General features: G+C 40.9%; 48 protein-coding genes and 1 pseudogene (1 of these 49 only partly in view). 21 read left to right on the top strand and 28 right to left on the bottom strand.

Annotated elements, in window-relative coordinates; all coding sequences use genetic code 11:
* From EO92_RS18170 to EO92_RS16520, 9 genes are all read left to right on the top strand, one after another.
* On the top strand, positions 1 to 548 hold a 548-nt coding region (locus EO92_RS18170), incomplete at its 5' end, for a hypothetical protein (protein ID WP_200896794.1).
* 846 nt (positions 549 to 1,394) lie between these two features.
* Positions 1,395 to 1,664, top strand: coding sequence for a DUF2551 domain-containing protein (locus tag EO92_RS16560; RefSeq protein ID WP_048135725.1), 270 nt, complete (start codon positions 1,395 to 1,397; stop codon positions 1,662 to 1,664).
* 640 nt (positions 1,665 to 2,304) lie between these two features.
* Positions 2,305 to 3,201, top strand: a complete 897-nt coding sequence (gene uppS / locus EO92_RS16555) for a polyprenyl diphosphate synthase (protein WP_200895055.1) — start codon at positions 2,305 to 2,307, stop codon at positions 3,199 to 3,201.
* Positions 3,202 to 3,930: 729 nt separating this feature from the next.
* Positions 3,931 to 4,446, top strand: a complete 516-nt coding sequence (locus EO92_RS16865) for a rhodanese-like domain-containing protein (protein WP_052734394.1) — start codon at positions 3,931 to 3,933, stop codon at positions 4,444 to 4,446.
* 15 nt (positions 4,447 to 4,461) lie between these two features.
* Complete coding sequence (locus EO92_RS16540) at positions 4,462 to 6,561, top strand: thioredoxin domain-containing protein (protein WP_255350358.1); 2,100 nt, start codon at positions 4,462 to 4,464, stop codon at positions 6,559 to 6,561.
* 130 nt (positions 6,562 to 6,691) lie between these two features.
* Positions 6,692 to 6,925 (top strand): cytochrome b5 domain-containing protein, encoded by a 234-nt coding sequence (locus EO92_RS16535; protein WP_048173339.1) that lies wholly within the window; start codon positions 6,692 to 6,694, stop codon positions 6,923 to 6,925.
* An 87-nt stretch (positions 6,926 to 7,012) separates the two neighbouring features.
* Complete coding sequence (locus EO92_RS16530; RefSeq protein ID WP_052734393.1) at positions 7,013 to 7,534, top strand: pyridoxamine 5'-phosphate oxidase family protein; 522 nt, start codon at positions 7,013 to 7,015, stop codon at positions 7,532 to 7,534.
* Between the two features lie 166 nt (positions 7,535 to 7,700).
* Positions 7,701 to 10,067: a PEP/pyruvate-binding domain-containing protein gene (locus EO92_RS16525; RefSeq protein ID WP_052734392.1), complete on the top strand. Its 2,367-nt coding sequence runs from the start codon at positions 7,701 to 7,703 to the stop codon at positions 10,065 to 10,067.
* Between the two features lie 100 nt (positions 10,068 to 10,167).
* Positions 10,168 to 10,728: an adenylate kinase family protein gene (locus EO92_RS16520; RefSeq protein WP_048135736.1), complete on the top strand. Its 561-nt coding sequence runs from the start codon at positions 10,168 to 10,170 to the stop codon at positions 10,726 to 10,728.
* A 75-nt stretch (positions 10,729 to 10,803) separates the two neighbouring features.
* Here EO92_RS16520 and EO92_RS16515 read toward each other — a convergent pair whose 3' ends face one another.
* The 4 genes from EO92_RS16515 to mer all read right to left on the bottom strand — a co-directional run bounded on the left by EO92_RS16515 (position 10,804) and on the right by mer (position 14,572).
* Complete coding sequence (locus EO92_RS16515) at positions 10,804 to 11,274, bottom strand: Ig-like domain-containing protein (RefSeq protein ID WP_048173336.1); 471 nt, start codon at positions 11,272 to 11,274, stop codon at positions 10,804 to 10,806.
* A gap of 595 nt (positions 11,275 to 11,869) precedes the next feature.
* Positions 11,870 to 12,391 (bottom strand): nicotinamide-nucleotide adenylyltransferase, encoded by a 522-nt coding sequence (locus EO92_RS16510; protein ID WP_048173334.1) that lies wholly within the window; start codon positions 12,389 to 12,391, stop codon positions 11,870 to 11,872.
* 52 nt (positions 12,392 to 12,443) lie between these two features.
* On the bottom strand, positions 12,444 to 13,484 hold the full coding sequence (gene fpoF / locus EO92_RS16505) for a F420H2 dehydrogenase subunit FpoF (protein WP_048173332.1): 1,041 nt from the start codon (positions 13,482 to 13,484) through the stop codon (positions 12,444 to 12,446).
* A gap of 101 nt (positions 13,485 to 13,585) precedes the next feature.
* A complete protein-coding gene (gene mer, locus EO92_RS16500) occupies positions 13,586 to 14,572 on the bottom strand; it encodes a 5,10-methylenetetrahydromethanopterin reductase (protein WP_048160579.1) in 987 nt (328 codons plus the stop codon).
* Positions 14,573 to 15,364: 792 nt separating this feature from the next.
* On the opposite strand from mer, the gene EO92_RS16495 reads away from it, so the two are divergent.
* The 12 genes from EO92_RS16495 to EO92_RS16445 all read left to right on the top strand — a co-directional run bounded on the left by EO92_RS16495 (position 15,365) and on the right by EO92_RS16445 (position 23,086).
* Positions 15,365 to 15,490, top strand: coding sequence for a desulfoferrodoxin FeS4 iron-binding domain-containing protein (locus tag EO92_RS16495; protein ID WP_048135747.1), 126 nt, complete (start codon positions 15,365 to 15,367; stop codon positions 15,488 to 15,490).
* A gap of 109 nt (positions 15,491 to 15,599) precedes the next feature.
* Entirely contained in the window at positions 15,600 to 15,830 is a 231-nt protein-coding gene (locus EO92_RS16490; protein WP_048135749.1) for a DUF2180 family protein, read from the top strand.
* Positions 15,831 to 15,841: 11 nt separating this feature from the next.
* Complete coding sequence (locus EO92_RS16485) at positions 15,842 to 16,066, top strand: DUF2180 family protein (RefSeq protein ID WP_048135751.1); 225 nt, start codon at positions 15,842 to 15,844, stop codon at positions 16,064 to 16,066.
* Between the two features lie 211 nt (positions 16,067 to 16,277).
* The gene (locus EO92_RS16480) at positions 16,278 to 16,631 is read left to right on the top strand and encodes a carboxymuconolactone decarboxylase family protein (RefSeq protein ID WP_048135753.1); all 354 of its coding nucleotides are present in this window, start codon (positions 16,278 to 16,280) and stop codon (positions 16,629 to 16,631) included.
* A gap of 188 nt (positions 16,632 to 16,819) precedes the next feature.
* On the top strand, positions 16,820 to 17,188 hold the full coding sequence (locus EO92_RS16475; protein ID WP_048173329.1) for a class II SORL domain-containing protein: 369 nt from the start codon (positions 16,820 to 16,822) through the stop codon (positions 17,186 to 17,188).
* Positions 17,189 to 17,448: 260 nt separating this feature from the next.
* Positions 17,449 to 18,828, top strand: a complete 1,380-nt coding sequence (locus EO92_RS16470; RefSeq protein WP_048173327.1) for a multiheme c-type cytochrome — start codon at positions 17,449 to 17,451, stop codon at positions 18,826 to 18,828.
* Positions 18,829 to 19,002: 174 nt separating this feature from the next.
* The gene (locus tag EO92_RS16465; protein WP_048173325.1) at positions 19,003 to 19,701 is read left to right on the top strand and encodes a flavodoxin family protein; all 699 of its coding nucleotides are present in this window, start codon (positions 19,003 to 19,005) and stop codon (positions 19,699 to 19,701) included.
* Between the two features lie 229 nt (positions 19,702 to 19,930).
* Positions 19,931 to 20,566, top strand: coding sequence for an archaeoflavoprotein AfpA (afpA, locus tag EO92_RS16460; protein WP_048160582.1), 636 nt, complete (start codon positions 19,931 to 19,933; stop codon positions 20,564 to 20,566).
* 53 nt (positions 20,567 to 20,619) lie between these two features.
* The gene (locus tag EO92_RS16455; RefSeq protein ID WP_048173323.1) at positions 20,620 to 21,126 is read left to right on the top strand and encodes a ferritin family protein; all 507 of its coding nucleotides are present in this window, start codon (positions 20,620 to 20,622) and stop codon (positions 21,124 to 21,126) included.
* 25 nt (positions 21,127 to 21,151) lie between these two features.
* The gene (locus EO92_RS16450) at positions 21,152 to 22,360 is read left to right on the top strand and encodes an FprA family A-type flavoprotein (RefSeq protein WP_048173320.1); all 1,209 of its coding nucleotides are present in this window, start codon (positions 21,152 to 21,154) and stop codon (positions 22,358 to 22,360) included.
* Positions 22,361 to 22,634: 274 nt separating this feature from the next.
* Positions 22,635 to 22,778 (top strand): hypothetical protein, encoded by a 144-nt coding sequence (locus tag EO92_RS18025; RefSeq protein ID WP_156161186.1) that lies wholly within the window; start codon positions 22,635 to 22,637, stop codon positions 22,776 to 22,778.
* A 125-nt stretch (positions 22,779 to 22,903) separates the two neighbouring features.
* The gene (locus EO92_RS16445; protein WP_048173318.1) at positions 22,904 to 23,086 is read left to right on the top strand and encodes a hypothetical protein; all 183 of its coding nucleotides are present in this window, start codon (positions 22,904 to 22,906) and stop codon (positions 23,084 to 23,086) included.
* Between the two features lie 122 nt (positions 23,087 to 23,208).
* Here the strand turns inward: EO92_RS16445 and budA are convergent, their stop codons facing one another.
* The 24 genes and pseudogenes from budA to pseI all read right to left on the bottom strand — a co-directional run.
* Positions 23,209 to 24,075: an acetolactate decarboxylase gene (budA, locus tag EO92_RS16440; RefSeq protein WP_048173315.1), complete on the bottom strand. Its 867-nt coding sequence runs from the start codon at positions 24,073 to 24,075 to the stop codon at positions 23,209 to 23,211.
* Between the two features lie 498 nt (positions 24,076 to 24,573).
* Positions 24,574 to 25,218: a cyclase family protein gene (locus EO92_RS16435; RefSeq protein ID WP_235283380.1), complete on the bottom strand. Its 645-nt coding sequence runs from the start codon at positions 25,216 to 25,218 to the stop codon at positions 24,574 to 24,576.
* Between the two features lie 117 nt (positions 25,219 to 25,335).
* The gene (locus EO92_RS16430) at positions 25,336 to 26,331 is read right to left on the bottom strand and encodes an isocitrate/isopropylmalate dehydrogenase family protein (RefSeq protein WP_048135766.1); all 996 of its coding nucleotides are present in this window, start codon (positions 26,329 to 26,331) and stop codon (positions 25,336 to 25,338) included.
* An 88-nt stretch (positions 26,332 to 26,419) separates the two neighbouring features.
* Positions 26,420 to 26,980 (bottom strand): manganese efflux pump MntP family protein, encoded by a 561-nt coding sequence (locus EO92_RS16425; RefSeq protein WP_048135767.1) that lies wholly within the window; start codon positions 26,978 to 26,980, stop codon positions 26,420 to 26,422.
* A gap of 172 nt (positions 26,981 to 27,152) precedes the next feature.
* Positions 27,153 to 28,025, bottom strand: coding sequence for a hypothetical protein (locus tag EO92_RS16420; protein WP_048173312.1), 873 nt, complete (start codon positions 28,023 to 28,025; stop codon positions 27,153 to 27,155).
* Positions 28,026 to 28,177: 152 nt separating this feature from the next.
* Positions 28,178 to 28,675 carry a homoaconitase small subunit gene (hacB, locus tag EO92_RS16415; RefSeq protein WP_048137079.1) on the bottom strand — a complete coding sequence of 166 codons (498 nt, stop codon included), beginning with the start codon at positions 28,673 to 28,675 and terminating at the stop codon, positions 28,178 to 28,180.
* Positions 28,676 to 28,846: 171 nt separating this feature from the next.
* Positions 28,847 to 31,369, bottom strand: coding sequence for an oligosaccharyl transferase, archaeosortase A system-associated (locus tag EO92_RS16410; RefSeq protein ID WP_048173309.1), 2,523 nt, complete (start codon positions 31,367 to 31,369; stop codon positions 28,847 to 28,849).
* Positions 31,370 to 31,930: 561 nt separating this feature from the next.
* Complete coding sequence (locus EO92_RS16405) at positions 31,931 to 34,474, bottom strand: oligosaccharyl transferase, archaeosortase A system-associated (RefSeq protein WP_048173307.1); 2,544 nt, start codon at positions 34,472 to 34,474, stop codon at positions 31,931 to 31,933.
* A gap of 216 nt (positions 34,475 to 34,690) precedes the next feature.
* Positions 34,691 to 34,927 carry a glycosyltransferase family 4 protein gene (locus EO92_RS16400; RefSeq protein WP_048173305.1) on the bottom strand — a complete coding sequence of 79 codons (237 nt, stop codon included), beginning with the start codon at positions 34,925 to 34,927 and terminating at the stop codon, positions 34,691 to 34,693.
* A 48-nt stretch (positions 34,928 to 34,975) separates the two neighbouring features.
* Positions 34,976 to 35,206, bottom strand: a pseudogene (locus EO92_RS17325) (IS1 family transposase); the annotation flags it as partial.
* The gene (locus tag EO92_RS16395; RefSeq protein ID WP_082108247.1) at positions 35,206 to 36,351 is read right to left on the bottom strand and encodes a glycosyltransferase; all 1,146 of its coding nucleotides are present in this window, start codon (positions 36,349 to 36,351) and stop codon (positions 35,206 to 35,208) included. The gene EO92_RS16395 and the pseudogene EO92_RS17325, both read right to left, overlap by 1 nt.
* 64 nt (positions 36,352 to 36,415) lie before the next feature.
* Positions 36,416 to 37,198, bottom strand: coding sequence for a glycosyltransferase family 2 protein (locus EO92_RS16390; protein WP_048173301.1), 783 nt, complete (start codon positions 37,196 to 37,198; stop codon positions 36,416 to 36,418).
* An 8-nt stretch (positions 37,199 to 37,206) separates the two neighbouring features.
* Positions 37,207 to 37,512, bottom strand: coding sequence for a hypothetical protein (locus EO92_RS18885; protein WP_304413396.1), 306 nt, complete (start codon positions 37,510 to 37,512; stop codon positions 37,207 to 37,209).
* A complete protein-coding gene (locus EO92_RS16385; protein WP_304413395.1) occupies positions 37,466 to 38,152 on the bottom strand; it encodes a GDP-L-fucose synthase in 687 nt (228 codons plus the stop codon). The genes EO92_RS18885 and EO92_RS16385 overlap by 47 nt, the downstream gene beginning before the upstream one ends.
* 389 nt (positions 38,153 to 38,541) lie before the next feature.
* Complete coding sequence (locus EO92_RS16380) at positions 38,542 to 39,759, bottom strand: glycosyltransferase family 4 protein (RefSeq protein ID WP_048173299.1); 1,218 nt, start codon at positions 39,757 to 39,759, stop codon at positions 38,542 to 38,544.
* A gap of 1 nt (position 39,760) precedes the next feature.
* The gene (locus EO92_RS16375) at positions 39,761 to 40,747 is read right to left on the bottom strand and encodes a polysaccharide deacetylase family protein (RefSeq protein ID WP_048173296.1); all 987 of its coding nucleotides are present in this window, start codon (positions 40,745 to 40,747) and stop codon (positions 39,761 to 39,763) included.
* Positions 40,744 to 41,418, bottom strand: coding sequence for a methyltransferase domain-containing protein (locus EO92_RS16370; RefSeq protein WP_048173294.1), 675 nt, complete (start codon positions 41,416 to 41,418; stop codon positions 40,744 to 40,746). The genes EO92_RS16375 and EO92_RS16370 overlap by 4 nt, the downstream gene beginning before the upstream one ends.
* Positions 41,405 to 42,169, bottom strand: coding sequence for an FkbM family methyltransferase (locus tag EO92_RS16860; protein WP_162197488.1), 765 nt, complete (start codon positions 42,167 to 42,169; stop codon positions 41,405 to 41,407). Before EO92_RS16860 ends, EO92_RS16370 begins: the two co-directional genes overlap by 14 nt.
* Positions 42,170 to 42,516: 347 nt before the next feature.
* Complete coding sequence (locus EO92_RS16360; RefSeq protein ID WP_048173291.1) at positions 42,517 to 43,458, bottom strand: hypothetical protein; 942 nt, start codon at positions 43,456 to 43,458, stop codon at positions 42,517 to 42,519.
* Positions 43,448 to 44,590 carry a nucleotidyltransferase domain-containing protein gene (locus EO92_RS16355; RefSeq protein ID WP_048173288.1) on the bottom strand — a complete coding sequence of 381 codons (1,143 nt, stop codon included), beginning with the start codon at positions 44,588 to 44,590 and terminating at the stop codon, positions 43,448 to 43,450. The genes EO92_RS16360 and EO92_RS16355 overlap by 11 nt, the downstream gene beginning before the upstream one ends.
* A gap of 526 nt (positions 44,591 to 45,116) precedes the next feature.
* The gene (locus EO92_RS16350; RefSeq protein WP_162197487.1) at positions 45,117 to 46,004 is read right to left on the bottom strand and encodes a hypothetical protein; all 888 of its coding nucleotides are present in this window, start codon (positions 46,002 to 46,004) and stop codon (positions 45,117 to 45,119) included.
* 121 nt (positions 46,005 to 46,125) lie between these two features.
* The gene (locus EO92_RS16345) at positions 46,126 to 47,571 is read right to left on the bottom strand and encodes a flippase (protein ID WP_235283379.1); all 1,446 of its coding nucleotides are present in this window, start codon (positions 47,569 to 47,571) and stop codon (positions 46,126 to 46,128) included.
* A 252-nt stretch (positions 47,572 to 47,823) separates the two neighbouring features.
* On the bottom strand, positions 47,824 to 48,600 hold the full coding sequence (locus tag EO92_RS16340; protein WP_048173285.1) for a sugar phosphate isomerase/epimerase family protein: 777 nt from the start codon (positions 48,598 to 48,600) through the stop codon (positions 47,824 to 47,826).
* 28 nt (positions 48,601 to 48,628) lie between these two features.
* Positions 48,629 to 49,193, bottom strand: partial view of a pseudaminic acid synthase gene (pseI, locus tag EO92_RS16335; RefSeq protein WP_048173282.1) — the 3' portion only. 482 nt of this gene lie beyond the right edge of the window; only the last 565 of its 1,047 coding nucleotides appear in the window; the start codon falls outside the window, past its right edge; its stop codon occupies positions 48,629 to 48,631.

Below are 49,193 nucleotides of genomic sequence, written 5' to 3'. Positions count from 1 at the left end.
ATAAGGAAAAAGACAACGGATCAGATAAAGAAAAGGACAACGGATCAGATAAGGAAAAAGACAACGGATCAGATAAAGACAACAACTGTGATGATGTAAACGAAGAAGATGAATGTGACGAAGAAGATGACGTAGACGAAGAAGATGACGAGGGAGATGACGAAAAGGAATCTGACAAAGAAGATGAAGATGACGTAGACGAAAGCGAAGAGAATGGAGATAAAAAAGATGACGCGGAAGATAACGAAAAGGAATCTGATAAAGATAACGATGTACAGAATGAGAAGAGCAGTTCAGGCCGTGGAATGTCAATGGTAACGAGGGCATTCATACAGGCTGAAGCCAGCTCTGATCAGGTTCCGGATGACAACACAGGTCTATCCACAAAAACCATGCAGGAATTTGTGAAAGCTTCTGCACAGACAGAAGAGAGTAAATCTGAAGAAAACGGAGAGAGTGGCAGAGTCAATCAGATTATCTCAATACTGAGCACTCTTCTGTTCGGCCTTTGCGTCTCCATATTCTCTATGTACCGGAAAATCAACTGAGTAAAAGCACAAAGAATATGAATTGAAAAGGGTGTTCTGCCTTGCCGCAAACTGGAAGACAGGAAAATGACTAATGAGCTGCTTCTGAATAAATTTCAGGGCTGTGTGTGCCAGATAGCGTTGATATATAATCCTGTTTACTGCGGCAGCTTACTTTCTTTTTTTATGACTATCCATAATCTTATATTCAAAGAACCCTGGACAACTCCAGACAAATAGGACCAAATCAGATTCAGGTTGCTTATTCAGGTAATTTTAACAAAGCAACTTAATCCGTGATTTATACTTTTAATCATCCCTTTTCTAATTATCCCCTGTCGTCTTTCTGCTTGCAGGCTGAACTAACAGCATTAGTTCAAAATTGTTTCCACCAATTTCTACTGTAAACTACTTATACATAAGATGTTATTCTGCAATACAAATGGATCTAATGGATCTTCAAGAAGGGCACCATCTCAGGTATAGTAACTGACAGTTAGTAACTGACAGTTAACGTTCACCGCATTCCTGTTGTGTGAGGCTGAAGGTTCGAGAGATAGAAATTATGAGGTTTCATCCTTTTCTGAATTGATCGGTGGATCTGCATAACATATCTGTATATCCATAATATACTTCAGTATAAATATTTAAAAAAAAGTAATCCTAAAATATATAAACGATAAGGATATAGGGTATTCGATTCTTAGCGCCCCTACTTAAGGGTCGCATCTGTTTGGAAATAACAATCAGACCGGGAAGAATACAGTATTAAAAGAATATAACTCAAATAAAAGAATATAATTCAAATTATCATTAAAACTGAGGTGTCCGAAACTGCAGACTGCGGAAGAAAGGGTAAGAGCGAGATTGATAAAGTATCTCGGCAGGGATGAAAACGGGATACGCAAGGTTGTGCTCAATCTCTTCCTGACCGGAGACAAGTTCACCACCGGTGAAGTTTATGACTACCTTGATAAAGGAAAATTCGAGGTAAGTTACCGGGGAGTGTCAGCCATGGTCGGGCTTATGAATACCAGGCTTGGAATCCTGAGCATAAATGTCACCGGGGACCATAACGTCTATTCCCTGAAAGAGAGTTACAAGAACATTGTCGGCTCTGTTCTTGAGAACTACTGAGCCGTTTTTATTGCTAAAAATCCTGTTTTTTATATGATATGAATTTTTCAAGTCCCCTGTTTTACTGTGTTGATGCACCAGATGAAACATAGTGAACTGCAGGTTTAAGAGCTCTATAAAAAAACTCCTCTTTTAGGGGGATAAAAAACAGGCATGTCGAAAATAGTTTTTCCGTTAAAACCAGTATATAACTTTAACCCCCTACTGGGAGTTGATGCCCTAGTCCTGGCTTTATTAAATACCGGATGGTTAACTTAATTAATCTAATAAAAATTAAAAATCGTTAGTTGTTATACCTAGTTGAGATTCCTATTAATAATTATATAGCTTTTCCATCCACACGTACATATAATAGTATAAAATAGAACAGGAGCATATAATAGAACGATATGATCTCTATTTAGTAAACTCCAGGATGACGGACATAAGAATTGAAATGATCCTGAATAAATATATACAGTAAAACCTTTAAGGAAAAAGAAAAATTAACGTTTGGATTTATGAGAAATATTGAATTCCATACCACAAAAAATGTATATTAATATTCCTGTTACCTATTATACTGCCAGGAGGAAAACAGATAATTAGCCTGAAAATGGTACCGTGGAATACAGGAGCCTTCCGGGCAGGGCTTCGCTTCATGAAAAACCGGACTTTCAGTGTGTTCTACCAAAAGTATGAGCAGATGCTTGAAAAAGAGATTTTGAGTTCTGAAATCCCCGCCCACATAGCCGTAATTATGGATGGAAACCGCAGATATGCAGGGCAGTTGGGAAAAGCTCGAAGTTTCGGGCACGCCATGGGGGCAGAAGTCACTGAACAGGTTATTGAGTGGTGTTATGAGATCGGAGTAAAACAGCTTACACTTTATGCCCTTTCTACGGAAAATTTTCAGCGTTCTGAAGAAGAAGTTGACGGCCTCTTCAACCTTATCAACGAAAAATTCCTTAAGCTTTATTCTGACCCGAGGACTCATGAAAAAGAGATGCAGGTCCGGATTATAGGAGACAGGTCAAAACTGCCGGCTTTTCTGAATGAATCCATTGAAAAGATTGAGAAAGCCACAGAGAACCATAGAATGTTTAACCTGAACGTGGCTATTGCTTACGGGGGCAGGCAGGACATAATGCAGGCAGTCCGGGATATTGCAGCCTGCGTGTCCAGTGGAAAACTTTCTCTTGAAGATGTTGATGAAAACCTGATCTCAAAACACCTCTACCCTGCCCCGGGTGTGTCCGTCCCGAATGTGGACCTGATCGTCCGTACAGGAGGAGATGAGAGGGTTTCCAACTTCCTGCCATGGCAGGCTAATGGCAGCGAGTGCGCAACTTACTTCTGCGCACCTTTCTGGCCAGAATTCCGAAAAATCGACCTTCTTCGTTCAATCAGAGTGTATCAGGCCCGAAAAGACGAAAAAAAGCGGGAACACTCATATCGTGTCTCAAAAATTATAAATTTCCTTAGAGGAGGAAAATGCGGGGAAAAAAACGAAGAACTCGGAAAGCTTCTGCCAGTAAAAAAGCAGGGAGTATCCTGAGATATTAAAAGCCTGTGGAAAACAGGATACATGAATAGATGTCATTACCCCACCCTGCTGCTTCGGAGTAAAGGAAGGGGGTATCCTGCTTAAATGAGGTGAACAATTAGTCCACTGTTAACCTGTAAGTTCCATAATCACAATAAACTTTTTTTGTACTGCATAGATTTCATGTTCCTGCTTTTTCAAAGTTTCTTCCTGATCTGGTAGCCTGCCGGAAAAACAATCCCAAAAAGTACCGATATATTGATATTCCGGTGACGACTATGTAAATTGGGGAAAGTTTGGCTATACCTAATTTTTCAGTTTCCGGGGCTCTCAGATGACCCTGAGAACTTATCGCAGGCCCGATAAAATAAAAAAAATCTATTGACGGGATAAAGCTATCCGGTAAGGTTATCCGGTAAAGGACCAAATATTTGGTAGCTACTGATTTAGATACGGGGAGTTATAATGGGCGCTTGTAGAGAGTTAAATCCTTACTCCTGCTGGGCATGTATTTTAATGATCAGAAAACCTGATGATGATATATCTGCCTATCTGGCGCAGGGCTATTTTCAGGATTATTTAAAGTTTCTGGAAAGGCGAAAGCTGAAACTCATGAGACTGCGGCACATACAGCTGCTCAAGAGGTATTTTCAGGAGCTTCTACCCGACCTCCTCAAAGGCTGCAAATATTATAGTCAACCGCCCCTGAGCTAAAGATTCAGGGGTTTCCTGTGAGGGTTTATGAATTTTCAATTCGGACTTTACAGAAAAGGAAGGGATTTTAAAATAGCTGAGGAACTGGAAGTAGGGCCTGCAAACTGGGTAAAAAAACTTTTTAGATCAAGAGACTCCGGTGTCCGCAGTTCTCAAGCTTCCAGAGAGGCTATAGAGTCCGGCAGCTCAAATGAAGGAAAAGCTACATCCGGGAAGGGAAAAAGTCTGAATCAGGAAACTATCTCAGCCTCTGAACTGCAGAAGAAACTGGAGTCCGGAGCTCCTATTCTTATCCTTGATGTCAGAGAAGAAAATGAACTTTCCGGAAAACTGAGACATCTGGAAAACTCGGTAAATATCCCTGTTGGAAGCCTGGAAAACAGGATTTCGGAGCTAAAAAATGTAAGAGACAGGGAGATAATAGTTGTATGCCGTTCCGGTATGCGGGCAACCAGAGCTGCGGAGATTCTTACACGAAATGGTTTTGGAAAGGTAAAGGTCCTGAGAGGCGGCATGATTGCCTGGCGGGATCAGAAAACGTGAGAAAAAGCAGGGGGGATTTTACTGGGAAAAGAACAAAGAAAACATAACCGCCTGATTAACGAAAAGAGCCCTTATCTTCTACAGCACGCCTATAATCCTGTGGACTGGTACCCGTGGGGGGAAGAAGCTTTTGAGAAAGCCAGAAACGAAAACAAGCCTGTTTTTCTCTCAATTGGATACTCCACTTGCCACTGGTGCCATGTGATGGCACATGAGTCTTTTGAGGATGAAGAAGTTGCAAGACTCATGAACGAAGCTTTTGTTTCCATAAAAGTGGACAGGGAAGAGCGACCGGATATTGACAATATCTATATGACTGTCTGCCAGATTATTCTTGGAAGAGGAGGCTGGCCTCTTAATATCATTATTACTCCGGGTAAAAAACCATTTTTTGCAGGCACCTATATTCCGAAAAAATCGCGCTTCAACCAGACAGGAATGCTGGAACTGGTGCCCAGGATAAAAGAAATCTGGAACCAACAACATGAGGATGTGCTTGATTCAGCTGAAAAGATTACATCTACTATCCAGAGCATGATTGTAGAGTCTGCAGGAGATGGACTTGGGGAAGAGGTAATCGAAGAAGCTTATGACGAACTTCTGAATTCATTTGATATCGAGTATGGAGGCTTTGAAGGGGCTCCAAAGTTCCCGACCCCGCACAAACTTTCCTTTTTGCTCCGCTACTGGAAACGCAGCGGAAACCCTGAAGCCCTCCATATGGTAGAACATACCCTGGACAATATGCGCAGGGGAGGAATCTATGACCAGCTGGGCTCGGGTTTTCATCGTTATTCCACGGACAACATGTGGGTTCTGCCTCACTTTGAAAAAATGTTATACGATCAGGCTCTTACCGCAGCTGCATACACTGAAGCCTATCAGGTTACCGGGAAAAACCTGTATAAAGAAACAGCAGAGGGAATCCTTGATTACGTTTTGAGGGACCTGACATCTCCGGAAGGCGGGTTTTACTGCGGGGAGGATGCCGATGTTGAAGGGGAAGAAGGAAAGTACTACCTGTGGACCATAGAAGAGGTCCAGAGCGTCCTTGGCCCTGAGGATTCCGAATTGATTATTAAAATGTTCAATTTGAGGGAGGGAGGCAACTTTGAAGAAGAGATAAGGGGCAGAAAAACCGGAACAAATCTCTTCTACATGGCCCTCTCTCCGGATTCCCTTGCAGCCGAAATTAAGATTCCTGTCGAAGAGGTTGAAAAACGGATAAAACGTTCCAGAGAGAAACTACTTGCAGCCAGATACGAGCGCAAAAGGCCTTCAATGGATGATAAGATCCTGACCGACTGGAACGGGCTTATGATTGCAGCTTTTGCAAAAGGTTTCCAGGTTTTTGGGGAACAAAAATATCTGAAAGCCGCAGAAAAAGCCGCAGATTTTATTATGGAAACCCTTTACAGCCCCGGCAACAGGCTACTTCACCGTTACAGGGATGGAGTTGCAGGAATTTCCGGAACTTCCGATGACTACACCTTCCTGACATATGGTCTCCTGGAACTTTATGAGGCAGGGTTCCAGCTGCGGCACCTCAAAGCAGCCATTTCCATGAACAGTGAATTGTTTGAACACTTCTGGGACCCGGCCAACGGGGGGCTCTATTTCACAGCCAACGATAGTGAATCTCTTATCTTCAGAAAAAAGGAGTTTACAGATGCAGCAATACCATCCGGGAACTCAATTGAAATGTTGAACCTTCTGCGCCTCTCCAGGATAATTGCAGATCCTGAACTCGAGGAAACTGCTGACAGGCTCGAACGCTCATTTTCAAAGCTGATCCGGAAAGCGCCTTCGGGGTACACTCAGTTTCTGTCTTCCCTTGATTTCAGGCTGGGACCTTCATATGAAGTAATTATTTCAGGAAAACGCGAATCTCCGGATACAGTACATATGCTTGAAGAGCTCTGGAGCTACTTCGTACCTAATAAAGTGCTGGTTTTCAGGCCCGAAGGAGAAAATTCCGAAATTACAGACCTTGCAGAATACACAAAAGAACAGCTCCCGATTGAGGGAAAGGCAACTGCATACGTCTGCCAGAACTATGCATGCCGGCTTCCTACTACTGAAACCAACGATATGTTAAAGATGCTTAATGTTTGAGGTTCGCACTCAGCTGGATACATGCCTCAGGATGAGATTAAAACTAAGATTGGATGAGATTAAAACTAAGATTGGATGAGGTTAAAACTCAGATCAGTACTGCAAAATCAAAGAAGGGGGAAAATCGAAAATGAAAGAGTATACACTTGAAGAACTTTCAGAGTATAATGAGAAGAACGGCAAGGTTTACATCGCCTATGCCGGCCAGGTATACGACGTATCAAACAGTTATCTATGGGAAGACGGCACTCACCAGGGGCTCCATGATTCAGGGCAGGACCTCTCGGAAGCAATGGACAACGAAGCGCCCCACGGCCCTGAAGTGTTTAAGGATTACCCTGTTGTAGGAACATTGAAAAAATAAAAAGGCTTTGTAATGAATGGGTTTGACAAATGATTTGAAGGTTTCAGGAAAATTCAGGAAAATAGCAAACAAGAGGGAGTTGTGAGTATGAAAGATGAGATTGCATCCGTAATTCCTCAGGACATGGAAGAAAAGGAAGAGGAAACCCCTGTAGAGAAGATAGGGCTCGAAAAAAAAGAACTGCTCGAACAACTGAAAGAATTTTTTGAATCTCAGCCCCTTGCCGTTCTGGCAACTCAAAACGGAACAGCGCCTTACGTGAGCCTTGTTGCGTTTGCCTCGGATGAAAAGCTCAAGTATATTCTGTTTTCTACCACGAAAGCAACCAGGAAATACTCAAATTTGTCAGCAAATCCTTCAATTTCCCTGTTGATTGACAACAGGAAGAATACAATCGAAGATTTTCGGGACGCAATGGCTGTAACAGTGCTGGGAAAAGTAGAGCCCGTCGAGGACTTTGAGCGCAGCATAATGGAAAAAATATATCTGATGAAGCATCCTTACCTTATGGATTTTTTGCATTCGCCCACAACGGCTTTTCTGAAAATCCGGGTAGAAAAATACATTGTTGTGACCCGTTTCCAGCATGTTGTTGAAGTTTCGGTTTAAGATATTAATTCGGTTTTATATCTTTATAATCAAACCTTTTTCGATTTAATTAGACATTTAGAGATATAATCAGAAATTTAGAGATATAATCAGAAATTTAGAGATATAATCAGACATTAAGCAGACATTTTTCTATTCAGGTCTGATATTTTTAATGGAGAGGGGGTTGATTACGGGAAGGTGGATCATACCTATTGAAGAGATCCGGGAAAATACCGGAAAAGTCTGCGGAGGAAAAGCTTCTGTCCTCGGTACCCTGTACCAGGAGGGACTGACTGTCCCGGCAGGTGTTTGCATCTGCACTGCAGCCTACGAGACATATGTTGACAGGACAGGGCTCAGGGGTAGAATCCTCCTTGAACTTAGCAGAAAGCCTTTTGAGAAGATGCGCTGGGAAGAACTCTGGGATATTTCTGAAAAAATCAAGCACATGTTCACTCTGACTCCCTTTCCAGGGGAAATGGAAAAGGAACTGGAAGAAGAGCTTGCCAGTCATTTTGGAGATAAAGCAGTTGCAGTCAGGTCTTCTGCCCCCGGAGAAGACAGCGCAAATACCTCTTTTGCAGGTGTGCACGCCTCATATGTCAATATCCGTGGAGCCCGGGCGATCCTGCGGCACCTCCGCCTTGTATGGGCTTCCCTCTGGTCGGATACGGCTTTCCTATATCGAAAAGAAATGGGGCTTGATATTCTCAGCAGTGCAATGGCTGTGCTGGTTCAGGAAATGATAGAGGGAAGAGTATCTGGAGTTGCTTTCGGGGAAAATCCGGATAACGAATCCGAAGCCATTATCGAAGCTGTGTACGGGCTTAACAGGGGGCTTGTTGACGGCACTGTGGAGCCTGACCGCTGGAACCTTTCCAGGCAAACTGGAAGCATAAAAACTCACATGCCGGCTGAAAGGGAAAAAGCGGTGTTTGCAGGAGGAGAAGGTTCGGAACTTAAAGCCCTGCCAGAAGCTTTTCAAAAAACCCCTCCTCTTACCCCTGCTGAGGTCCTGGAAGTCTTTGAACTGGCCCGAAAAACAGAAAACCTATTCGGAGTTCCCCAGGATATAGAATGGACCTTCAGGGACTCAACCCTTTATATTCTCCAGGCAAGGCCGATAACCACTATCCTGCGGGAAGACAGGGACGAAAAACGGCGCTGGTATCTGAGCCTCAGGAGAAGTTTCGAGAACCTCAAAGAGCTCAGGAAAGCCATAGAGGAAAAATACATCCCGGCCATGCAGGCAGAAGCCAGGGACCTGGAAAGAGAAAATATTGAAAGACTGTCAGATTCTGCTCTTGCGGGGGAAATAGAAAGAAGGACTGAAATCTACAGGAAGTGGTATGACATTTACTGGGAGGAGTTCATACCCTTTGCTCACGGTGCCCGCCTTTTTGGAAAAGTCTATAATGAAACCATAAACCCCGAAGACCCCTATGAGTTTGCAGACCTCCTTTCCGGGACTGAAATGTTAAGCCTCGAAAGGAACCGAAAACTTGAGGAAATTTCAGAAAAAATCAGGAAGAGTCCAGAGCTTATACAATCGATAAAGGAGCAGATTGAAGCTGAGGAAACTGTCCCGGAAAAAGAGAGCAGGCCTGAGCCCGAGATAGTACCTGCGGGGGAAACAAGACCTTCGGATACAGATACCCGACATTCAGACACAAATAGAACTGAGCTTGAAGGAAGACCTGAAATTGAAGCTGAGAGAAAAGCCGTAACTGAATTTAAAGAAGAACTTGACTCTTTTATATCCAGATACGGAGGGAGCTATTCTGAAAGTCCCGGAGCAAAAAAAGGCCTTTACAGGCTGCTCCTTGAGATGGCCCTCCATCCCCCGGCCCCCATGCCTGCAGAAAAAATAAGCAGTAACCGTATGCAGTACCTGAAAGAAAAATTTATATCCGGCTTCGAAGACAAAAATAAGCAGTGTGCATCCGAACTGCTTGACCTTGGCCGTGCGAGCTACCGCCTCAGAGATGATGACAACATCTATCTCGGGAAAATAGAGGCTGAACTCAAAAGGGCGTTTTTCGAAGGCAGAAAAAGGCTAATTGAAAGAGTTTTCGGAGAAGCCAGGCTTCCGGAAGATCAGGTTTTTTACGCCCCGGAACTCGCAGCAGAGCTAACAAAAACTCTTCGAGACCCATCTTATAGCCCCAAATGGAAAAAACCGCCGCTAAAGTCGAAAATCCTCAGGGAAAAGGTAAAGCCAAGGCAGCTCCTGGGAAACCCTTCCGGGCGAGGAGTAGCCGAAGGATTTGCAAAAGTTATCCTGAAAGAGACCGACCTTTTCAACCTGAAAGCAGGGGAAGTCCTTGTCTGTGACGCCGTAGACCCTAATATGACTTTTATCGTGCCCCTTTGTTCCGCAATTGTGGAGCGCAGAGGAGGAATGCTGATCCATGGGGCAATCATTGCACGAGAATATGGGATTCCCTGCGTTACCGGCGTCCCGGATGCAACAGAGCTCATAAAAAACGGAGACTACCTCGCAGTGGACGGATACCTGGGGATCGTCACGGTGCTGAAAAGGCGGGAATGAAAGAAATCCGAAAAATTTCTTAATTCGCCGTCTCACAATCAGCAGCCCAGCCAATCACCGGCATTAAGTATAACTGCGATAAACCCTTATCTCCCCCTCCATGCTCATAGGACTCACAGGTACGCCGGGTACGGGGAAAACCTCGGTAAGCAAGCTTCTAGAAAAAAGAAGGCAGTGGAAGGTAATTCACCTTAACGACCTTATCAAACAAGAACACCTCTACACCGAAGTTGATGAAAAAAGGGATGCAGTAGTTGCGGATATGGAGCTTGTCCAAAGCCGTCTTCCTGAGCTTATTAATGAAATGGAAAAAGGATCCGCAAACGAAGTAGTAATTCTTGAAAGCCACCTTGCCCACTATATTGCTGATACTATTATCGTCCTCCGGGCATACCCGCCGGAACTGAAAACCAGACTGGAGACACGCGGCTACTCGGAAGAGAAAATCAGGGAAAACACTGAAGCTGAAGCTCTCGATGTTATCCTGGTTGAGGCTTTTGAGTGGTGTGATATTGTTTATGAGGTTAATACTACAGGAAAGAGTGTTGAAGAAGTAGAGCAGGATCTCGAAAAAATCATAGACAACATCTTAAGTGGAAACGAAAAAGAAATGCCGGAGTATAAACCCGGGTCCATTGACTGGATTGACCTTGTTCCTTGATTGTGTAAGGAAAGAGCAAGGGAAACGGGGATTAAATCCCCGGAAAATTAACACTTCACTGTTCCCTTAAAATGTTTATTTGCAAGAGCACTTTGTACATGTAGAGGTCTTGGAACATGTAGAGGTCCTGGTACAGCTAGAGCAACTGGTGCTGCATTTAAAATTCAGTGTTACCTTTGCAGTGTCATAAGCTCCGTACCTATTTACTGCCTTGTATGTGAAACTATCACTTTTTTTAGAACAGGCAACTGGCTTTACATAGCTAAATGCACCATTGCTTTTCATCAGCACTTTGCCGCCTTTTGCCGTAGTGATGTACCCGGTAGTTACAACTTTGAGGCCGGATCCTTTGTCATTAGCCAGTACGTTAAATGTCTTGGATGTCTGGCTGGCAGGTACTTTGTATGTATCAGATATTGCATCTGTTTTATATTTACTTGTACTGCTGCTACTACTGCATGCTGCTCCTGTCATTGACAGGACAAAAAAGACTAATGTGAAAATACACAGTACCTTCATCCATTTATCAAACGCAAATTTTAGCATTATTACATCCTCCATAATAGTCACTTAATCATAAATATGTTAAAGATGTGTGGTTTCTAATCCGGTTTTTACTGTTTAATAAAACATACTCTTCCAGATTAAAAACAGGAATTTGAAGAGTAAAATATGTTACTATGATTAAGCGATTTTTAGGTGTGTTTTTGCAACAAACGGTTTTAATATAAGTATATAGTTTAGAATTTAGGCATACTGAGATATTTTTCAATATAGTATAATCACCTAGTGCATTTTCGAGATTATGCTCATTTACTAATAAAACCAATACGTAAAATACAGGTTAAAATTTAGAACATATCATCCTCAAAAGGCAAATAAATAATAGAACATATATTGAATAATATTAGAGAGTATGCAGAATGTAGATAGTCTCATCTTTTATAAAAATTTTTCGATCAGAGAAAAAATATTGTGATATGTGCGGCCATTAACTTTTAAATTTTGTTAATAAAATAAATTAAGAATGTGCTGGTGTTTAGAGGGCTCAAAAGAACCATTAAATGGCAAAATTATAAAAAAACCATTATGAAATAAAGCACTATAAAAAAGCATTATAGAGAAAAATAAGAAAAAAGCATTATAGAGAAAAGTTGTTATCGCTTGCAGAAACATTCCTGAGACGGGTTACTCCATCGATATCTTTGATTGTTTCTACAACAGGTTTCGGGACAAGGTGCTCCCACTTTTCTCCCGCAATCATCCGCCTCCGGATTTCAGTTCCAGAGTACCTTTCCCTGATATAGAGTGGGGACTCCTTAACACAGAACCCGGCTTCCCGGAAAAGCTGGATGACGAGAGGATTGTTCGAGTACACCACGTCAAAACGAGGGGTTCTGGATGCGACGTGGTGGACCCAGATAGAGTTATACCTGACATCTTCGATGGGTAGGACGTAATGACGGATAGGGAGGTGCTCAAGCGCATTATAGAGCATCAGTACCCTTTCCCCTGCAGTAAACGGGTCGGTGGCTTCATGGCTTTTCTGGGCACTTCCGATGCCTATAACCAGTTCATCCACCTCTTCTGCAATCCGCGTAATTACGGCATGGTGCCCGAAATGATACGGCTGAAAACGTCCGATATAGAAAGCTCGTGTCATTCGGGTCCAACCTCGAATTTGTACTGGGTTTCTCTTTTTTAATTTAATTTCTTTAGATCGTTTCGTTGCGGATTCCAGTCTCAAAGCTGAACTTCTCGCAGACTTCGAGGAAATGTTCAGCATTGCCCTTACGCTTCATATCGATAAGCTTTCCGACAAGTTCGAGGCCCGGCTTGGGGTCTTCCATGATCTCCATATCATCACGGACCATATCGAAGTACTTCTCTCCGATATCGGTTCTGATAAAGACCGAGTTCCACCCGTCAGGAGCCCCGACAGAACCTACTGAGATATCGGCAAAGACCGAGGTATAATCACAGCAGTGGTGGCAGGGGTTTCGGGCAAACTTGGCTATGTCCTTGATGGGTACGGAGTGAACCTCACCGTCATTGGTGTAGACCCAGAACTTACCCTTGGTGAACTCCATCTTCCGGACGTCTTCGACATTTACCTTAAGGAATTCAGGGATGATTTTCTCAAGCATGACATCATGATGGAAACTTTCCATACAGAGCAATCCGACAATTAGCACGATCTTTTCGTTTACATTTTCCCGGATCAGATGTGCAGCATGGGCCTGACAGGGCACTCCAATAACTGCAATCCGGTCGTACTTTTCGAAGGCTTCCCTGAGCGCTGCAAGAACGGGGTCTGATGTGTACTTTGTCCCTCTTGTCCGTTCCACATCTTCTGCACTTGTCAGCAGGACCACTTCAGGCTCCCACTTCTCATTTCTGGTAATCCCAACTGCACAGTCGATTTTACCCTGCCTGAAAAGAGATTTGAGGATGCCGCTGGATACTCCTCCATCCTGGCTGCCGGCATTGTCCTTTGACTTTGCACCAAAGAACTTACGCACGTTTGCAAGCTCGTTGTCGATGAAGCCGTCCACTACAGGACAGACCCGACTACAGGTTAAGCAACCTTCACAAACCTGGTATCCGGCCCCTTTCTCATACAGACCCAGATCGTTCGGATCTCGAATTTCACCCGCCTTCTTTACGGTAACAGCCCCAATGGGACACACGGCCTCGCATGCCCCACAGGCTGCGCATACGTCAAAGTCAATGACTTCTGCAATCTTTGGTGGCAATCAGTTACCTCCAATGCCTTGATAAGCTTGCCTTATCGGCAAGATGTTTTTAAAAATATAACGAAATAAATAAAAAAATGGTTATGCAGGATGTAATAAAATTACATCTTTGCAATGATCTCTTTGCCTATAAGCTTTATTGCTTTTTCTTTGTCAGGACCGATAGGGGATCCGGCGACAATCTGGGTTACTCCGATTGCCTCAAGGTCCTTAATCCTCTTCATGCAGTCCTCTGGAGTTCCGCAGATTGCAAAGGCTTCGACCATCTGGGGGGTAACAAGTCCGCCCATGAGGGAACCGAAGTCTCCCTTGGCAATAGCTTCACCGATCTGCTTCTTGGCTTCGACCGGGATACCGTGGCGCTCAAGGACAAGGTCAGGGGAGCCTGCAACGATAAAGGCGACAACTACCTTTGCAGCATTAATTGCTTTTGCAGGGTCTTTGTCAATGGAGAAACAGGCGTATGCGGTAACATCGACTTCACTTGGATCACGGCCGGCTTTTGCGGCACCCTTGCGGATCTGTTCCACAGCGACCTCAAAGTCCTTCGGGTGAGAAGCGTTGATCAGGACACCGTCTGCAATTTCACCGGCAAGTTCGAGCATCTTGGGGCCCTGGGCACCCATATAGATAGGGACGTTTCCAACTTTGAAAGCAAGTTTTGCGCCTCCGAACTTGACCATTTCGCCGTCCATGGAGACTTTCTGGCCTGAAAGGAAACCTCTGATAGCCTGGATTGATTCTTTGGTGGTTGCAAGAGGCTTTTCCCATGCAATGCCCATGGCATCGAAAGTTGCTTTGTCTCCGGGTCCGAGACCGAGGACTGCCCTACCGCCTGAGATTTCAGCAATTGAAGCAATGCTGGATGCTGTAATTGCAGGGTTCCTGGTATAGGAGTTTGTAACACCGGAGCCGATCTTGATGCTATTGGTGTTCAGAGCGAGAACGGTAAGAGTGGAATATACGTCACGGTTGTTGTAGTGGTCAGTGATCCAGACGTAGTCGAATCCCTGCTGTTCTGAAAGCTTTGCGTAATATGCGATCTTTAAAGCAGGATCGGCCGGTACAAATTCTATTCCGAACTTCATCTTTGATAACTCCTTTTAACTACTGCTTAATGGCTAGATGGGTCTGTTATTCGCCCCATATATAAATATGTTATAAATTATAATTATCATCAATTATAATTGAGGATAACTACAACCTTTAACTATAATTCACATAACAGTATTTAAGAATCTATATATAATTAACTGTATTAAATGAGATGTATATAAAAAACTTGATAAAACAATTTTTTAAACAGTTCATTAAATTGAAGACCTATTCAAGACCTGTTCAAGACCTATTCAAGACCTGTTCAAGACCTGTTCAAGACCGGTTTAAGACCGGTTTAAGACCTGATTCATTCAAAATGAAATAATCAAACCTTATAAACCTTTTCCAGAACAGGACATTTTCAAGCCATATTTCAAACGGTACTGATAAGGTGCAGGAAAAAGAATAATTAGCGTATTTTAAAGGAAGTTTTTCTTCTGGAAATAGGAAAAGGTTTATATTATAAAAATGTGGGGTGCCGAAATTTGCAGAGTTTACCCTGGTTAGCAAGTGACAAATATTGGGTTTACAGTTAACGAAAAGAGGAGAAGAAAACACCTTAAAGCCCAGGATAAAGATGTATGAAAAAAATAAAACCGATTTGGATAGAAGGGAAAAATTTATGTTACGTTTTTAAAAATCCTTACAATTATATACAAAGGATGGTTAATATATAGGAGTGTTGATAAAATCCGGAGTGAGTACCGGGAATTATAGGGCATGGGGAAAGCCCGCTTAAAAGTTTTGATAATTTTAAACTAAAAACAGGAGGTGAATTAGCTATGGCTGTATCCAGAAAAGGAGAAAAGTACCGATGTGAGATCTGCGGCAATGAAGTAATCGTAACAGAAGTCGGAGGCGGAACGCTTGTTTGCTGCGGAGAAGACATGACCCTCATAGAAGAATAATAAAAGAGTCAGAAATTTTCTCATATGATAAGTTTATGAGATCTAAGACCTGAAAATTTTCGGATAAAATACGAATAAAAACAGGATTTCCTGATTCGGAGGGAAAGTGATGAAGTGTTATGAATGTGCCAGAGAGGGCAAAGACACGGATGCTGTGGGGATTTGTATTGTATGTGGGAGAGGGGTTTGCAAAGAGCACCTTATTCACGAGGAAACTCCTGCGTGGGAAGGCGACTATCCTGTTGAACTTAAGCCTGACCGGGAACACATCAAAAGAATTGTCTGTATTCCCTGCCATGAAGCCCTGAAAGAAAACTGTCTGTTTAATGACGTTTGTTGAGGTGGCCTAGAATGCTGAAATGTTACGATTGCATTGAAGAAAATAAGGATAGTGAAGCAGTAGGCGTTTGCATCGTCTGCGGAAAGGGCCTCTGCATGGAACACATCAAGCAGGTAGAATTCCCCATGAAGGGAGGAGGATACCCGCTGCCCCACAAGACGCTAAAGAAGGGCCTTCCAAGGATGATGTGTCAGGAATGCATCGGCTCCATTCTTGAAGACGGGTTCTGCGTCTAAAAAGACGATTTGGCAGACCATTTATAAGGCGACCTGGAAAGCCCGAGTATGGCAATTAAGGGTCATGAATATATATATTTGATAAATATTAAGTAATAATCAATATAAATGCCAATATAATCAAAATCAATATAATCAAAATCAATAACCAATTGGTAATCAGAAGTAACTAATTGGTAGCTATAATAACGGAGCGGAGGAGATTATAAGAATGACAGAACACAAAGAGATACTCGAGAGTATGGGAGAAAAAATGGGGTTCACCCCTCAAATTCTGGAGACACTTGGGGACCTTGATCCGGAATTCCTGCACAAATACAGAAGATGCGACCACAAAATTCTGACAGACGGAGCCCTCCCGGCCAAAGTAAAGATCCTTATGGCCCTTGCAGTTGTGGCATCAAAGCAGTGTGAGTCCTGTACCGTATCCCAGATGAAAAGTGCGCTCAAAAACGGGGCTACCAAAGAAGAGATTATGGAGACGATGGAAGTCATCTTCATCACCTCAGGTGCTCCTGCCGTGGCTGCATGCAGGAATGCTCTTAAACTGCTGAAAGAAATGTGAAAGCCACATTTAAAATAAATAAAAAACTACATTCCAAAATTATATTTTTTTAAATCAAAGTTGCAGTTAAAGTTGCAGTAAAAGTCGCAGTGGCGCGTTTCTCTGCAAGTAAAGGATTATATTCGCGCCACTAGCTCACTGTTCCTTAAAATTCGACTGAAATAAGCCAGGAGTGGAAAGAAAAAATAATGGCTGAAGAAAAGATAAACAAACCGTCTGACTCTAAAAACCTGACAGAAGGTGAAAAGAAGCACGTCCCGGCAATCCATGTGCCAAAAACAATCATTGCAGGAGAGCCTTTTGATGTGATTGTGGAGGTGGGACTTATTCCTCATGTAATGGAAGAAAAACACCACATCGAGTGGATCGAACTCTACCTCAATGACAAAAAGATAGGAAAAGTAGAGCTATCCCTGCACAAAAACAAGAAAGCTGAAGCCACATTCACAGTTGAGGCAGATAAATCCCTGGCAGAAAAGGAAAGCAAACTCCGTGCTCTCGAAAGCTGCAACATCCATGGGCTCTGGGAAGAGTTCATGACCATCAGGATGAGCTAAAGAGAAAAACTAACAGGGAAAAGGGTGAGCTAGATCTTATCACCATAAGAGTAAGTGAAAACTATAGCGTGTGAAGAGTGAACTTGCAGGGTATACGGAGAAAAAAAATCCTCACCCATGAACTTGCGCACCCGAGAAAAAACAACACTCACGGCCTCTTGAAATATTATCAGTGAGTTAAAATTATATCTCCGGGGAAAAAAGGAAACGTGCACCTGGAAAACCTGAAAACCTGAGGACATAGTCTGGGGGGAACGTCAGTGAAAAGCACGGAACTTCTAATTCTAATTACTACTATTTTTTTTGCAGGACTCGTATGTGCATCTACCGGAGCTGCAGAACCAGGCGGATCCGGAAACTTTACATCGGACCAATTTTCGAAATCCGGAATCTGTTCCAACTGCCACGGGAGCAGCTTTGGAGAATGGGATGGCTCAATGCATTCAAATGCGGACAGCGACTTCTTTTACCAGGCAATGCTTCAGGAATACGGTGTAGCTGCAGAAGCCCAGGGTCTTTCTCCTGAGTTTTGCTCTCGCTGCCATACGCCCATCGGAGTGGTTTCGGCTGAAATCCCTCCCCTCGACGGTTCTCAACTGAGCGAGGTTTCAAAAGAAGGAGTACAGTGTGATTTCTGCCACTCAGTTGTCGAAAGCGAGGGGATAGGAAACGCTCCCTATGTCCTTGAGCCCGGAGATGTAAAATGGGGAAACAGAGCCGATGCAGAGTCTCCTTCCCATGAGATAGAAGCGCACGAGTTTTATAACGAGTCCGGATACTGCGGCATGTGCCACAATATCTACCATCCGGTAAATAATTTGACTCTTGCCGCCACTTATACAGAATGGGAGGAAAGCCCATATGCTGAAGAGGGAGTGAACTGTCAGGCCTGCCATATGACCCCCGGAATCGTCGGCTTCGAAGAAAACCCTGGAAAAGCTGCCTCAACAGGCCCGGAAAGGGAACATGTGTATACCCATAACTTTGTGGGCGCAAACGCTTTCATAACAGGCATTATGGGGGAAGGAAGGCACGAAAAAAGGGCTATTGAGTATCTTCAACACGCTGCAGAGCTTGAGGTAACAGCTCCTGATTCGGCAGAACCGGGAGAAAATGTGGAAATGGAGGTAGAGATTACAAATACAGGGGCAGGACACAAAATTCCAACCGGGGTTACTGAAGAGCGGGAAATCTGGCTTGAGCTTATTGCACTGGACGGTGAAGGAAAGGAAATATATCACTCAGGGGAACTTGACGAAAAGGGGATAATTGACCCTCGAGCAACGGTCTATCACACGGTTTTTGCGGACTCTGAAGGAAACCCCACAGTAAAAGTATGGGAAGCAGAAAGTATCCTTTCCGATAACAGAATAAGCCCGAAAGAATCTGTAGTTGAAAAGCATTCATTCATAATGCCTGAAAATGCCTCCAATCCTATCAGCACAAAAGCGGTTCTTCACTACAGATCGGCTGCTCAGGAGCATATTGACGAGCTTTTCGGTGAAGGAGCCTATTCAGTGCCTGTGATTGATATGGCAGCGTACCCCGACGAAGAAAAGTCTTCAACTCCAGGCCTCGGAATGATCGGAACGGGAATTGCACTCATTCTGGGTAGCGCCTTCAGAAAGCTTAAGAGATAAAAAGAAAGACAAATAGGAGACAAACGTTAAAAATTAGGGCTAAAAGCATTCAGGCATAAGATTATTGCCCTGAAGACATACTACCATATAGATATATTTGAGCAGATGCTTAACTTTTGATATTAGCTTTTATTTTAGATACTTAGCTTTTATAAGAAATACAGGCGAGGGGACATGCAAGAAACCGAAACCAAACCAATAAGGATTCTGGGAATATCGGGAAGCCCCAGGAATATGGCGACTGATTTTTTGGTTCAGGAAGCCCTGAGAATTACAAAAGAGAAATACGGCGCAGAGACTGACTATTTCTCCTCCAAAGGGAAAAAATTAAACTTCTGCATCCATTGTGATTTTTGTGTTAAGAAAAAGGAAGGCTGTGTCCATAAAGACGATATTGCGGCTGAGCTATACGACAAAATGATCTGGGCAGATGCCTGGATTATAGGCACTCCTGTCTATCAGGGAACCGTAAGCGCCCAGACAAAAACGATTATGGACCGCTGCAGAGCTGTCGTCGCCAGAGACCCAAAGGTCTTTTTAAATAAGGTCGGAATGGGAATCGCGGACGGAGGGGACCGGATAGGCGGGCAGGAGCCTGCTATCCAGACTATTCTTAACTTTTATGTAATTAATGAAATGATCCCTGTTGGAGGGGGTTCCTTTGGAGCAAACCTGGGAGGGACCTTCTGGTCAAAGGATAAGGGAGTAGAAGGGGTTTCAGAAGATTCGGAAGGCATGCGGAGCCTTAAAAAAACCCTTAAGAGGCTCATCCAGACAGCCCGACTCGTAAAGACAGCAGCTTCCGTAGAAGAGTCTGGAACCCCGGCACCCGAAAACCCTGAAGAAGAAGGTAAAAAGCCATCGCAGGACTGAAAACTCAGGATAAGCTGCACCTCTCAGGCAGATGAGACATAACTGGTCACTTAAAACCAGAGTTGGGCTTAAGGACAAACAGTAAATCAGGCTAATAGACCGAACTCAGGGAGATAGATAAATTAAGAAAGATCGGAAGTTTCAGGGGAATAATAGTTTAAGAAATCAAATCAATTAGAATAATGAGGGAATGCAGAGATTAGATTGAAACCTTAAGGAGGGTGTTATTTTGGTAGAACCGTTAAGCAAGAAAGTTAAACGCATAGCATGGGGAATTACAGGTTCCGGAGACCAGATGATTGAGACCTATAGTATTCTGGTGGACATTAAGAACCAGACAGGCGTTGAAACAATGGTTTTCCTGTCCAAAGAGGGCGAAACCGTGATGAAATGGTATCACCTGTGGGACAAAATCCAGAACGATTTCCCTAACTTCAAAGTAGATGCAGGCCCCAACTCCCCATTCATTGCAGGCCCACTGCAGATGGGACATTATGACTTCCTGCTCATAGCCCCGGCAACTGCCAATACAGTGGCAAAGATCGTGTACGGGATTGCAGATACCCTTGTTACAAATGCGGTTTCTCAGACCGCAAAAGGAAAAACGCCTATTTTCATCCTGCCTGTGGACCAGAAAAGGGGAACTGTAAAAACTGCTGCACCCAGCGGGAGAGCATTTGAGCTAAGTATGCGCGAAGTAGATGTTACAAACTCGGAAAAACTTGCGCAGATGGAAAACATAACCGTACTTGCCAGTCCCTATGAGATTTATGATTTATTTGGGCTTGAACGGCCTTCTGAAGATATAATCTTGAAAGTGAAAGAACAAAAGAAACACAAAGCAAGGAAAGAAATTGGAGATTAAACACTTTAAATTAGGGGAAACCTGAAAATCAGGTTCTAAGGGGGGTAAAAGGTATGAAGAGTTCATATCAGGATACAGTAGAGGAAGTAGGAAATCTTAAAGGGATTGAAGAAGCCATAGCTCTGGCAATCGAGAGAGAAATTGAAGCAAGGGACTTCTACCTGCAGAAGGCTACCTTAATGGACAACCCGAAATTCAAGGAACTCTATGAACACCTTGCAGGCGAGGAAGTAAAGCATATTGGCTACCTCGAAGGGTACCGTGATAAAAAAGAACTGCCCACGATCAGCACGGAAGTCCCAAGTGGGCAGTCTTTCAGCCCTGAGTTCGATGTCAGCCGAACAAAAGTGGGCGAGATCACCCCTGGAGATACAGGCATTCTTCTTGCGGCCATGAGACATGAGAGAAAGAGTGAGGATTTTTATTCGGAAATGGCAAAAAGAATCGAAGACGAGACTCAGAAAAAATTCTTTGAGATGCTATCAGGGTACGAAAGAGGCCACTACGAGATTATTGACAGCTATCTTGAAAATCTCACTCAGTTCCGGATGCAGACCTGAAAAAAACTGAGAGGGCTGTGAGGATATGGATATCGAAAAAACTGACGGAGCCGTCGAACTTGCCAGGGGAGTTTACTGGGTAGGAGCAATCGACTGGAACGGCAGGGACTTTCACGGGTTTACAACCCCTGGTGGGACAACCTACAATTCCTACCTTGTTGTTGGGGAAAAGACCGCCCTTATCGATACCGTAAAGGCTCCCTTTGCAGGGGAAATGCTCAGGCGTATTACCCGGATAATCGACCCTTCAAAGCTTGACTACATTGTAGTAAACCATATGGAACTTGACCACGCGGGTTCCCTGGCAGAGCTTAAAAAACAAACCGATGCAAAGATCCTCATTACAAGAAGGGGCGTCGACATCCTTAACGGCTACTTCAGAGACTCGGGTAGCGAGAACTGGGACCTTGAGGTTGTGCAGACCGGCGACCAGCTTGACCTTGGAGGCAAGACCCTCATGTTCCTGGAAGCCACAATGCTGCACTGGCCTGACAGCATGGAAACTTTCCTGAAAGAAGACAGGATCCTCTTCTCAAATGACGGTTTCGGACAGCATATAGCCACCTCAAAAAGGTATGATTTCGAAGTAGGGGATGTTATCCCGGAAGCTGCCGAGTATTATGCAAACATACTGATGCCATTTCACATGCCGCTTCTTCGCTTTCTGGGAATACTGGAAAACATGGGAATAGAGCCTCTGCAGATAGCCCCTTCCCATGGAATCATATGGAAACAGGACCTCAAAAAAATCCTTGAGGCATACAGGGCATGGGCTAATGGGGAAGTAAAGGAAAAAGTGCTTGTCATATACGACACTATGTGGGGCAGCACGGAAATAATGGCAAACGAGATTGCAGAAACTGTCCGGGAAGCGGGAGTTGAGGTCAAACTTCTTAATCTCCGGAAAAACACCCGGAGCCATATAATGGAAGAGATGCTCGATGCAGCTGCCTTTGCAGTGGGCTCACCGACCCTTAATAACGGAATCTTTCCAACAGTCGGAGACTTCCTGGTATACATAAAAGGCCTGCGCCCCCAGAAGAAAAAAGCTATGGCTTTCGGGTCATACGGCTGGGGAGGAGGAGCAGTAAAAACAATAGAACAGGAATTAAAAAATGCAGGAATAGAGGTACTGGAACCCGGACTGCAGGTAAGGTACAGGCCATATGAAAAAGAACTGGAGAAATGCAGAAAACTTGGAGAGCAGCTTGCAGCTCTTGCAAAAGAACAGTAAACCAGTTTCCCTCTAGTTTTTTATTTTAAACTCTTTTATATTAAACTCTTTTATTTAAAACTCTTTTATTTAAAACTCTTTTTTGAGGTATCCTTATTCTCCGGGGAATTTATCAGGAGGCTCTTTCTGACCCCCCTTTTGAGATATTTTCAGGCCTGGTAGCCATATAGATTTTGAAACCTCCATCTCCTGGACTCCATCAAAAAATACTTTCACTCCGCTTGGCGGAGCTTAATAAATACTGAAGTAGTTTTTGGGAATAGAGGTGAATACAATGGAAGAGATATTCAGAGGACTGGTTGAACGCGCTCAGTACTATGAACAGTTTGAAAGCTTCAGAAACACCGACATTTCCGGACAGTTAGGGGATATACCGGGAATGAACCTGAAGATGAAAGTTTCAGTACCGAACATGTAAGGCCAGAATTGAGTTAACAATTGTATCAGAAATAGTAATCAGGATAGTAAAAGCTGCAAGTTGTATCAGGAATAATAGTTGTATCAGGAATAGTAAATCAGGATAGTAAAAGCTGCAAACCCTCTATGAACAGGCGGAATGTTGAGATTCATTTCTCAACAAAAAAATCAGACAAAGAAGAAAAGAAAGAAGAAATAAAAGAAAGAAAAACAGACCAAACATACCTAAAAATTTACAAGAAAAATAAGGGCAAAAAGGAAATTAAATTAAGAAGAAGTGAAGGAAAAAAAGATAAAAATAGAATGTAAGTGAGGGGAAAGTAAAGGAAAAAATTAGCAGAAGTAAGGAGAGTAAAACAGAAATAAAAGGGGAAGGGGGGAAATTTCCCTTTAAAAAACGAAGGAAAGCATATAAAAGTGAAAGCTTGAGATCACTTTTCAACCTTTTCCATATCAGCCTGAAGGTCCTGACCCAGTTCCACGTCATAGAAGTCTCCGCTGGTGGGGAGTTCCATGAAGAATGCGCTGGTAATGTCAAGGGTAGCATCTCCGTTTTCCACCTCAAGGTCCAGGACATGTCCACCTGCATTTCGGTCCCCTGTAATGAAGTGAAGGTGATACCCCGGCACATTTACACCTTTCACGTATTCAGGGGCTCTGAATCCTACCAGTGTACCGCTTATGTTTTCAAATTCGAAGACAGACTGGGTGGATACCGCATCTGCAAGTTTTGGATATGGTTTTTCCTGTTTTGGTACGCTTCGTGCTTTTATGTAAGAGAAATTCCCGTCAACCCGGACCGCGTAGAAAAGGTTTTCCGAAGGCAGGTTAAGGTCAAGGAAGTCTTCAAGTTCGGTAAGGTTTGCAGGTTCCTCAAACCGGAAATTTTCATCGGCTTCAAAGTAGGTGACAGTGGCAAAAGGAGTTGTCATTTCCCCGGATACAGGATAGGCAATTCCATCTGTTTTTATCTGATAGTAATTGCCATCAAGGGCGAGCATTTCCCCTTCGAGCCCGTCAAAGGTTCCTATACCAAAGTCCCCATGGGTTTCAAGTTCCGCAACTGGCAGAACCCCATCATAAACGCCCTGAAGCAGGGCGTCGATTGTTGAGACCTGATAGAGAACGTCAATTTCACTGCCGCGAATACCTGAAGCTGAGTCCGCATTGCTCCCAATATTGTCGAGTTTCTCAATATTACCGGATTTTTCGGAAAAGTCATCGCCATGACTGGTGCAACCGGAAACAAAAGTAACTGAGAAAAGAATTAAAACAATCAAAAAACTTTTTTTATTCATGTATAGTCCTCACCGGATTTTTAGTAAGAATTCTTGTTATTGATATTATAAATTTTTTTAGTATACTTAGAGATTAACTTACAAACATTTAGGAAATTGAAGATCGAAGTTCTGTATGGGCAAGGGAAATAACTCAGTTATTTATTTTTATAAGTATGGTGTTGAGAGAGCCCGGCGTTAGGAACGGTTAGGGACAGTTCTCATTTTTTATAAATTAATGTAGGAGAGGTTCAAGCGGAATTGAACAGAAGTGAATAAGTCAGGAAGGAAAAAACAGTTATTGAGCTCCTCTTAATATTCAAAATTTGCTTCTTGAACCCTGTACTTCAAACAATTGATTCAGCCCCTGATTGTGAAAGCAATTCCGAAAACTTTTATGGCTAAGAATAAAATAGCTTTTGGGATGAACTTATTAAGGACCGAAACAGGGAAAAAATAAATAAGAATTAAAAAAAGAGAAGGATAGGAGAATAACTTTATATTGACCCTTTGAAGCATTTATTCTCTTACCAGTATGACTCTGGCCGGAGCCCCGTCCGCGTCTATAAGAAGAGGCAAACCCAGGAACGTATATTCCCCTTCGTGAACGCCGGCAAGGTTGAGGCCTTCAAACAAAGTCATGTTATTGATAAGCAGTTCATGAACCTCGTCGTCCCCTTCAAGCTTTTTGACTCTGAGGTAGTCAAACCCCAGGGTCTTGACTCCTGCATTGACAAGGTATTCGGCTGCATCCATTTTCAGGTGCACGTAGTTCTCACGGAATTTCACGTATCCAAGAGTAGAGTTTCTGGTCTTGAGAAGCACTATGTCCCCAGGACCGATTTGAAACCCTTCAAGATCCTGCCTGTGGATCTCTTCTTCCACATGGACAAGGTCAAAAACCCTGCATTTCCCATAAAAGCTTTCAAGAGGCAGGGATGCAACTCCTTCTTTTCCGTCCCGAACATGCAGCCTTGAATCAACGTGCGTGCCTATGTGACTTCCCAGGGTCAGAATAGACTCATTTACCCTATCCTTCGGTACGGATGCATACCTCTCGATCAAAGGTTTCGGATTTCCGGGATATACAACCATCCCTTCAGTAATAAGCTGTGAAACATCGAAAAACTCTGGCAGAATAAAACCCCCGTTACTCTTAAGCAAAGCTTCCAGTTACTTTGCATAATAAAAAAATAGATGTAAAGGTATAAAAATACCCGCTTGAAGTAAAGGAAAAAGCCTTATTCAGCCTTATTTCAATGCAGTTTAATTTCAACCAGCTTATTTCAGTGCATATTTCACATATTCTGCAACCGCATGCCCCACTTCCGCAGTTGTGGAAGTTCCTCCCAGGTCAGGAGTAATAATATTTTTCTGAAGCACATCGGCTATTGCCCTATCAATGATCGAGGCTCCGGGGTTGCCCATCCATTCAAGCAGCATCTTCACGCAGAGGATGGCAGCAAGCGGATTTGCAATGCCTTTTCCTGCGATGTCCGGCGCACTTCCGTGCACGGGCTCGAAGAAGGCGTATTTTTCCCCGATGTTGGCGCTCGGGACAAGCCCCAGGCTTCCGACAAGCGCCGCACACATATCACTCAAAATGTCCCCGAAGATGTTCGTTGTGACAACAACGTCGTATTTTTCGGGGCGCATCATAAGACTGTAAGCCATTGAATCAACCAGCGTGTCGCTGTACTCCACCCCATGTGAGCTGGCAACCTGCCGGCAGACATCAAGGAAGAGCTTGTCGGACTTCAGGACGTTGGACTTGTGGACAATGGTCAGTTTGTTATTTCTCTGTTTTGCAAGCTTGCAGGCGTATTCTGCAATCCTCTCAGAGCCTTTTCGGGTAACTACCCTCTTTGTCCAGGAAAGGTCAGGCCCTATTTCCTCGATCCCTGAGTACAGCCCTTCAGTATTTTCCCTTACAATGATAAAGTCGAAATCGTTTTTTCCGGTAACACCTTTTATGCCGGGGAGGGGTTTTACAGGCCGGACATTGGCATATAGGTCCAGTTCCTTCCTGATGGCAAGAAGCACGCTTTTGTAATTAGGATCAGGCACAGTAGTGACTGCCCCGAAAAGGACTGCATCACACCCTTTTATGGTTTCTATGTCTTCTCCCGACATTGCAGTCCCGGTTCTTTCCCACCTGGCATAGCCCAGTTCCAGGGGCACTTTCTCAAGCTCAAGCCCAAAAGCATCAAGAACTTCCACAGCCGCAGGGATCACTTCCCTGCCAATCCCGTCACCTTCGATTACCGCCAGTTTCATGATACTGCATCATGGCTTGAAGTATATGAATCTGGCGCAACTGTTTAAAATTAAGAAGTCAATCATTTATATCCAGAAAAAAGAGTTTTCAGATCCAGAGCAGGTGTTCGGCCAGGATTTTCCCGCCAAGTCCTATAAGGATCAGGCCGCCAAGGACTTCAACTTCATGTTCAAAGAAATGCCCTATCCGGTAGCCGAGGATTGCTCCGAAGAAAGACATAAAAAAGGTCACGCAGCCTATGATAATAACGGGCTCAAGAATAGGTGTCTTAAGAAACGCAAAACTAATTCCAACTGCAAGAGCGTCTATGCTTGTTGCAACTGCAAGCAGGAAAAGCAACGAATAGTTAAGGGAACTTACCTTTCCTTCAGGGCTTCCGTAAAGTGCCTCATAAATCATTTTGCACCCGATAAAGGCAAGAAGCCCGAATGCAATCCAGGGGGCATAGTCTGAAACAAAGCCGCTTACTACGCTTCCCCCAAGCCAGCCCAGCACCGGCATGAAAGCCTGAAAGCCCCCGAAAAAAACAGCCAGCTTCAGGGCATCATTGAGCCTGAACGGCCTTATCGTTGTACCGCTGGACATGGAAACTGCAAAAGCGTCCATTGCAAGCCCGAGCGCTAAGAGGAAACTGGTTAGAAAAGACATTTATTACTCCATTTTCGTATTATATAGGGTTTTCCGGGAATGTCAGATTTTCCGGGATAATAGAATCCCTGGCACTTAAAGGTACCTGTAATGCACTTAAAAGTGATTGCAATGCACCTGAGAGACTCTTAAATAAATTTAAAGTTGTGGGGAGAGGGAGCTGAAACTATACTTACACTTTTTCCTCTGAACCTTTCCCCCTAAGCCGGTTCACAAGCTTCCGGACCGCTTCAACAACCTGGAATTCCGATGCCCCCCAATGGACAACAGCCCCTTCAAAGCCATTGATAGTGACAAGCCCTGATTTTTCAGACCTGCAGCAGCGCGTAATAAAGGATTTAGAGGGCACAACTATTTCGGACTTGAAAGGACAGATATTTACGAAGGAATAATCAAGCTCTGGAAAACGCATTTCAAAAAGGGTCTTTGAGATCTCACACCCTACGAGGAGGTGTCCGTTTTCGGTCAGCACGTCCGAGTCCAGACATTTCCCCTCAAGCCCCGATGCGCTACATGGAAAAACTGTATTTTCTCCTTCGAACTGCCTGAGGTCAATTATCTTTTCAGTAAACCTGGCCTGCAGATCCCCGAAAATTCCGCTGGCTTCAAGCCTCCTTACAACCTGGGAAAGCCAGGACGGCTCCGGGGGAGCAACGTCAAGGATCTCTATTTCAAGAATACTGGAGGGGTCAGGGTCATGGACAATTGTGACATGCCTGTCTACACCCGTAAAAATGACAGTGTTCACCTTCCCTGTGCAGAGCTCTAATGCGGTCTCGATCAGGAGGGAACGGTCTTTTATGTTTAATTCCCTGTCATACCTGACCACCTCATCTCCGGAGGCAAGCAGTTCGAGACTCTCAACCTTTCTGAGAAGCCCTTCTCCACTTTTAATTACATGGTAAACTGCATACTCAGAGCTGCCGGTTTCGGGATTTTCTCTTTCTTCGATCAGGTACTCCGTAAGGAAATAAATTAACTCTTCAGTGCCTGTGGGAAAGGCTTTTGTTACTCCCACATGTTTGTACTCATCAGGAAAAATCATAGGTATCGGCTGTTTGAGTAATTACTGGATCTGGTCGGCTTCTCGGACTCGACCCTGTTTCTTGTAAGTGATCTTGCTCAATCAAGTTCGTTACTGTTATTAAGCAATTATTATTCTTACTTAAGCAGTTATTATTTTTTCTTAAGCAGTTATTATTCATTCTGCTGGCTCTGTACTTTTTTTCTATGGGCAACAAGTCCGCCGTCTGTGAGCATATCGAGCAGGAAGTCAGGCAGTTTGTTTCCTCTGAACACCTCTTTTCCGGGAACTCGGACCTCGCCTTTGAGCAGGTCAACTTCGATCTCGTCCCCTTCCTGGCACTCAACATCAGCCTCCATCAGGGGCAGCCCCACGTTAATCGCATTTCTGAAAAAGATTCTTGCAAAGGACTTTGCCACAACACAGGATACTCCCGCATACTTGAGCGCAAGGGGGGCCTGTTCCCGGGATGAGCCGCAGCCAAAATTGTTTCCCGCGACTATGATGTCTCCCTCTTTCACCTTTTTAGCGAATTCAGGATCAATGCCTTCCATGGCATGGGCCGCAAAGACCTGCATGTCCTTGGTCCTCAGGTATTTCCCCGGGATAATCACATCGGTATCGACATCGTCTCCGAATTTCCAGACTCGGCCTATGATAGGGTTTTCCATCACGAATCACCTGTGAAGTAGGTTTTTTTAATAGTATATCTAAGTGGCGGATATGTGAAAGAAAAAAGTACAGTAAAAAAAGTAAAAATTGGAAGGAAAAGCAGATGTGCAGGAGGAACTGAACCGCACATCTTACTGTTTTAGACTTTAATTTTAACTGTGGGTCCTACTTTAGACCTTTACTTCGTCTCCATTTAATACTGCTTCCTCACTTACCCTTACTTCTGTAGTCGTATTCCCGTAACTTACTACATAAGCACCTGCAGGAGCAGTATCGAACTGGGTTTCCCCGGAAATGGGACCTTCGGTTGAATAGGGTACAGTAAACTCGTACCTGCCTTCGGAATCCGAAGTTGTCGACTGGGAATAGTCAAAGGTCCTTCCCTGGCCCGTTAGAATTGTCGTGTTTATATTAACAGTCTCGTTCGGGGAAACAGTTCCGGTTATTTTTGCACCCTTAACATATTCGAAAATTTTGACATAACCAGTATCTGCCTCAGGAATACTGCCTCCAAAGAGGTAGTTGTACACCTGTTTATACCCTACTTCCTGAGTCTGATATGCCCAGGTCTCATGGACTAGCCGGTACTGCTTCAGGCCGTTTCCGTCCAGAATATGCAGCCTTGATTCCATTGAGTTGAAGTAGCGGGTACTTGGCAGGGACTGATATCCGCTCCCTGTCCAGTAAGACTGATAGTATCCTTCGGAATCAAGGGTCCAGGCTGTCATCGCATAGAACTTGCCTGTGGCCATTTCGACGTCTGAGATAATATAACGGGCTCCGGCTTTATCCGGGTCAGGGTGGACGGCTTCAAGCACTGCAGTTGCTTCTTCTTCGGATTGGGCTGTAAAGAAAGTGGAAGAACCGGGCTGGTTCTCTTCGTCTATGCCCCCCCTGCGCCCTCCAATTCCAGCCTGGAAAGGATTTGCATTTGGAATTCTGTGCCCGATCGTTTCGATCCAGTGACCGTAGTCCCACCAGGACATAACTCCGTACGCAGTATCCGGGTAATCGAAAAGTTCTCCGGCCTCGGGAGCTTCATAGATTGCATTGTAATCCATACCCGGGTCAGGAGTATAGGATTGGAGCCACGTGGTAGCTTCGATCCAGGGTCCGTTGGGCCCGCCAGTACCTTTTGTCATTTCCATTGCGGAACCGTATACGGGGAAAATAAGAATGACTGCTATAGCCAGAACCGCAACTATCTGTTCTATTTTAATAAACTTGAGGATATTCAGGAAATCTGCAGGAGATTTTACATCGGAACTGAACTTTTCATCGAGTTCTTTCCATTTTACCTTTTCAAGCAGCAGGCCTCCTACATAAGCACTGAGAACTGCTACGTTAATGGAATAATAGTATGCAAAACGGTTCTGGCCGTAGATGGTAAGAAGGATTAAAAAGCTCCAGACAAGAACCAGTACTCCTTCAGGCTTCGGCTTTCTGAAGAGTTTTGCAGTCAGGAAAAGAATCCCAAGGAGAGAAGCAAAGAAACCTGAAGCTGTAAAATTCCCAAAGACTTTTGATAGGGTAAAAACCCCACTGCCGTAAAATATTGAGGATACTTCTCCAATTGTTGAAGGACCGCCTGTCTGGATCCCGAAAATTGAATGAGGAGCGCTTATGACCAGCGAGTAAAGGGAAGGAACCGCAATTTTGGCTGCGACCAGTCCCACAACACCAATTCCGAGTATTGCCAGAGGATAGTAGTAGGCTTTTATATTTCTACTTTTGAACTCCCTCTCAATAAAACTCAATGCTATAAAACCTGCCATTGCTCCAATAGCGGTGGCAAAATGGAACCATGAATAATAATACATTGAGAAACCCATATCAGGGTGGACAAAGGGAAGTATAAGTATGGAGCTTACTAAAAATGCGATTATACCCGTAAACCCGAGGTAGTCACTTGACTCACCATGGAAGTTATCAAGGATATACTGGATCACGGCATAAACCAGAGCGACCAATAAGAAAAGAGAAGCTCCAGGCCACGAAAGCTGATAAGCTGAATACATGACCCCGGCCATAACTGAGTATATTAAAGGCTCTTTCAGGATACTGAAATTTTTAGTAATTACATGCTCGAAACGCAGTCCTTTTTTCTTTGCAGAGATCAATGCCAGCATGAAAAACATGATGAAAAAGGTACTGAATAGAGACTCAGCTACATGGTGGTCTGTAAAACCCATCATTGAACGGGACAAAAATTGCCCTGGAGCAAAGGCGATTAAAATTGCAGCCAGTATGCCTGTTTTACGTCCCCCGAGATGTTTTCCAATATAGTAGACAGGAATGACAGTAAGGGCTCCAAGCACTGCGGGGAAGTAAGCCCCTACCCAGTTAACAAGTTCAGGACTGGGATTGCCCATACCCAGAAACAGAGATGTAAGAGCCATCATCTGGTCAAATAATGGACCAAAATGGATGTAACTCCCCTTAGGATAGTTGGTCATGGGGTTGAAAAACATCCTGTTGGGGTAATTTTCAAGCAGAACATTTAAAGTCCGCATATGGTACCAGGGGTCATTACCCCCGAACCTTACAAACCCGTTGGATAGGAACACCGAATCATAAGGACGTGTTCGGATCCATAGGGCTACAAAACCAATTACTGCAACTGCCAGAGTATAAGGCAAGCTGGATTTTATTTTAGACTTAAAAGATGATACAGGACGATCCTGAGAACTCATAGTAATCTCCTTCGGGAGGCACATTTTGGCAAATAAATTTATAATATATATAATATATAATTAGCCTGAGATACAATTTATATGATATATAATTTAGGTAATATAAGATTTATGTCAGAAGAAAAATCAAATTGATTCAAATGCAACGGTTTATGATTTTAATTTTACTTTTGATAGAACTTCAACGCTCTCGCCGCAAAACTGACTCAAACAGCTTTCTGGATGGATCCACTAATCCTGAAGGGATAAAAAGTTCCTTCATAGTATATAGTAATTACATAGTGACCATCGATTTTTTTCAAGACATCTCCCTCAGATATAGTAACCCATTTTTAAAAAGACGTGCAATATGCACAATTACACTTTGAGAAACCCTAGACCTCTAAAGTAACTTTTTTAATAGTATATCTAAATAACGGACAAATAGAAGAAATAATTAAATGGTCTATAAAATGTGACAGGCTCCTTCAAAAAACCCCGAGTAATAGAGCCGTAAAAAGTGGAAGGTAAGAGAAGGAGTAAAAATTCAGTCGAGTGCCAAACCGCATGCTTCAGACTGATTCAGACCTTTACTTCGTCTCCTGTTAATACTGCTTCTTCACTTACCCTTACTTCTTTAGTCGTACCCCCGTAGCTTACGACATAAGCACCTGTCGGAGCAGTGTCGAACTGTGTTTCCCCTGGAATAGGGCCTTCGGTTGAATAGGGCACAGTAAATTCATACCTGCCTTCAGAATCCGAAGTTGTCGACTGGGAATAGTCAAAGGTCCTTCCCTGACCCGTTAGAATTGTCGTGTTTATATTAACCGCCTCGTTCGGAGAGACAGTTCCGGTTATTTTTGCACCCTTAACATATTCGAAAATCTTAACATACCCTGTATCTACCTCAGGGATCCTTCCTCCGAAAAGGGAATTATAAACCTGTTTGTACCCGGCCTCGTCACTCTGGCCCGCCCAGGACTCGTGAACCAGGCGATACTGCTTCATACCGTTCCCGTCAAAGAAGTGAAGCCTGGATTCCATTGAGTCGTAATAACGCATTGTCGGCAGGAGTTGTAAGTTGGCACCTACCCGGTACTGGGCATAGTACCCTTCTTCATCAAGGGTCCAGGTAACCATAGGCATAAATTTTGGGTTAACTTTTCCATTAAATAAAGAAGCCATTTCTATGTCGGATACAATGTATCTGGCTCCGGCTTTGTCTGGATCCGGGTGAACGGCTTCAAGGACTGCTGTTGCTTCTTCTTCCGACGGAGCGGTGAAGAAAGTGGAAGCTCCCGGCATGTTTTCGTCTTCTAGACTTCCTCTTCGGCCTCCTATTCCAGCCTGAAAGGGATTGGCATTTGGCATTCTGTGCCCGATCGTTTCAATCCAGTGCCCATAGTCCCACCAGGACATGACCCCATAAGCAGTATCCGGATACTGGAAGAGTTCGCCGTTCTCAGGAGCTTCGTAAATGTCGTTGTAGTCCATTCCCGGGTCAGGAGTATTATAGCGAAGCCAGAGAGTGGATTCAATCCATGGACCGTTGGGACCTCCCGTGCCTGTTGTATACTTTATTGCAGCGCCGTACTCCGGGAGAACCAGCACCAGGAATATGGTAAGGACTGCAAAGACCTGTTCTATTTTTACAAATTTGAAGAAATTTGGCAAATCTTTAAGCGATTTTACATTAGCCCGGAAGCTTTCTTCGAGCCAGCCCCATTTTACAAGATCAAGGAACCGACCTCCTAAATAAGCACCCAGAACCGCAATATTCACAGAATAATAATATGCAAAACGGTTCTGGCCATAAATTGCCATGAATATGAGAAGCCCCCATACCAGAGCCAGCAATTCTTCAGGTTTCGGCTTCCGGATGAGACTTATTGTCAGGAGAATCATTCCTGCGATCGAAGCGAAGAAAGCAGGAGCTGTAAAATATTCATAAACCTTATCGAAAGAAAATATTTCAGAGAAGTAAAATATAGAGGAAACTTCACCAATTGTTGAAGGCCCGCCGGTCTGAATCCCGAAAATTGAATGAGGAGCACTTATGACCAGCGAGTAAAGGGCTGGGGCCGCAATTTTGGCTGCAATAAGCCCCACACCACCAATTCCGAGTATTGCCAGAGGATAATAATAAGCCTTTAAGTTTCTTTTTTTGAACTCTCTTTCAATAAAACTCAAAGCTGCAAAACACACTACTGCTCCGAAAGCTGTAATTACATGGAACCAGGAGTAATAGTACATCGAAAAGCCCATTTCAGGATGGACAAACGGGAGTATAAGTAGTGTACTTACTAAGAATGTGATTATGCCTGTGAGCCCGAGGTAGTCACTTGACTCGCCATGGAAATTATCAAGGATATACTGGATCACGGTATAAACCAGAGCGACCAATAAAAAAAGAGAAGCTCCAGGCCACGAAAGCTGATAAGCTGAATACATGACCCCGGCAAAAACGGAATATACCAGAGGCTCTTTCAGGGCATCAAATTTTTTATTAGCTACATATTCAAAACTTAGCTTTGTTCTCTTTGCAGTGATCAATGCCAGCATGAAAAACATGATAAAAAGGGTACTGAATAGAGACTCAGCTACATGGTGGTCTGTAAAGCCGATCATTGAACGGGACAAAAATTGTCCTGGAGCAAAAGCGATTAAAATTGCAGCCAGTATCCCTGTTTTATGGCCTCCGAGATATTTTCCGATATAGTATACGGGAATGACGGTAAGGGCTCCAAGCACTGCGGGGAAGTAAGCTCCTACCCAGTTAACAAGCTCAGGACTGGGATTGCCCATTCCCAGAAACAGAGCTGTAAGAGCCATCATCTGGTCGAATAATGGACCAAAATGGATGTAACTCCCCGTAGGATAGTTGGTCATGGGGTTGAAAAACATCCTGTTGGGGTAATTTTCAAGGAGAACATTTAAGGTCCGCATATGATACCAGGGATCGTTGCCCCCAAACCTTACAAATCCATTGGATAAAAAAACCGAATCATAAGGACGTGTTCGGATCCATAGGGCTACAAAACCAATTACTGCAACTGCCAGAGTATAAGGCAAGCTGGACTTTAGTTTAGACTTAAATGTTGATACAGGATGATCCTGAGAAACCATAGTAATCCCCTTCAGGAAGTACATGCAACTAATATAGAACTACAGAAAAAGAAATTAAATAGATTGTATTAATTCGATGTAACGGTTTATAATTTTATCCCATTTTTGATCCGGAGCTTCATAATGCTCACTAGTACTGCGATTCTGAAATATGTGTATAAAACTTGACTTTTGAATTGATTAGCCGATAACGCATTTTTCCACTAAATAATGGAACTATTTTGGAATCGAAGCACTAGTTCCGAAAAGGTTCAGGACAGCTTCCCGGATGGATTCGACATTTCCTGGGGGCACAAAAAAAGTACCTTCATATCCAGCCATCGATTCTTTCAGACCGCCTACCTCGGAAACTACAACCGGTTTTCCAAAAGACATGGCGATATGGGCAATTCCGCTCTGTGAAGCCCTCAGGTAGGGCACTAATAAATTTGAGTTCTTGTTTTCACCGGTCATATGCTTCTCTCGAATTTAATGCATATTGAATACTCCGGTGGTCCATCGTTATACGTTTGATGTTTTAAAACACCTAAATGTAAGTAGTTCCCTTAAAGTCCACTTTGATTCAATAATCCCTGCCTCTCTTGCAGGTGTATTTTTGCATTCAAACCCTCTTTCATCTTTGTACCTTAATCCTCCATGCCCTCTACAGAAGTTAAAATGTGTGTAATATAACTTAATTTGATACTCTAACCATTCTGTCACTTTTGAAAACCCTATTGTTTTCCTTGAAATTAATTTTTTTGCTTTAAATTATATCTTGCATCTTCAATTGCTTCCCATGAACCAGCTGTTTTTACCAGGAATGAAAAATTCATTATTAATTGAGTAATTATAAAAGACAGCAAGGTATTCTCTAACTTAGGTATAAAAAATAAGATTAAAAATCCCAAGTATCCAGGGTTATTGAAAACTACCAACGGATAAAGAATAGTAAGAGATAAAACGATTATTGGAGAGACGATATGAACCATAAGTGCATAAGGAAAAACTATTTTTCCAAACATACCTTTCCCGAGCAAGTTAAGATTGTTTATGTATACCTTTCTTAAACCATTTATCCGCTTCATTTTCTGGATTATACGTCCCTTCGTACTCAAAGGGACACGCTCATAGACAATGGCAGATGGTTCGTATACTACCCGATAACCAAGACCGATAATTTTGAAAAGCAGATCAGAATCATCCGCATAAGCATCAGGATCTATCGTTATATTATGCAATAAATCAGTTCTGAAACTCATTAGTGGCCCATTACACACGGAAACTGATTGAATCTGACTCTCGCCCTGCCTCCAGATATCAAAGTAAAAACGATAGGAGTCTTCCTGTGATTTAGAAAGCCTTGCTTTATCTGAAAGGATTACAATTTTTCCCGTAACCCCGCCAATATGCGAGTCTTTATAATGGTTCACAACCCACAATAATGAATCACTTTTTAAAAACGCGTCAGCATCAGATATAATGGTAATCTCACTTTTCAGAGAAGGAAATATCCAGTTCAAAGCTCTTGCTTTTCCCTTACCTCCCTGATTCATGACCACTCTGGCATTTTTTAATGAGATGCCCTTAATCTTCATTTCTGATACACTCTGTGAAAGATCTGTTGAATGATCATTGAGAAGGATCACCTCAAGCTTGTCTTCAGGATAATCAAGATGAGATGTGTTTTCAATTTTTTCTTCAATCACTTTTTCTTCGTTATACATTGGTATGATTAGTGTGATTGTAGGGAGATGCCCGCCTTTCGAAAAAACTTCAGCTTTCAGAGGATCACTTACATATTTCTTTGAATAGAGGTGCATAAGCACTGTATAAGAAGAAAAAAGGGCAACTTCGAATGCAAAAAGAAATTGCCATGCAGACAGCAAACTGAGCATACCTTTTAACAAATACTTCAAAAGATATATAATTTTTCAATACCAAGTTTATGGAAGTAATCTTTTACTCAAAACGAGCACTTTTCATTTTTAATAACTGAGGCACTTTGTATTTCATAACGACTACGATACATACAAGGACTCCTGCTAGGAATTGAAGGACATTATAATTATCAGATAGTATTCTTAATTCCTCAAGTTTCATTCTATCCATCATTTTACAACTCATGCCTCCGTCCCTATATTTAGCAAGGATCTCATCCATATATAAAAAGTTATCCGGGTATTTTTTTATCGCCTTTATAATAAATTCATGATCTGCAGCCAGTTTAAAGGAGTAAGAGAAGGAGCCAATTTCATCGAAAAGATGCCCTCTGACAAAAAGAGTCTGATGGCAGATGTGTCGGAACAATAATTTATAGGATGTTACCCTGCAGCCCCTTACGATTCTTTTTTTTCGGAAATCATTTATCACTTCAACATTTCCATACACAGCTACAACAGATTCATCCAAAAACTTTTCAACGACTTTATCAACAATTTCATCGTTGTACAGATAGTCTCCTGCATTTAAAAAGTAGAGAATGTTCCCGGTGGAGCGAGCAATTCCCTTATTCATGCCATCATAAACGCCACTGTCCGGTTCACTGACCCATTTTGCAATTTTGTTTTCGTACTTCTTTATAATATCAAGTGTTCCATCAGTGGAATTCCCGTCGATTATAATGTACTCAATATTCGGATACTTCTGGTTAATGACACTGAGTATCGTCCCCTCGAGAACCCCTGCACTGTTCATACACGACGTCACAATTGAAACAAGCGGTTTTTTAGAAGAAACAACCATTTGATCCCTCATTTTTGGCCATAATAATTGGTAACATACCGTTCGTATGCCTGCTTGATTCCCTCACGCAGAGGAATCTTTGCCTGCCAACCAAACTCATTAAGCTTTGTCACATCAAGAAGTTTCCTGGGAGTGCCGTCAGGTTTTGAGGCATCGTACACGATTTCTCCCACATAGCCCACCACATATTTGATCAGTTCTGCCAGTTCGCTAATTGAGATATCATTTCCAACTCCGATATTCACAAATTCTCCTATATCGGAATAATCATAATTTTCCATAAGGTACACAGGCATCGGCCATATCGTCCACATGTAGAAACTCTCTTTTCGGAGACCCAGTGACCCATACGACTACTTCAGGTTTGTTATTCACCCTGGCTTCATGGAATTTCCTGATCAGTGCAGACATAACATGTGAAGTTTCAAGATCAAAATTATCGTTTGGCCCGCACAGGTTAGTCGGCATAACTGAAATGAAGTTGGTTCCGTAATGCTGGTTGTAGTGTTTGCAGAGCCTGATTCCTACGATCTTTGCTATTGCGTAGGCTTCGTTTGTTTCTTCGAGGAGGCCGGTAAGCAGGTATTCTTCTTTGAGGGGCTGGCGGGCTAACTTTGGATATATGCAGGAAGAACCGAGGAAAAGCAGTTTTTTAACGCCATATTTGTAGGAGGCATGGATGATGTTTGCTTCGATCATCAGGTTTTCGTAGATGAACTGGGCGGGATAGGTGCTGTTGGCAAGGATTCCTCCCACTTTGGCGGCTGCAAGAAATACGTAATCCGGTTTTTCAGTTTCGAAGAATTCGTTTACAGCCTTCTGGTCGGTGAGGTCGAGTTCGCTGTGGGTGCGAAAAATCAGGTTGGTATAGCCTTTAGATTCAAGTTTTCTTTTGATTGCGGAACTTACCATGCCGCGGTGACCTGCGATGTAGATTTTGGAGTTGGTGTTCATGTCCCATTCTCTCTTAATTAGCTGTCATGCCCACATATTTTTGGCTCTTCGCGGTTTCAAGTGGGTAATTTACGTTCATTTTCTAAATATTGAAGTAATATGTATAAGATTTAGAAACATTTGCTGTTAAAAATCATATTCAAACTTGATGTTTCTCTCTTTGTCAAGGCAACTTTTTGACTAAGGAGTCGTCACATAACAAACTATGCACAGTTTTCAATTTGGTGCCTTGATTTTTAAGATCAATATCACCAATTGAAAATTAACTTTATTAAAAATTTGCCTAATCTATTTTGTGACAGATACTAAGCAATTATTTTCAACCCACTCAAAACAGCGAAGAGCCATATTTTTTAGTTTTTTGTGGGCTTTTACATCAAGAATCATGATTATTTCATTAACAAGCTATGATACAGTTGTTCATATAAATCAACCATTTTATCTAACGTGAAATGTCCCTCAACGGTCATTCTTGCAGATGATCCAGCTTTCTTCCTAAGATCACCATCATCCAAAAACAAATTAATTCCATTTAAAAAATCGTCTATATTTTTATATTTTGCAATATATCCAGTGTCCATATGTGTTACTAGCTCTGGAATACCTCCCGTTTCAAATGCAATAACAGGTGTCTCGGATGCCATTGCTTCTAATACTACAAGGGGACAATTATCTGCAAGTGATGGATATAAAAATAAATCAGAAGCTGCATAATATTCAGCCATTGTGGTTTCATCTTCAACATATGGGATTGAAATCCATTCAATGGAATTTTTTATTTTTTTGTCAGGTTTTCCTGAAGAACCTACGTTTAAAAACACAAGGTTTTCTCTATTGAGTTTTCTCAGAGCTTCCAATAGATAATCTCCGCCTTTCCAATAATTCTTAATGCCATAGTGTGCACTGAACATCAAAATTGTTTTGTCAAGCGGAAGGTTTAGTTTTTTTCTCACATCTCTTTTATTCATTGGATGGAATATTCTATGATCAATTCCGTTGTAAATCAAATAAACTTTTTTATCTCCCAAAATACTTTTTTCAACTTTATTCTTCAACCACTTTGAGGGTGTTACAACAGTAAATTCAGATTTTTTGAAAATACCCTTTTTGAGACTCCAGAGCCAGTTTGTTCTATCATACCGCAATGAAGGATAGATTTTCAGGTCAGGACAGTTTCCACATCCAGTCTGCCATTTCTCACAGGAAAATGAATGGGCACAGTGGCCAGTTAAAGCCCACATATCGTGTAGGGTGTATACCGTAGGCTTGAGTTTTGTTAATTTTGGAAGTGCAAGAAGGTTAAAATACCCGCCATGAAGGTTATGTAGATTGATAATATCTGTATTTAAGACATCAGATCTATTTTTAATTCTAAATGAACTTAGAAATATTAAATCAGGCAGTAGTATTGCTTTAGATAGAATACTCGTACCAAGTTGGAAATATTTGTTTCGTGAAAGCTGTTTTACACTTGGGTTTTTGCTTTGTTTATTTCCTACCAGCATCCACGATTTGTGTCCTCTTTCATTTAAACAATCTTTTAATCGATAGGCTAATTTTGCTGCACCACCAGCACTCTCGAGTGTGTTTATGTGGACAATATACATATTAATACCTAAAATACTTATTAATTTGACTTTTAAATAAATTTAAATCCCAATCACGAATTAAACAACGTGGAAGTTCATATATATTGGAGTATGAATGTACTTGCCCATAATAATTGGAACAAACAAGATCAAAATTGAGTTCTTTGCAAATATCTATGGAATTTTTATTATAATCATTCTTACAGCCAAAAGGATATGAAAAATATTTAATTTGATTATTTGTCCAATTCTCTAGCTGTTCCTTGGATGAAATAATATCTTTTCTCTGCTCTTCTTTGGATAAAATTGATAATGGTGAATGTGATTTAGTATGAGCGCCAATTGTCGCATATTCACTTTTGGATAATTTTATTACTTCTTTTTGGGTCATCGTTCTATGTGTCTTACGTCCTTTGTAATTTAACCCGCTCCAATCTAGAATTGATTTAACCAAAAGATCACGGTTTGAAGGGTTCTGAAACTTAAGTATTGGGTGCAGTTCATTGTATGTATTCAATTTGTTTTTTTGATTAGAAACATCAAATCTACAGATATTTCCAGATACGTTTAAGGAAAGAGATGGTGGAAGGTCTATCCTGCTTAAAAATACCCTTTCAAGATCGTCCCACCAAAATTCTTTATCAGTATCAATTATGCCAGTAGTGACAAAAAAAGTGGCAGGGGCTTCCAAAGTCTCTAAAATAGGCAGAGCTTCTAAATAATTGTCTGCATATCCATCATCGAAAGTTATTACGATTGATCTTTCTGGTAATTTTTTATCTTTTAAACGATCACTGAGCTCTTCTATACTAATTATGTTGTAATTTTTTTTCAGCCATTCAATTTGCTTGTAAAAATTATCCGGGTTAATGGCAAGCAATTGGGGATCATTTTCAAGAGTTGTTACTCTGTGGTATATCAAAATGATTGCAGGGGTGTTTATGAGATTGCAAGTAAAGCGGATTGGTGATAAAGTTGCAGAATATATCTTGCTTTTTAATGTCATAGAGATTTCCTGATTACAGCAGTGATTACCATTTGATAGTCTCTATCAATATAATTAACTTCTTCTTGAGTTAACTCATCTACAGCCAATCCATGAAGAAAAGCAATGGATGTTAGAATATTGCCATAAGTTCTGACAGTAATATTTTCTGTAGGTACATATTTCTCAAAAATCATTCTGAGCGATTTATCAGTAAAGCGCCAAAAATCACCCCATCTATCCATATCATATCTAGAAATCTGGCTAATGCCTGCCACAGTTATTAATACAGTTCCTCCAGGTTTTAGGCATTTGACCACATTTTTAACTGCAGAGTCAATATCAAAAATAAATTGTAGTGTTTGTGTGAGGATAAAACAATCAAAGGCATTTTCAGGTAGACCTTCACCTGTAACTAAATCTCCTACAATTGTAGCTTTAGGATTTCCTTCAACGGCATGAAGAACATCTGATTTAGTGACATTATTTTTGCCGAATTTGAGGGTATATTCATTATCAGCTATTTCAAGTACCCTTCCTTGTATACAGTTTGAATTTTCATCAAGAAAAGATTCTATAAAATATCGATCTATGGGCTGTCCACGGTCAAAGCCAAAGACACAGCTAATTGGTTTCATCTTTCTAAGATTATACCAGTTAGGTTTTTTCAATATTTTGTTAATTTTTATCATTTAACTTCCTTGCATGAACTAATAGGAAATATGTTGTACTTTTGGATATTTTTAGGGGTGGTTTAACTGCTCCATTTGTTTCGTAATCAAAATGGTTGATTATGTAGCTAAAACCATTTCTATCTAGTAACGTTAATATGTTATGCAATTGTGGCTTTAAATTTGTAAAATGGTGATATTCAAAAATTATTTGGTCGACATTATGGATTACATACTCTATTTCTTGAAATACTTCCCATTCAGCCCCTTCAATGTTCATTTTTAGAAGATCTACAGGTTCTTTTAGATATGAGGATAAGCGACATGATTTTACTTTAATTTGTTTATTGTTGGGATGTGAACCAATCAAAGATCCACCATCGGAACCCTCTTCATCAAACTTGAGGGTGCCATCTATTTTTGAAACGGCTGAATTTACCAATTCAACATCTGTAACATTATTTCTTTCAACATTTCTTTTTAAAATTTGGAATATATTAGGATCAGGTTCAAAGGTAGTGATTCTTGCTTTTGGGTAGATTTTCTTGAAATACAATGTTGACATGCCTATATATCCACCACAGTCCAGTATTCTAGGTTTTTCAGTAGTAGAAGTAAACCCATAAATTTGATTGACAAAAATATCTTTGTTTTCAATATAAAGTGATAGTAAATCTGGTGCTTCTACTTTATATTTATCAATTTTACATACATAGTTTTTCTTATATCTAGATACGGATGCTAATATTCTTAATGGTGTATATCTGAGCATCAAAAAAGGATATGTAAACCGATTGATTTCATGGTAGAGTGCTTTTAATATTTGTAGCATTATAATGACCTATCCAAGAATTGTTATTTAGGAATGATTCAAATATAATACCAAGGATTTTTGTGAGACATTTTAAAATCTTCTGGGATCGCCAAAATTTACCATGAATTCCACTGGCAATTGACTGTAATCAATCAAAGACCCAGAAAATAATAAAAAGTCTCATTTTTGTTGCCAAGAGTGATTATTTGGGGAAATGAAAACTATAGACCAATTCCCTAACTGAAAATTTGAAGTTATATTTTTATCATTCCTTAGTATTAAATAAGTTTACAGAAAGATATTTATCATTCCTTAGTATTAAATAAGTTTACAGAAAGGAATAAGTCTAATATATCTGAATAACTCAGTTTTAATTCAAGCATAGCTTTTGACATATTCTCTTTATAATACATAAAAGAATTCATATAGTCTGAATTTTTATAGAACTTTTTTTCATCATTCAAAATGGAGTACAGTACCCCATAAATTGTTGGAAATATATAATAATTTAAGAAATAAATGTTTTTAATCTTGAGGTTTTCTCCAAACCTGATAATTTTATTTGAGTAAAACAATGTTCTATGTCTAGTAGATTGTGTTGTCCACAAGGATTCCTGCAAATTTATAAGATATTTTGCTTTGCCTATAACATATTTTATTTCTTGAATATCGATGTTTTCCTTTATGCATTGATTTCTAAGGTTATTTACTAAAGCTTTATACTCGTGATAGTAATTTGTTCCATGTATAGAATCGTTAGCTTTTATAGAATATGCTGCATTGTTTAAAATTAATAATAAATATCTTAGACTAACTTTATTCTTACCCATCAAATTAAAAATCATAGGGTAAAAGAAGCTGTTCCATATTAATATTTGAGGTAAATCAAAATTTCCTTTCAACTTTAGCTCATTGCCACTTAATAATTTTAATGACTCTACACTGTGAAATAAATGCAAGTATTTAGATTGTTTTTTTGTAATAACGATTGCTTTATGATAAAAACAATAATCGCTATTTGGAGCTTCTTTTATTTTAGTGTTTATTTCTGAGTAGACCTTATTATATTTGCAATTATCATTAACAATGAATAACAAGTCTATGTCTGAAATTCCTGGAAAGTTTATATTACCAAACTGGTATATTGCTTCAATTTCTTCATTCCTAGACAGCTCGTTAACTATGTAATGAAGGCATTTTTCATAATCTTTAATTGATAAATTAACCAGATCATTTTTAATTTTCATTTTTAAGCTCCAAGCAGCTATCAGCAAAATTCAATATTTTTTTTGCGAAAATGTCGTTAAATCCCGGAACTAAAGATTGATCTATATTAGGTAGGAATTTTTTAGTTATGTGTTCAATAGTATTTCTGTTCTTAAATATCGTTTGCAAATATGTAAAATATATATTCTTATCAAAATGTTGCATGTATTTCCAGTTTTGGCGAATCATTGTAGCCCACCGAATCACCTCTAGAGATTCATCATCAAACAATTCATGTGCCTTTAATATAGCTGTTTTTTTATCATAGATCTCGCCTTTTACTTGAAAAGATAGTGGCACTAACAATGATATGCCTGAAATTAAATTTTTTAAGTAATATAAATTGCATTTCCCATTTATTAATGATAAAGTATCCCGTTTAACCTCTTGTGCAATTATTTCAAGAATACTTTCGAAGTTATTGTTGTAATCATTATTTACATATAAATCAAGTGTAACATCTTTTCCAATTGCAATTGCTGTATTGAATATACTGCAAGGCATAACTGATTGATCATAGTCATATTTATCCAAAAATGTATATAGCCAATGCCCATGATGCTGAAGTGGATCTACTTTTTGATAATACAAATTCAATTTAGAAAGTAAGTGTTTTGTCTTTTTAAAATTATCAAAGGATTTGAACACACCTTCATTTAAGAATATGATATCGTCTACATCTGAAAATTCATTGTATGTATTGTCTGCGTAACTTCCATGAATTATATAATCGATATTATTAACTATTTCACTTTCATATGAATTGACAATTTTAGAGATCCCGTTGCATACTTTGTCATTTTTGCTTTTAGTGAGGGTAAATTTATGTAAAGTTGAATTATCTGAAATAGATAATTCTATATTTTCAATATATTTTTTAATTAATTTGTATATTTCATATTCTCCAAGAACTTTGTCTTGATTATTATTTTCTTCAAAAAGTATAATTTTATATTGATCTGGAATATTTGGTAATATAAATGTTTGTTTAAAGTAATTGGGATGTATGTAATAAAGCTTATTAGCAGACATGTCATTAAAATACATATTTATTATATTTGTGATAGCTAAACGAAGCTCTATACTTTGGAGTGAATTGATTTTACTTTTCATATTTCAGTCCAACTATTTTGGTTAATTTATTTATTGTTCTATTCAATTTAAAAAAAACTAGCTAACAAATTTTTTAATCGAAAACAATTATAGGTTTACCCATTTGGATTCGGTTAAGATACGAAATGCAAAGAAATTATTATCATTTACGTGAATATCTATGAATTATACCGGAAAATCGCTATGCATGGTATTCGAAATTGTGCATAAAATTCGTTAACCGATGCCAAAAGTAGGTTTACCATCAGTTACTATTTTGTTTATGACATCAAATAATTTATTAATGAGCTGATCCCAAAACTCAAAATTGGCTCTCTGAACCTTGAATCTAGAATAATCAATCGAGCTACAGATAATGAAAATGATTCTGAAATTTTTACCGATGTAGGAATAAAATAGGTTTTGGGATGAGCTCAATGATAAAAATATAACTTCATATTTACAGTTTGGGAATTGATCTATAGTTCCATTTCCTCAGATAATCATTCTTGGCAACAAAAACTTGATATTATATTTGAATCATTCCTTAAACATCAACATATACATCCAAATCATGTTTTTTTGAGAATGCATCAACAAGACCATATTTGTTTAAATTCCTTATATCAAACTCTTTAAATAAATACAATTGTTTAAAGGATAAAGAGGCAGACCACAACATATCACCTATGCCTTTGGAATCATTCGTTAGCTTACGTTTTGTTCCTTTATCATAATAATGTTTATCTTCATAATAAACAATATTATTTTCGTCAACCTCAAGCATCTTGAAATAATCATTATCTAATCCACAAATATAGATTGAGTCATATCCAAGATGGCAAGCTATTGCAAGAGCTTTATAGGAGGTCCAAGTTCTATATCCTCTTGGTTTAGAGGGATTAATATTATTTGTGAATCGGTTCTCAAAGTCGTTGAAAATATAGGAATGTTTGAACAAATTTAAATTATGGAACTGTGCAGGGATAAATACAGGGATATTCAATTCATTAAGGCGATCAATCTGTGCTTTATGGGTATTTACGACTTCTTCTGCGACTTCGATTTCACCGGGTAGGCCAAAACTAATGGGGTCACTAAGTACATAATAATCTGGAACTAGCATTTTAGCCATTTCAGAACTCATATATGAATTAATACATATCACATCAAATCCGGACTTTTGATATTTTTTAATTTTGTCTACATCAATTAGTTTAATAGAAGGTCCATTTGCAAAAACAAAACAATTTCTTCCTTTTTTTGTATTTTTTAATCCTTTGGTTCTTTTAAGATCTTCACGTTGGGGCATGATGTACAATATATAATACCCTACGCTCAAGACATTAGTTGCAAAAAATTCTTTGATGTCAGCTGACAATGTATGTGAAGAATTAGTGGCATAGTTCTGAAAAAATATTTTTATGTTTCCCATAACGCTTTGTATAATCCTCATGCAATAGTCTCACATATGTTTTTTTTAAATATTTTAATTATAGTTAATTATAGTTGCGCTGGCGCACCCGCCGTAAGCTCGGGGTATTCGACTGAAATAATCACAACCACGTTGGCCACATAAAATTCATCTGCATCATAATTCCCTTCAATTCACTATATATATTCCTATCAAACTTCAACAAGAAAAATCCATAGATCCCTCCTCCCAGTACAACTGGAACTAGTGTTAGCCATACATTGGAAAGCGGCACAAGTGCCCTATACCCGACCACAAATAACAACATCAAAAAAGATGCCTTTAAAATATTCATTAAACTCTCGGATTCCACCTTTATTGTCAGTATCTTTGACAATATCCGCAGTGCCAGAATCGCATTTAATCCCATAGTAACAAGTGTGGCAAGCGCAGCCCCTTCGATACCTATCACAGGTATAAATATTGCATTCAATGCAACGTTTGCCACAACTGCCACCACAATAACATTAAACAGATCTTGAAGGTGATCCAACGCACTCAGATATGATGTGAAAAAAAACTGGAATATGTTTACGACTTGCACAATGAACAATACCACCATTGTCATATAGCCTCGGCCAAATTCCGCACCATAGAAATAATACAGGAGTTTATCTCCCAGTAAAACCCCACCCACAAACATTGGTATGGCTAGAACAAGTGAGTATGTAAATGCACGAGATAGTGAATCTTCTATCAATCCGATCTCACCAGTCTTTCCCCAGCGACTGACCCTTGGCCACAATGCCCCCCGAAGTGCATATGTTGCAAATGATGCTAGTGCTGTGAACTGCAGTACTATACGGTACACACCCACATCTGCATTATTAAGATAATAACCTAACATAATTGTATCTGCAGTAGAATACACAACCATCCCACTTGAGATCAAAAACACCCACAATGAAAATGTGGACAGGTTTTTAATATGTTTCCACTCAAAGCGTACAAAACGAAGATCAAAAAAACGCAATTGAACTATAGAGCCGACAAACAACCCCACAACAAAACCACCAGCAAGGCCGGCAACACCAAAACCCAAAAAAACCGCAACTACCTGAACAACTATTCTCGAAATGTTATTTATAAACGTACCTGTGGAATGTATTCCAATCTTGCCACATCCTGCTATGCCGCTTGATACAGCTCCCTGTAACAGTGAAACTATAAGTGCCAATAATAACCAGATAAATATGCCCGAATCGTTGAGATCATCGAAATAACTTCTAAAAATTATAAGCACCACTAAAACCAACGTTACAAACAGCGAACGCAGAACAACAAATGCACTAAAATAAGCATCCTGTTCTTCCCCTTCACTTATACGCTTGATTGCAGCCTCACCAAATCCTCCATCTGTAATTAGAGTAATGATGCCGAGGTATGCAAGAAATATGAAGTATCCACCCAGAACGCTTGCACCCACTGTGTGGGCAAAGTAAATTGTACTTAAAAAGCCGATGAACGTGAATGCAATCTGCCAGATAAACGATACGATGCTCTGTCGCTGTATCGGCTCAATGGACATTATGCGGGAGAAAAAAGTGTTTAATTTGAACATGCTTTTATCAGTAAACTTGGTTTTCGCTTTTTTATATGAGGAATCCATTTTTCAAATTTACCACAAAGGACACAGAGATGGTAGCATTTTTCCTCTGTGTACGCCGTGCTCTCTGTGATCATCATTTTTCACACGGATTCCACTAAGTTAAAGTTTTTAACAATAGATTTAATGTATTCTCTTCAAATTGAGTGAAAAATATACCTAGTATATCAACTATTATAAAAGGTTACTCGTGTGTTCCTCGATAAATGATTTAATTTTTTCCAGGTTTAGGAGGTCATTATCAAAAGTTAGAAGATTACTCCGTGGGGTTTCTAAAGTGATATGTCTTATGGAATTGAATTCTGAACCCGAAATCATAGCAAATACCAAGAATCTAAAATCGTATTCACCTTCCCCTATGTTAAGATGTTCATCTTTGCTATGATTCAAGTGGCCATCAGAAACATGATAATAAAATGGCTTAAACTTGCCAAATTCGTTGACGAACTCCATATAATCAAGTTCAAGACTTATAGCAGCCTTAATTGCATGATTTAAATCCAAACAGAGTCCAAATCCATTATCCATTAGTTTTTCAATCTCTTCTGGCGAGTATCCTACCATTTTTTCATCATATATTCCAATTTTTGGCATATTTTCAATTAAAATTCTTTTGTCATAAATATAACTCAAAAACTCAATTGCATCATCGAGTTTTCCAAAACCTGGGTGAAGAACCAAGTATCTAGCCTTAAGTTGATCTGCCCACTCAATGCAGTTCTGAATTGTTTTAATGTTATAATCTCTTTTATCTCTGTCAGCAATGTTCACACCGTGCCTTTCCGTTGTTATGTGAATCGTATAGGGCAGGTCGTAAGAAAGAAAAGCATCGATCTCTGTACCGGGAATTGGAGTCAATTCAATGTATTGAAATACATCATTCTTGATCAGTTGCTCTGCCTGTGGGAGCATATCCTGGTTGGTGGACCAGAGTTTTAAGCCAAAGTTCATTTATACTCTTCCGGAAAATTTTTAATAATCATCTTATAAGGCCCCAATTAAGAGGAGTCCCTTTAGTAATTACCTTTGCAGCTCTTTTGCCCAAGATATCGTTCAGATATTTGGGGTGAAGTCCAAAACCGGGTCTAATAGACCTTACATTTTTGTCAGAAAACAACTCTCCCTCTTCCACATCTTCTACGATAAAAAGAGATCGAGAAAACTCATGGCTTTTCTTCATCTTGTCCGTTAATTCATAACTGACTTCTCCAAGAGCTTTTTCAACTTCTCTTACCGCTTCAACCATTGCCTTAAACTCCTTGGGTTCAAGAGAAAATGAAGCATCTGGTCCGCCTAAACTCCGGTCGAGTATAAAGTGCTTCTCGATTATTTTTGCCCCAAGAGCTACAGCTGCAATTGGCACTGATATTCCAAGGGTGTGGTCTGATAAACCAACTACTGTCTTAAAAGTGTCTTTAAGGTTTGGGATTGTGTTTAAGTTTACTTCCTCAAGAGGGGATGGATATGCGGAGGTACATTTTAATAGTGCAACCTGTTCGTTTCCAATCCGCTTGCAGGCGTTTACGGCTTCTTCAATATCCGCA

This window comes from Methanosarcina sp. 2.H.A.1B.4 (genome assembly GCF_000979385.1).
GTDB lineage: Archaea > Halobacteriota > Methanosarcinia > Methanosarcinales > Methanosarcinaceae > Methanosarcina.
This window is presented reverse-complemented; position numbering and strand designations above follow the sequence as displayed.

Bases quoted from the DNA above. Each gene is read 5' to 3' on its own strand.
- uppS (WP_200895055.1), top strand. From the start codon at position 2,305: ATGAAAAACCGGACTTTCAGTGTGTTCTACCAAAAGTATGAGCAGATG.
- EO92_RS16865 (WP_052734394.1), top strand. From the start codon at position 3,931: ATGAATTTTCAATTCGGACTTTACAGAAAAGGAAGGGATTTTAAAATA.
- EO92_RS16535 (WP_048173339.1), top strand. From the start codon at position 6,692: ATGAAAGAGTATACACTTGAAGAACTTTCAGAGTATAATGAGAAGAAC.
- EO92_RS16530 (WP_052734393.1), top strand. From the start codon at position 7,013: ATGAAAGATGAGATTGCATCCGTAATTCCTCAGGACATGGAAGAAAAG.
- EO92_RS16520 (WP_048135736.1), top strand. From the start codon at position 10,168: ATGCTCATAGGACTCACAGGTACGCCGGGTACGGGGAAAACCTCGGTA.
- EO92_RS16515 (WP_048173336.1), bottom strand. From the start codon at position 11,274: ATGCTAAAATTTGCGTTTGATAAATGGATGAAGGTACTGTGTATTTTC.
- EO92_RS16510 (WP_048173334.1), bottom strand. From the start codon at position 12,391: ATGACACGAGCTTTCTATATCGGACGTTTTCAGCCGTATCATTTCGGG.
- mer (WP_048160579.1), bottom strand. From the start codon at position 14,572: ATGAAGTTCGGAATAGAATTTGTACCGGCCGATCCTGCTTTAAAGATC.
- EO92_RS16495 (WP_048135747.1), top strand. From the start codon at position 15,365: ATGGCTGTATCCAGAAAAGGAGAAAAGTACCGATGTGAGATCTGCGGC.
- EO92_RS16490 (WP_048135749.1), top strand. From the start codon at position 15,600: ATGAAGTGTTATGAATGTGCCAGAGAGGGCAAAGACACGGATGCTGTG.
- EO92_RS16485 (WP_048135751.1), top strand. From the start codon at position 15,842: ATGCTGAAATGTTACGATTGCATTGAAGAAAATAAGGATAGTGAAGCA.
- EO92_RS16480 (WP_048135753.1), top strand. From the start codon at position 16,278: ATGACAGAACACAAAGAGATACTCGAGAGTATGGGAGAAAAAATGGGG.
- EO92_RS16475 (WP_048173329.1), top strand. From the start codon at position 16,820: ATGGCTGAAGAAAAGATAAACAAACCGTCTGACTCTAAAAACCTGACA.
- EO92_RS16465 (WP_048173325.1), top strand. From the start codon at position 19,003: ATGCAAGAAACCGAAACCAAACCAATAAGGATTCTGGGAATATCGGGA.
- EO92_RS16455 (WP_048173323.1), top strand. From the start codon at position 20,620: ATGAAGAGTTCATATCAGGATACAGTAGAGGAAGTAGGAAATCTTAAA.
- EO92_RS16450 (WP_048173320.1), top strand. From the start codon at position 21,152: ATGGATATCGAAAAAACTGACGGAGCCGTCGAACTTGCCAGGGGAGTT.
- EO92_RS18025 (WP_156161186.1), top strand. From the start codon at position 22,635: ATGGAAGAGATATTCAGAGGACTGGTTGAACGCGCTCAGTACTATGAA.
- EO92_RS16445 (WP_048173318.1), top strand. From the start codon at position 22,904: ATGAACAGGCGGAATGTTGAGATTCATTTCTCAACAAAAAAATCAGAC.
- budA (WP_048173315.1), bottom strand. From the start codon at position 24,075: ATGAATAAAAAAAGTTTTTTGATTGTTTTAATTCTTTTCTCAGTTACT.
- EO92_RS16430 (WP_048135766.1), bottom strand. From the start codon at position 26,331: ATGAAACTGGCGGTAATCGAAGGTGACGGGATTGGCAGGGAAGTGATC.
- EO92_RS16425 (WP_048135767.1), bottom strand. From the start codon at position 26,980: ATGTCTTTTCTAACCAGTTTCCTCTTAGCGCTCGGGCTTGCAATGGAC.
- EO92_RS16420 (WP_048173312.1), bottom strand. From the start codon at position 28,025: ATGATTTTTCCTGATGAGTACAAACATGTGGGAGTAACAAAAGCCTTT.
- hacB (WP_048137079.1), bottom strand. From the start codon at position 28,675: ATGGAAAACCCTATCATAGGCCGAGTCTGGAAATTCGGAGACGATGTC.
- EO92_RS16410 (WP_048173309.1), bottom strand. From the start codon at position 31,369: ATGAGTTCTCAGGATCGTCCTGTATCATCTTTTAAGTCTAAAATAAAA.
- EO92_RS16405 (WP_048173307.1), bottom strand. From the start codon at position 34,474: ATGGTTTCTCAGGATCATCCTGTATCAACATTTAAGTCTAAACTAAAG.
- EO92_RS16400 (WP_048173305.1), bottom strand. From the start codon at position 34,927: ATGACCGGTGAAAACAAGAACTCAAATTTATTAGTGCCCTACCTGAGG.
- EO92_RS16395 (WP_082108247.1), bottom strand. From the start codon at position 36,351: ATGCTCAGTTTGCTGTCTGCATGGCAATTTCTTTTTGCATTCGAAGTT.
- EO92_RS16390 (WP_048173301.1), bottom strand. From the start codon at position 37,198: ATGGTTGTTTCTTCTAAAAAACCGCTTGTTTCAATTGTGACGTCGTGT.
- EO92_RS18885 (WP_304413396.1), bottom strand. From the start codon at position 37,512: ATGTGGACGATATGGCCGATGCCTGTGTACCTTATGGAAAATTATGAT.
- EO92_RS16385 (WP_304413395.1), bottom strand. From the start codon at position 38,152: ATGAACACCAACTCCAAAATCTACATCGCAGGTCACCGCGGCATGGTA.
- EO92_RS16380 (WP_048173299.1), bottom strand. From the start codon at position 39,759: ATGTATATTGTCCACATAAACACACTCGAGAGTGCTGGTGGTGCAGCA.
- EO92_RS16375 (WP_048173296.1), bottom strand. From the start codon at position 40,747: ATGACATTAAAAAGCAAGATATATTCTGCAACTTTATCACCAATCCGC.
- EO92_RS16370 (WP_048173294.1), bottom strand. From the start codon at position 41,418: ATGATAAAAATTAACAAAATATTGAAAAAACCTAACTGGTATAATCTT.
- EO92_RS16860 (WP_162197488.1), bottom strand. From the start codon at position 42,169: ATGCTCAGATATACACCATTAAGAATATTAGCATCCGTATCTAGATAT.
- EO92_RS16360 (WP_048173291.1), bottom strand. From the start codon at position 43,458: ATGAAAATTAAAAATGATCTGGTTAATTTATCAATTAAAGATTATGAA.
- EO92_RS16355 (WP_048173288.1), bottom strand. From the start codon at position 44,590: ATGAAAAGTAAAATCAATTCACTCCAAAGTATAGAGCTTCGTTTAGCT.
- EO92_RS16350 (WP_162197487.1), bottom strand. From the start codon at position 46,004: ATGGGAAACATAAAAATATTTTTTCAGAACTATGCCACTAATTCTTCA.
- EO92_RS16345 (WP_235283379.1), bottom strand. From the start codon at position 47,571: ATGTCCATTGAGCCGATACAGCGACAGAGCATCGTATCGTTTATCTGG.
- EO92_RS16340 (WP_048173285.1), bottom strand. From the start codon at position 48,600: ATGAACTTTGGCTTAAAACTCTGGTCCACCAACCAGGATATGCTCCCA.